Source organism: Pseudomonas typographi, assembly GCF_014694385.1.
Lineage (GTDB): Bacteria > Pseudomonadota > Gammaproteobacteria > Pseudomonadales > Pseudomonadaceae > Aquipseudomonas > Aquipseudomonas typographi.
In genome coordinates this window covers 1-57671 of record NZ_JAAOCA010000037.1, presented here as the reverse complement: position 1 = coordinate 57671, position 57671 = coordinate 1, and the positions used below count along the sequence as shown (strand labels likewise).

The 57671-nt window shown below is 60.6% G+C and carries 52 protein-coding genes, 2 tRNA genes and 1 pseudogene (1 of these 55 running past the window's edge); 32 read left to right on the top strand and 23 right to left on the bottom strand.

What is annotated here, in order from left to right:
* Positions 1-140: the start of a class 1 fructose-bisphosphatase gene (locus HAQ05_RS23140; RefSeq protein ID WP_190425090.1), read on the bottom strand. Its footprint begins 868 nt before the window's first position; the window shows 140 of its 1008 coding nt (coding positions 1-140); it begins with the start codon at positions 138-140; its stop codon lies off the left edge, out of view.
* 165 nt (positions 141-305) lie between these two features.
* The gene (locus tag HAQ05_RS23135) at positions 306-2747 is read right to left on the bottom strand and encodes a glycogen/starch/alpha-glucan phosphorylase (RefSeq protein ID WP_190425086.1); all 2442 of its coding nucleotides are present in this window, start codon (positions 2745-2747) and stop codon (positions 306-308) included.
* Positions 2748-2928: 181 nt separating this feature from the next.
* On the opposite strand from HAQ05_RS23135, the gene HAQ05_RS23130 reads away from it, so the two are divergent.
* Positions 2929-3333: a YkgJ family cysteine cluster protein gene (locus HAQ05_RS23130; RefSeq protein ID WP_190425084.1), complete on the top strand. Its 405-nt coding sequence runs from the start codon at positions 2929-2931 to the stop codon at positions 3331-3333.
* 54 nt (positions 3334-3387) lie between these two features.
* Here HAQ05_RS23130 and typA read toward each other — a convergent pair whose 3' ends face one another.
* Both typA and thiI read right to left on the bottom strand, forming a co-directional pair.
* Positions 3388-5199, bottom strand: coding sequence for a translational GTPase TypA (gene typA, locus HAQ05_RS23125; RefSeq protein WP_190425081.1), 1812 nt, complete (start codon positions 5197-5199; stop codon positions 3388-3390).
* Positions 5200-5332: 133 nt separating this feature from the next.
* A complete protein-coding gene (gene thiI / locus HAQ05_RS23120) occupies positions 5333-6787 on the bottom strand; it encodes a tRNA uracil 4-sulfurtransferase ThiI (RefSeq protein ID WP_190425078.1) in 1455 nt (484 codons plus the stop codon).
* Positions 6788-7113: 326 nt separating this feature from the next.
* Here thiI and glnA point away from each other — a divergent pair, with 326 nt between their 5' ends.
* The 6 genes from glnA (at position 7114) to ntrC (ending at position 13184) form a co-directional block, all read left to right on the top strand.
* On the top strand, positions 7114-8520 hold the full coding sequence (gene glnA / locus HAQ05_RS23115) for a glutamate--ammonia ligase (protein ID WP_190425075.1): 1407 nt from the start codon (positions 7114-7116) through the stop codon (positions 8518-8520).
* A gap of 136 nt (positions 8521-8656) precedes the next feature.
* Positions 8657-9208, top strand: coding sequence for a chorismate mutase (locus HAQ05_RS23110; protein ID WP_190425072.1), 552 nt, complete (start codon positions 8657-8659; stop codon positions 9206-9208).
* Positions 9209-9272: 64 nt separating this feature from the next.
* A complete protein-coding gene (locus HAQ05_RS23105) occupies positions 9273-9788 on the top strand; it encodes a DUF4124 domain-containing protein (protein WP_238935146.1) in 516 nt (171 codons plus the stop codon).
* Positions 9785-10381 carry a DUF4124 domain-containing protein gene (locus HAQ05_RS23100; protein WP_338050277.1) on the top strand — a complete coding sequence of 199 codons (597 nt, stop codon included), beginning with the start codon at positions 9785-9787 and terminating at the stop codon, positions 10379-10381. Before HAQ05_RS23105 ends, HAQ05_RS23100 begins: the two co-directional genes overlap by 4 nt.
* Before the next feature lie 284 nt (positions 10382-10665).
* Positions 10666-11751 carry a nitrogen regulation protein NR(II) gene (glnL, locus tag HAQ05_RS23095; protein ID WP_190425066.1) on the top strand — a complete coding sequence of 362 codons (1086 nt, stop codon included), beginning with the start codon at positions 10666-10668 and terminating at the stop codon, positions 11749-11751.
* Positions 11748-13184: a nitrogen regulation protein NR(I) gene (gene ntrC / locus HAQ05_RS23090; RefSeq protein ID WP_190425063.1), complete on the top strand. Its 1437-nt coding sequence runs from the start codon at positions 11748-11750 to the stop codon at positions 13182-13184. Before glnL ends, ntrC begins: the two co-directional genes overlap by 4 nt.
* A gap of 649 nt (positions 13185-13833) precedes the next feature.
* On the opposite strand, the gene HAQ05_RS23085 is transcribed toward ntrC, so the two are convergent.
* Positions 13834-14277, bottom strand: coding sequence for a hypothetical protein (locus tag HAQ05_RS23085; protein ID WP_190425060.1), 444 nt, complete (start codon positions 14275-14277; stop codon positions 13834-13836).
* Here HAQ05_RS23085 and HAQ05_RS23080 point away from each other — a divergent pair.
* A complete protein-coding gene (locus HAQ05_RS23080) occupies positions 14276-14731 on the top strand; it encodes a tRNA (cytidine(34)-2'-O)-methyltransferase (RefSeq protein WP_190425057.1) in 456 nt (151 codons plus the stop codon). The two genes, HAQ05_RS23085 and HAQ05_RS23080, sit on opposite strands and share 2 nt — an antisense overlap.
* Positions 14732-14803: 72 nt before the next feature.
* Here HAQ05_RS23080 and secB read toward each other — a convergent pair whose 3' ends face one another.
* Genes secB through HAQ05_RS23065 form a run of 3 tightly spaced genes read right to left on the bottom strand, consistent with a single transcriptional unit; the run spans position 14804 to position 15977 of the window.
* Positions 14804-15274, bottom strand: coding sequence for a protein-export chaperone SecB (gene secB / locus HAQ05_RS23075; RefSeq protein WP_190425053.1), 471 nt, complete (start codon positions 15272-15274; stop codon positions 14804-14806).
* A gap of 33 nt (positions 15275-15307) precedes the next feature.
* Positions 15308-15562, bottom strand: a complete 255-nt coding sequence (grxC, locus tag HAQ05_RS23070; RefSeq protein WP_190425050.1) for a glutaredoxin 3 — start codon at positions 15560-15562, stop codon at positions 15308-15310.
* A 1-nt stretch (position 15563) separates the two neighbouring features.
* Positions 15564-15977 (bottom strand): rhodanese-like domain-containing protein, encoded by a 414-nt coding sequence (locus HAQ05_RS23065; RefSeq protein WP_190425047.1) that lies wholly within the window; start codon positions 15975-15977, stop codon positions 15564-15566.
* 195 nt (positions 15978-16172) lie between these two features.
* On the opposite strand from HAQ05_RS23065, the gene gpmI reads away from it, so the two are divergent.
* From gpmI to HAQ05_RS23030, 7 genes are all read left to right on the top strand, one after another.
* Complete coding sequence (gene gpmI, locus HAQ05_RS23060; protein WP_190425044.1) at positions 16173-17708, top strand: 2,3-bisphosphoglycerate-independent phosphoglycerate mutase; 1536 nt, start codon at positions 16173-16175, stop codon at positions 17706-17708.
* A 115-nt stretch (positions 17709-17823) separates the two neighbouring features.
* Positions 17824-19101, top strand: a complete 1278-nt coding sequence (locus HAQ05_RS23055; protein ID WP_190425041.1) for a murein hydrolase activator EnvC family protein — start codon at positions 17824-17826, stop codon at positions 19099-19101.
* Between the two features lie 38 nt (positions 19102-19139).
* Positions 19140-20477, top strand: a complete 1338-nt coding sequence (locus tag HAQ05_RS23050; RefSeq protein WP_190425039.1) for a S41 family peptidase — start codon at positions 19140-19142, stop codon at positions 20475-20477.
* A 1-nt stretch (position 20478) separates the two neighbouring features.
* Positions 20479-21252 carry a divergent polysaccharide deacetylase family protein gene (locus tag HAQ05_RS23045; protein WP_190425038.1) on the top strand — a complete coding sequence of 258 codons (774 nt, stop codon included), beginning with the start codon at positions 20479-20481 and terminating at the stop codon, positions 21250-21252.
* A 195-nt stretch (positions 21253-21447) separates the two neighbouring features.
* Positions 21448-21627 carry a hypothetical protein gene (locus tag HAQ05_RS23040; RefSeq protein WP_190425036.1) on the top strand — a complete coding sequence of 60 codons (180 nt, stop codon included), beginning with the start codon at positions 21448-21450 and terminating at the stop codon, positions 21625-21627.
* Between the two features lie 627 nt (positions 21628-22254).
* Entirely contained in the window at positions 22255-23061 is an 807-nt protein-coding gene (locus tag HAQ05_RS23035; protein WP_190425034.1) for a hypothetical protein, read from the top strand.
* Positions 23049-25553 (top strand): trypsin-like serine peptidase, encoded by a 2505-nt coding sequence (locus HAQ05_RS23030; RefSeq protein WP_190425032.1) that lies wholly within the window; start codon positions 23049-23051, stop codon positions 25551-25553. The genes HAQ05_RS23035 and HAQ05_RS23030 overlap by 13 nt, the downstream gene beginning before the upstream one ends.
* A 13-nt stretch (positions 25554-25566) precedes the next feature.
* Here HAQ05_RS23030 and hisF read toward each other — a convergent pair whose 3' ends face one another.
* The 5 genes from hisF to HAQ05_RS23005 all read right to left on the bottom strand — a co-directional run bounded on the left by hisF (position 25567) and on the right by HAQ05_RS23005 (position 30161).
* Positions 25567-26337 carry an imidazole glycerol phosphate synthase subunit HisF gene (gene hisF, locus HAQ05_RS23025; RefSeq protein WP_190425030.1) on the bottom strand — a complete coding sequence of 257 codons (771 nt, stop codon included), beginning with the start codon at positions 26335-26337 and terminating at the stop codon, positions 25567-25569.
* A gap of 2 nt (positions 26338-26339) precedes the next feature.
* The gene (gene hisA, locus HAQ05_RS23020; RefSeq protein WP_190425029.1) at positions 26340-27077 is read right to left on the bottom strand and encodes a 1-(5-phosphoribosyl)-5-[(5-phosphoribosylamino)methylideneamino]imidazole-4-carboxamide isomerase; all 738 of its coding nucleotides are present in this window, start codon (positions 27075-27077) and stop codon (positions 26340-26342) included.
* Positions 27078-27168: 91 nt separating this feature from the next.
* A complete protein-coding gene (hisH, locus tag HAQ05_RS23015) occupies positions 27169-27807 on the bottom strand; it encodes an imidazole glycerol phosphate synthase subunit HisH (protein WP_190425026.1) in 639 nt (212 codons plus the stop codon).
* Entirely contained in the window at positions 27807-28400 is a 594-nt protein-coding gene (gene hisB, locus HAQ05_RS23010; RefSeq protein ID WP_190425023.1) for an imidazoleglycerol-phosphate dehydratase HisB, read from the bottom strand. The genes hisH and hisB overlap by 1 nt, the downstream gene beginning before the upstream one ends.
* A gap of 111 nt (positions 28401-28511) precedes the next feature.
* Positions 28512-30161: an OFA family MFS transporter gene (locus tag HAQ05_RS23005; protein ID WP_190425021.1), complete on the bottom strand. Its 1650-nt coding sequence runs from the start codon at positions 30159-30161 to the stop codon at positions 28512-28514.
* A 356-nt stretch (positions 30162-30517) separates the two neighbouring features.
* On the opposite strand from HAQ05_RS23005, the gene HAQ05_RS23000 reads away from it, so the two are divergent.
* The 6 genes from HAQ05_RS23000 to HAQ05_RS22975 all read left to right on the top strand — a co-directional run bounded on the left by HAQ05_RS23000 (position 30518) and on the right by HAQ05_RS22975 (position 35343).
* The gene (locus HAQ05_RS23000) at positions 30518-32740 is read left to right on the top strand and encodes an AsmA family protein (protein WP_190425018.1); all 2223 of its coding nucleotides are present in this window, start codon (positions 30518-30520) and stop codon (positions 32738-32740) included.
* Positions 32737-33801: an A/G-specific adenine glycosylase gene (mutY, locus tag HAQ05_RS22995; protein WP_190425015.1), complete on the top strand. Its 1065-nt coding sequence runs from the start codon at positions 32737-32739 to the stop codon at positions 33799-33801. Before HAQ05_RS23000 ends, mutY begins: the two co-directional genes overlap by 4 nt.
* The gene (locus HAQ05_RS22990) at positions 33798-34070 is read left to right on the top strand and encodes an oxidative damage protection protein (RefSeq protein ID WP_190425013.1); all 273 of its coding nucleotides are present in this window, start codon (positions 33798-33800) and stop codon (positions 34068-34070) included. The genes mutY and HAQ05_RS22990 overlap by 4 nt, the downstream gene beginning before the upstream one ends.
* A gap of 88 nt (positions 34071-34158) precedes the next feature.
* Positions 34159-34234: transfer RNA gene (locus tag HAQ05_RS22985), tRNA-Phe, on the top strand.
* 159 nt (positions 34235-34393) lie between these two features.
* Entirely contained in the window at positions 34394-34849 is a 456-nt protein-coding gene (locus tag HAQ05_RS22980; RefSeq protein WP_190425010.1) for a hypothetical protein, read from the top strand.
* A gap of 47 nt (positions 34850-34896) precedes the next feature.
* On the top strand, positions 34897-35343 hold the full coding sequence (locus HAQ05_RS22975; RefSeq protein WP_190425007.1) for a DUF3828 domain-containing protein: 447 nt from the start codon (positions 34897-34899) through the stop codon (positions 35341-35343).
* On the opposite strand, the gene HAQ05_RS22970 is transcribed toward HAQ05_RS22975, so the two are convergent.
* Positions 35344-35742 carry a GFA family protein gene (locus HAQ05_RS22970; protein WP_190425004.1) on the bottom strand — a complete coding sequence of 133 codons (399 nt, stop codon included), beginning with the start codon at positions 35740-35742 and terminating at the stop codon, positions 35344-35346.
* Positions 35743-35899: 157 nt separating this feature from the next.
* On the opposite strand from HAQ05_RS22970, the gene HAQ05_RS22965 reads away from it, so the two are divergent.
* Positions 35900-36211 carry a hypothetical protein gene (locus HAQ05_RS22965; RefSeq protein WP_190425001.1) on the top strand — a complete coding sequence of 104 codons (312 nt, stop codon included), beginning with the start codon at positions 35900-35902 and terminating at the stop codon, positions 36209-36211.
* A gap of 81 nt (positions 36212-36292) precedes the next feature.
* On the opposite strand, the gene gabP is transcribed toward HAQ05_RS22965, so the two are convergent.
* On the bottom strand, positions 36293-37687 hold the full coding sequence (gene gabP / locus HAQ05_RS22960; protein ID WP_190424998.1) for a GABA permease: 1395 nt from the start codon (positions 37685-37687) through the stop codon (positions 36293-36295).
* A 429-nt stretch (positions 37688-38116) separates the two neighbouring features.
* On the opposite strand from gabP, the gene HAQ05_RS22955 reads away from it, so the two are divergent.
* Together HAQ05_RS22955 and HAQ05_RS22950 are read left to right on the top strand one after the other, a co-directional pair.
* Positions 38117-38860: a transporter substrate-binding domain-containing protein gene (locus HAQ05_RS22955; protein ID WP_190424995.1), complete on the top strand. Its 744-nt coding sequence runs from the start codon at positions 38117-38119 to the stop codon at positions 38858-38860.
* A pseudogene (locus tag HAQ05_RS22950) lies at positions 38860-40055 on the top strand (methyltransferase). Before HAQ05_RS22955 ends, HAQ05_RS22950 begins: the two are co-directional and overlap by 1 nt.
* 151 nt (positions 40056-40206) lie before the next feature.
* Here the strand turns inward: HAQ05_RS22950 and HAQ05_RS22945 are convergent.
* The 6 genes from HAQ05_RS22945 to HAQ05_RS22920 all read right to left on the bottom strand — a co-directional run bounded on the left by HAQ05_RS22945 (position 40207) and on the right by HAQ05_RS22920 (position 46747).
* Complete coding sequence (locus HAQ05_RS22945) at positions 40207-40833, bottom strand: response regulator transcription factor (protein ID WP_190424992.1); 627 nt, start codon at positions 40831-40833, stop codon at positions 40207-40209.
* Between the two features lie 69 nt (positions 40834-40902).
* A complete protein-coding gene (locus HAQ05_RS22940; protein WP_190424988.1) occupies positions 40903-41646 on the bottom strand; it encodes a molecular chaperone in 744 nt (247 codons plus the stop codon).
* Positions 41647-41694: 48 nt separating this feature from the next.
* Positions 41695-42915, bottom strand: a complete 1221-nt coding sequence (locus HAQ05_RS22935) for a hypothetical protein (protein ID WP_190424985.1) — start codon at positions 42913-42915, stop codon at positions 41695-41697.
* The gene (locus HAQ05_RS22930) at positions 42916-45315 is read right to left on the bottom strand and encodes a TcfC E-set like domain-containing protein (RefSeq protein WP_238936573.1); all 2400 of its coding nucleotides are present in this window, start codon (positions 45313-45315) and stop codon (positions 42916-42918) included.
* Between the two features lie 175 nt (positions 45316-45490).
* Positions 45491-45958, bottom strand: coding sequence for a CS1 type fimbrial major subunit (locus tag HAQ05_RS22925; protein ID WP_190424979.1), 468 nt, complete (start codon positions 45956-45958; stop codon positions 45491-45493).
* 9 nt (positions 45959-45967) lie between these two features.
* Positions 45968-46747: a molecular chaperone gene (locus tag HAQ05_RS22920; RefSeq protein WP_190424976.1), complete on the bottom strand. Its 780-nt coding sequence runs from the start codon at positions 46745-46747 to the stop codon at positions 45968-45970.
* 219 nt (positions 46748-46966) lie between these two features.
* Here HAQ05_RS22920 and HAQ05_RS22915 point away from each other — a divergent pair.
* The 7 genes from HAQ05_RS22915 to HAQ05_RS22885 all read left to right on the top strand — a co-directional run bounded on the left by HAQ05_RS22915 (position 46967) and on the right by HAQ05_RS22885 (position 54820).
* Positions 46967-47042 (top strand) — tRNA-Thr (locus HAQ05_RS22915).
* 172 nt (positions 47043-47214) lie between these two features.
* A complete protein-coding gene (locus tag HAQ05_RS22910) occupies positions 47215-48537 on the top strand; it encodes a tyrosine-type recombinase/integrase (protein WP_190424973.1) in 1323 nt (440 codons plus the stop codon).
* A gap of 911 nt (positions 48538-49448) precedes the next feature.
* Positions 49449-50429, top strand: a complete 981-nt coding sequence (locus tag HAQ05_RS22905) for an integrase domain-containing protein (RefSeq protein WP_190424969.1) — start codon at positions 49449-49451, stop codon at positions 50427-50429.
* Positions 50426-50701 (top strand): hypothetical protein, encoded by a 276-nt coding sequence (locus HAQ05_RS22900; RefSeq protein WP_190424966.1) that lies wholly within the window; start codon positions 50426-50428, stop codon positions 50699-50701. The genes HAQ05_RS22905 and HAQ05_RS22900 overlap by 4 nt, the downstream gene beginning before the upstream one ends.
* Positions 50702-50815: 114 nt before the next feature.
* Positions 50816-51316: a sigma-70 family RNA polymerase sigma factor gene (locus tag HAQ05_RS22895; protein ID WP_190424964.1), complete on the top strand. Its 501-nt coding sequence runs from the start codon at positions 50816-50818 to the stop codon at positions 51314-51316.
* The gene (locus HAQ05_RS22890) at positions 51316-52263 is read left to right on the top strand and encodes a FecR domain-containing protein (RefSeq protein WP_238936572.1); all 948 of its coding nucleotides are present in this window, start codon (positions 51316-51318) and stop codon (positions 52261-52263) included. Before HAQ05_RS22895 ends, HAQ05_RS22890 begins: the two co-directional genes overlap by 1 nt.
* 112 nt (positions 52264-52375) lie before the next feature.
* Positions 52376-54820 (top strand): TonB-dependent siderophore receptor, encoded by a 2445-nt coding sequence (locus HAQ05_RS22885; protein ID WP_190424961.1) that lies wholly within the window; start codon positions 52376-52378, stop codon positions 54818-54820.
* A gap of 240 nt (positions 54821-55060) precedes the next feature.
* Here the strand turns inward: HAQ05_RS22885 and HAQ05_RS22880 are convergent, their stop codons facing one another.
* On the bottom strand, positions 55061-55519 hold the full coding sequence (locus HAQ05_RS22880) for an Lrp/AsnC family transcriptional regulator (RefSeq protein ID WP_190424957.1): 459 nt from the start codon (positions 55517-55519) through the stop codon (positions 55061-55063).
* 54 nt (positions 55520-55573) lie between these two features.
* Between HAQ05_RS22880 and HAQ05_RS22875 the strand changes: the two genes are divergently transcribed.
* A complete protein-coding gene (locus tag HAQ05_RS22875) occupies positions 55574-56221 on the top strand; it encodes an RBBP9/YdeN family alpha/beta hydrolase (protein ID WP_338050276.1) in 648 nt (215 codons plus the stop codon).
* A gap of 926 nt (positions 56222-57147) precedes the next feature.
* Here the strand turns inward: HAQ05_RS22875 and HAQ05_RS22870 are convergent.
* Entirely contained in the window at positions 57148-57465 is a 318-nt protein-coding gene (locus HAQ05_RS22870; RefSeq protein WP_190424952.1) for a helix-turn-helix domain-containing protein, read from the bottom strand.
* Positions 57466-57671 lie beyond the last annotated feature (206 nt).

Genomic DNA, 57671 nt, shown 5'->3' with positions numbered 1-57671 from the left:
CCGAGGGCACCCTTGGACACGGCATGGCTGATTTCCTTACAGGCACGCGCGACCACTTCGATCAGGAAGCGCAGATCGGCAGGGGTGTTGTTGCTGCGGGTCTGCTCGATCAAGTAGCGGCTGAGGGTAACGCGGGACATGGAAAAGCTCCGGTTTCGACGGGAAGAAAACCCGCGCAGTGTACAGCGCGGGCCCGGGGGTGACGAGTACGCCAGGGGCAACCCGTTTGCTCAGACCGCTTAACAAGGCTTCAGTTCGCGGGCCCGCCCCGCTTCATGGCAACGGGCACGGTAAGCCGCTGGCGCTCATAGCGCCTTCCAGATCTCCTTGGCATACTCCCCTATGGTGCGGTCGGACGAGAACCAGCCCATGCGCGCGGTGTTATAGATCGCCGAGCGCCACCACAGCTTGGGCTGGCGCCACAGTTCATCGACCCGCAGTTGCGCCGCCCAATAGGATTCGAAATCCGCGCACACCAAAAAGCGATCGTAATTGAGCAAACCGTCGACCAAGCCGGCGTAGCGCGACGGGTCGTCGGGCGAGAAGGTGCCGCCGCGAATGGCCTGCAGCACGTCGTTGAGCCGATGCGAAGCCGCCGCCTCGGCATGGGCGCTGAAGTCTCCGTTGTGCTTGCGCGCTTCGACTTCATCGGCTTTCAGGCCGAAGATGAACATGTGCTCGGCGCCCACGTGCTCGCACATCTCCACATTCGCGCCATCGAGGGTGCCGATGGTGAGCGCGCCGTTCAGGCCAAACTTCATGTTACTGGTGCCGGATGCCTCGTAGCCGGCCGTGGAGATTTGCTCGGACAAATCCGCCGCCGGGATGATGCTTTCGGCCAGGCTTACGTTGTAATTGGGCAGGAACACCACCTTGAGCAGGCCGCGCACGGTGGGGTCGTTATTCACCGTGCGGGCGATGTCGTTGGCCAGCTTGATGATCAACTTGGCCTGGTAATAACTGGCGGCGGCCTTACCGGCGAAAATCTTCACCCGCGGTGCCCAGGGTTTTTCCGGCGTGGCGCGGATGGCCTGGTACAACGCCACGGTGTGCAGCAAGTTAAGCAACTGGCGTTTGTACTCGTGAATGCGCTTGACCTGCACGTCGAACAGCGCCTTGGGGTCGACGGTCACCCCTAGCCGATCTTGGATAATGCGCGCCAGCGCTTCCTTGTTATGCAAGCGCTGGTCGGCGAAGCGACGCTGAAAAACCGAATCGTCAGCGAAGGCGTCCAAGCCTTTGAGTTGGGTTTCGGGTTGGTCGAGCAGGCCCTCGCCCAGTTTGTCTACCAGCATCGAGGTGAGCTTTGGGTTGGACTGGTACAACCAGCGGCGGAAGGTAATGCCGTTGGTCTTGTTGTTGATCCGCTCCGGGTAGAGCTTGTTCAGGTCAGCGAACACGGTGCTGCGCATCAGCTCGGTGTGTAGCGCCGATACACCGTTGATGCTGTGCGAGCCGAGAAACGCCAAGTTACCCATGCGCACCCGGCGGCCATTGGTTTCGTCGATCAGCGACACCGAGCGCAGCAAGTCGAGGTCTGGCGGTTCGTTGGCGCGCAGGCGGTCGATATGTTCGGCGTTGATCAGGTAGATAATCTGCATGTGCCGCGGCAACATGCGCTCCATCAGCCCTACCGGCCAGGTTTCCAGCGCCTCGGGCAGCAGCGTGTGGTTGGTGTAGCTGAGGGTGTCGACGGTCACTTTCCAGGCTTGATCCCAGGGCAACTCGTGGATGTCCACCAGCAAGCGCATCAGCTCGGGCACCGCGATGGAGGGGTGGGTGTCGTTCATTTGGATCGCGGCATGCTCGCCCAGGCTTGCGACGCTGCCATGCATGTTGATGTGCCGGCGCAGCAAGTCTTGCAGCGAGGCAGACACAAAGAAGTATTCCTGGCGTAGGCGCAGCTCCTGGCCGGCTTCGGTGCTGTCGGCCGGGTACAGCACCCGCGAAATGCTCTCGGCGCGGGCCACATCAGCCACCGCGCCAAGGTGGTCGCCGGCGTTGAAGCGTTCCAGGTGCAAGTCTTCCATGGCCCGCGCACGCCACAGCCGCAGGGTATTCACACTCTTGCCACGCCAACCCACCACGGGGGTGTCGTAGGCCACCGCGCGCACCGTTTCGCCGGGGTGCCACACCTGGCGGCCGCCGTCCTGGGCTTCCACATGGCCGCCGAAGCTGATCGGGTAAATCACCTCGGGGCGCTCGAACTCCCAGGGGTTGCCGAAATCCAGCCAGGTTTCGGTTTGTTCCTGTTGCCAGCCATCTACCAACGCCTGGCGAAACAGGCCGTGCTCATAGCGAATACCATAACCGTGCGCGGCCACGCCGAGGGTCGCCATGCTTTCCATGAAGCAGGCGGCCAGGCGGCCGAGGCCGCCATTGCCGAGTGCCGCGTCCGGCTCGAGCAGCTTGATCTTGTCCAGGTCCACACCCAGGCTATCGAGCGCCTCCCGCGCCACTTCGAGAATGCCCATGTTGCTGAGGCTGTCGACCAGCAAGCGGCCGATGAGAAATTCCAGCGAGAGGTAATACACCCGCTTTTGCTGGCTGCGGTAGATTTGCCGCGTATGGTCCATCCAGTGGTCGACCATGTGGTCCCGGGCAGCCAGTGCAATGGCTTCGAACCAGTCATGGTCGAAGGCGTGTTCGGGGTCCTTGCCTACCGCGTAGGTGAGTTTGGCGAGTACGGCATCACGAAATTCGTTCACATCGACTTCAACGTTACGGGCAAGCGGTTCCTGAGACATGAGGTGTCCTCGGTAACTTAGGTAAGCGGGATGCATTCAGACTAGACCGTCTGACCGGAGGTGGCCTGTCGGGTTCGTGTGGTTTAGCACAGAAAAACTGAAAAAACTGGCGAGTGGTTATTTATTCACCGTGCGCCCTGTATATCATCGCGCGCCTTCGTTGAACCTTGCGTGAACCATTATGAAACCGACCCTGATCGCCGCCGCTGAACTCGACCGCCTGGAAACCTGGCAAAAGTATGCCAGCCACCTATGCGGTAACTGCATGGCGAGCTGCTGCACATTGCCCGTGGAGGTGCGTATCAAAGACTTGATCCGCATTGGCGTGGTGGATGAGTTCGAAAAGGGCGAGCCGGCCAAGAACGTGGCCAAGCGCCTGCAAAAGGAAGGGATCGTCGAGCGGTTCAACCAGAAGAGCGGGGTATTCACCCTGGCGAGGATGAGCAACGACGATTGTTTGTACCTGGACCGCAAAAGCCGGCTTTGCACGATCTACGATCGGCGCCCGGACACCTGCCGCAACCATCCGAAGATAGGGCCACGGCCGGGGTACTGCGCCTACAAGCCAAAGCCTGCTGGGCGATAACCGGGGTATATGCAGGGTCAACCTCCCAGCCGATAGGGGCTGGGAGGGTTTGCCTTACCCTTTCGAAGCGCGCTTGCGCTCGTTCTCGTTCAGCAGCTTCTTGCGCAGTCGGATCGACTTGGGCGTTACTTCAACCAACTCATCGTCGTCGATGAACTCCAACGCCTGTTCCAGGGTGAATTTCACCGCGGGGGTCAGTTGGATGGTTTCGTCCTTGCCCGAAGCGCGCATGTTGTCGAGCTTCTTGCCCTTGGTGGGGTTGATCACCAGGTCGTTGTCGCGGGTGTGGATACCGGCCAGCATACCCTCGTACACCTCATCGCCCGGCGACAGGAACAGCTTGCCGCGGTCTTGCAAGGTTTCCAGCGAGTAGGTAAGCGCGGTGCCGCCGGCCATCGACACCAGCACGCCGTTCTGGCGCAGGCCAACGTTACCGCCCTTGATCGGGCCGTATTTATCGAACGTACTGGTGAGGATACCGGTGCCGGAGGTCATGGTCAGGAAGGCGTTACGGAAACCGATCAGGCCACGGGCCGGGATCACGTACTCCAGGCGCAGGCGGCCCTTGCCGTCAGGGATCATGTTGGTCATTTCACCCTTGCGCAGGCCCATTTGCTCCATCACCGGGCCCTGGTGCTGCTCCTCGATGTCGATGGTGACGTTCTCGTAGGGTTCCTGTTTCTCGCCGTCCTTCTCGATAAGCACCACTTCCGGGCGGCCCACGGCCAGCTCGAAGCCTTCGCGGCGCATGTTCTCGATCAGCACCGACAGGTGCAGCTCACCACGGCCAGACACCTTGAATTTCTCTGGCGAATCGCCTTGTTCAACGCGCAGCGCCACGTTGTGCAGCAGCTCTTTGTCCAGGCGTTCCTTGATGTTGCGGCTGGTCACGAACTTGCCTTCTTTACCGGCGAACGGCGAGTCGTTGACCTGGAAGGTCATGCTCACGGTGGGCTGGTCGACGGTCAGCGGCGGCAGGGCTTCGACGCTCTGCGGGTCACACAGGGTATCGGAGATGAACAACTCGTCCATGCCGCTGACACAGATGATGTCGCCAGCTTCGGCTTCCGGCACCTCAACGCGCTGCAGGCCGTGATGGCCCATGATCTTCAACACGCGGCCATTGCGCTTCTTGCCATCGTCACCGATAGCAACCACCGGGGTGTTTTGCTTGATCTTGCCGCGGCTGATGCGGCCGATGCCGATCACGCCGAGGAAGCTGTTGTAGTCCAGTTGGGAAATCTGCATCTGGAACGGGCCATTGGCATCGACGGTCGGCGCGGGCACGTGCTTGATGATGGCCTCGAACAGCGGGTCCATGTTGTCGGCCATGCTGTCCGGGTCGTCACCGGCGATGCCGTTCAGGGCGCTGGCGTAAACGATCGGGAAGTCCAATTGCTCGTCGGTGGCGCCGAGGTTATCGAACAGGTCGAAGATCTGGTCGACCACCCAGCTGGGGCGCGCGCCTGGGCGGTCGACCTTGTTCACCACTACGATTGGGCGCAGGCCGGCCTTGAAGGCCTTCTGGGTCACGAAGCGGGTTTGCGGCATCGGGCCGTCTTGGGCGTCGACCAGCAGCAGCACCGAGTCGACCATCGACATCACGCGCTCTACTTCACCACCGAAGTCGGCGTGGCCGGGGGTGTCGACGATGTTGATGTCGTAGCCGTTCCACTTGATGGCCGTGTTCTTGGCCAGGATGGTAATGCCGCGCTCACGCTCTTGGTCATTGGAGTCCATGACGCGCTCGCCTTCGGCTTCCTTGCGGTCCAGGGTGCCGGACAGCTTCAGGAGTTTGTCGACCAACGTGGTTTTACCATGGTCAACGTGGGCGATGATGGCGATGTTGCGAAGGTTCTCTCTCACAGGTTTGTCTCGATCGATGAATTCGGTTGCACCGCACCCCTTGGGCACGGCTGGCTATGAACAGGCAATGCGCTAGCAGGGCCAGGCGTCGGGGGGGCGATGGCGGATGCTGCCGCCATTGAGCCCGGGGATTCTATGCCGGACGATAAACGCGCACATTGGCGTGCCCCTCGCTGAGCAGGTGGTGAGCATGCAGGCGGCTCATCACACCCTTATCGCAGTACAGAAGATATTGGCGGCTGGCGTCCAGTTCCTTGAAACGGCTGTTCAGCGCGTAGAAAGGTAGCGCCTTGACCTCGATGCCGTCGAGCGCCAGCGGCGCATCGTCTTGCGCGTCGGGGTGGCGAATGTCGAGCACCACTTGGCTGGGCAGCGCCTGGGCCACTTCTTCGACCTCCACGGTTTGGCCCAGTTCTTCGATCACATGGTCGATGGCGACCAGCCGCGCGCGTTCGAGCGCGCGTTCGAGCACCGCCATGTCGAAACGCTGCTCTTCACGCTCGATGCGGTAGCCGCGCGCGGCGGTGGTCGGGTTCACCGAAATCACGCCGCAGTATTCCGGCATGTGCTTGGCAAAATCGGCGGTGCCGATTGCCATGGCCGTGTCGATGATGTCTTGCTTGTGGCTGGCCAGCAGCGGGCGCAACACCAGCTTGGGGGTGGCCGAATCGATCACCGCCAGGTTGGTCAGCGTTTGGCTCGACACCTGCGAGATCGCCTCGCCGGTGACCAAGGCGTCGATTTGCAGGCGCTCGGCCATGTGGCTGGCGGCGCGCAGCATCATGCGTTTGAGGATCACGCCCATTTGGCTGTCGTCGACCTTGCCGAGAATCTCCCCCACCACCTCTTCGAACGGCACACTGATGAACAGCACCCGGTGCGAACTGCCGTATTTTTTCCACAGGTAATGTGCAACTTCCATCACACCCAATTCGTGTGCACGGCCGCCGAGGTTGAAAAAACAAAAGTGGGTCATCAGCCCGCGGCGCATCATCTGGTAGGCCGCCACGGTGGAGTCGAAGCCGCCAGACATCAGCACCAGGGTTTGCTCCAGAGCCCCCAGCGGGTAGCCGCCGATACCCTGATGCTGGCTGTGCACCACGTACAGCTTCTGGTCGCGGACCTCTATGCGCACCTCGACTTCCGGGCGCTTCAGGTCGATACCGGCGGCCCCGCACTGCTGGCGTAATTGGCTGCCCACATAGCGGTCGACGTCCATCGACGAGAAATCATGGTGCCCGCCGCGCTTGCAACGCACGGCGAATCGCTTGCCGGGCAGCAGGTGCCCGAAGTGCTGCTTGCATTTGGCAACGATGTCGTCGAAGTCGCCCAGAGGGTACTGCTCCACCTGCAAAAAGTGCGCGATACCGGGGGTGCAAGCCAGCCGCTCGATGATCTCACCCAGCAGTTTCTGGTCTTGTACCTGCGTGTTGACTTCCAGGTTGTCCCACACGCCCGCAACCGCCAGGCCTGGGTCCAGGTCGCGGGTCACCAGCCGAATGTTCTTGGCAAGCTGGCGAATGAACCGCTTGCGCACGGGCCGGCTTTTGATGGTGATTTCAGGGAACACTTTGACGATAAGTTTCATTGAACCGCACGCAGGCTGGCCAGCAGAAAAAAGGGGCGGCATTATAGCGGAAATTGCTCACGCTTTGAGCAACTATCGTCGGCGCGATTGGGTGCTCCATGTTGGTGCTGCCCGAATATGCAGCGCACCATTTTAGCGCCTTGGATTTGGCGCTTTTTTACGCAAAGGCCCGCCCGTGCAAGCGTTTTGTAGGCGCTGCCCAACTTTGGGCACTGGCATGCAAATTGCTCCCTTGTGAGGCAGGTTGCCAAGGTCGACTATCTGTCGCCGGCTTCACCCAACTTTGCAGGGCCTACCTTCCAGGCCCTGATCACCCGGAGGACAACATGTCGAAGACGGTTCAACTCATAAAAGATCATGACGTTAAATGGCTTGATCTGCGCTTCACCGATACCAAAGGCAAGCAACAGCACGTCACCATGCCCGCCCGTGACGCGCTGGACGAAGACTTCTTCGAACACGGCAAAATGTTCGACGGCTCGTCGATCGCTGGCTGGAAAGGCATCGAAGCCTCCGACATGATCCTGATGCCGGACGACGAAACCGCGGTGCTCGACCCGTTCACCGAAGAGCCGACCGTCATCCTGGTGTGCGACATCATCGAGCCTTCGACCATGCAAGGCTACGACCGCGACCCGCGCGCGATCGCCCACCGCGCAGAGGAATACCTGAAGTCCACGGGTATCGGTGACACCGTTTTCGTCGGCCCCGAGCCTGAGTTCTTCGTGTTCGATGCCGTCAAGTATAAGTCCGACATCTCGGGCTCGATGTTCAAGATCTTCTCCGAACAAGCTTCGTGGATGACCGACGGTGAAGTGGAAGGCGGCAACCGCGGCCACCGCCCTGGCGTGAAAGGCGGTTACTTCCCGGTTCCACCGGTCGACCATGACCACGAAATCCGCACCGCCATGTGCAACGCCCTGGAAGAAATGGGCCTGGTGGTGGAAGTACACCACCACGAAGTGGCGACGGCTGGCCAGAACGAAATCGGCGTGAAGTTCAACACCCTGGTGAAGAAGGCTGACGAAGTTCAGACCTTGAAATACTGCGTGCACAACGTGGCCGACGTGTACGGCAAGACCGCCACCTTCATGCCCAAGCCTTTGTACGGCGACAATGGCTCTGGCATGCACGTTCACCTGTCGATTTCCAAAGACGGCAAGAACACCTTCGCTGGTGAAGGCTACGCTGGCCTGTCGGAAACCGCCCTGTACTTCATCGGCGGTATCATCAAGCACGGCAAGGCATTGAACGGCTTCACCAACCCGTCGACCAACTCTTACAAGCGCCTGGTACCAGGCTTCGAAGCACCGGTGATGCTGGCCTACTCGGCGCGTAACCGCTCGGCCTCGATCCGTATCCCCTACGTGTCCAGCCCGAAAGCCCGCCGCATCGAGGCACGCTTCCCAGACCCAGCTGCCAACCCCTACCTGGCCTTCGCCGCGCTGTTGATGGCGGGCCTGGACGGCATCCAGAACAAGCTGCACCCTGGCGATGCCGCCGACAAGAACCTGTATGACCTGCCGCCTGAAGAGGCCAGCGAAATCCCACAGGTTTGCGGTAGCTTGAAAGAGGCCCTGGAAAGCCTGGACACCGACCGTGCGTTCCTGACCAAGGGTGGCGTATTCAGCGACGACTTCATCGACGCCTACATTGCCCTGAAGAGCGAAGAGGAAATCAAGGTTCGCACCTTCGTTCACCCGCTGGAATACGATCTGTACTACAGCGTTTGATGCGACCGCGTGACTGAAAAGGCCTCCTTCGGGAGGCTTTTTCATTTCCCGTATCAATTGAACCGCGTCAGCGCTCTCAACCGCCCTCTTACGCTATGGCATGCTCCGGCCTCCCCCTAGAGCCACGAGGCCAACCATGCGGCACCTGCTACTTTTCGCGTTCAGCGCGCTGTTTTGCTCTTCGGCTTTTGCCGCCCCTACCGCCGGCCCTCAAGCCATTGCCGCGCTGGTCGATTCGATGAACCAGCGCGTGGCGGTCGGCTACAAGGTGGCCCTTAGCAAATGGGACAGCGGCAAACCTGTTGAAGATAAACCCCGCGAGCACACGGTCATCATGGCGGCCACCTCGTTGGCGCCTGGCTACCAGGTTTCACCGCAATGGGCCGAGCAATTATTTTCGGCGCAAATCGAAGCCAATAAATTAGCCCAGTATGTTTACTTGGCCGATTGGGCCGCCGCGGGAAAAGCACCGGGCGACACGCGCCCTGACTTGCTCACCGAGATACGGCCACAGCTCGACACGCTGCAAAAAACCTTGCTGGTGCAAATGGCGGCCGCCGCGCCTTATCGCCAAGCCGCGCAGTGCCACACATGGGTTGCCCGTGCCATTGCGGCCGGGGCCCCCGATAACCTGCGCCGTGTAGCGCTAGTGCGTGCAACGGCAGAACTGTGTACCACCCCGCATTGAGCTGTTCTATGCTGGCAAGCAGAGCAGGCGAAGCCACCGCGGCTGCCGCTGTATGAGTGTTCCCATGCGTTATCGTGCCCTTGCCTTATGCCTGCTGGCGCCATTAACGGCGCTGGCGCAGATCTACCAGTACACCGATGCCAACGGCAATACGGTTTACACCAACCAGCCACCGGGCGGCAGCCACGCCCGGGAGGTGCAACTGCCGCCGCTGAACAGCGTGCCGCCCGCTACGCCTGGCAACACACCGGCGGCCCCGGTCAGCAAGCCGGAACCGGCGAAAGCCGCTGCCGCCTATTCAACCTTGCAACTGACCGACCTGCCCACCGACGAGGCGCTACGCGCCAACAACGGCACTTTCACCGTGGGCGTGGCACTGCAGCCGAGGCTGGCCCCCGGGCACCTGTTGCAATTGGTGCTCGACGGCACCCCCTATGGCACGCCAGGCAACGTGCCGCGGCTGCAATTGGTGAACATCGACCGCGGCGATCACAGCCTGGCGGTGCGGGTGCTGCAAGGTGAGCAGGTGGTGCAGCAAAGCGCGGCGGTGAACTTCACCGTGCAGCGGGTGCACCGGTGACCCACCGCCCTTGGCTACTGTGGCTGGCGCTGGTTTGCCTACCGGCAGGGGCGCAGGTGTACACCTACGAGGATGCCAACGGCCACCGGGTTTACACCGACCAGCCGCGCCACGGTGCCAAACCGGTCAAGCTGGCGCCAGGCAATACCATGGCGCCCAGCCCGGTACCTACCCAGCCAACGGCGAAACCCCACGCCGCTCCGGTGCGGGTGATGCACTACAACCTGTTGCGCATCCTGGCCCCAGTGCCGGATGGCAGCATCAGCCACGCCGGTGGCGAAGTGGTGGTCACGGTCAGCAGCGACCCGGCCCTGCTGCCCGGTGACCGCTTTGAACTGGTGCTTGACGACCAACCCGCCGCTGCGCCCAGCAGCAGCCCGGTGATCATGTTGAGTAATGTGGACCGCGGTGAACATCGCCTGGCTGTGAGGATCATCGACCAGCAGGGCCTGGTGATCGAGCAAACCGCCGCGCAGGTGTTTTACCTGCAGCGCATGTCGTTGGCGCAAAAGCGCCGCGTGCGGCCATGCGAGGATGACGACTACGGGGTAAGGCCCGAATGCCCACTGTCGTTGAAACCGACGGACGACTAAGAACTATCAGGGAAGGAGGCGTTGCACCAGCATAGCGCGCACGCTTATGGTGCGCTTTACTGCACCCTAAAGGCCCTGTAGCTGCCCGGTAGCCTCAAGCCTGCGAAAACCCTGGCGTTTTGAGGCCATGGCGCGGCCCCTGAATGCGACGCCAGCAAATAAAACCGCTTCTTTTCGGAGCCTTGGTTTGGATTTTGCATTTTCAGTGCATCAGCGGGTTGCCCGCGCCCGCAACCGGAACACACCCACGGTTGCTATGTGCCAAAAGAGGTCAAAACCAGCATATGACCATCAGCGATACGCTGCACAGGCTGTTACTAGACAACCTTACCACCGCCACGATTTTGCTCAACAGTGAGTTACGCCTGGAATACATGAACCCCGCCGCGGAAATGCTGCTGGCCATCAGCGGCCAGCGCAGCCACGGCCAGTTCATCAGTGAGTTGTTCACGGAGTCTACCGAGGCGCTGAATTCGCTGCGCCAGGCCGTCGAAAAGGCCCACCCTTTTACCAAGCGTGAAGCAATCCTCACGGCGATGACTGGGCAAACCATTACCGTGGACTACGCGGTAACGCCCATTCTCAGCCAGGGGCAAACACTGCTGCTGCTCGAAGTGCTGCCCCGCGACCGCCTGCTGCGCATCACCAAGGAAGAAGCCCAGTTGTCCAAGCAGGAAACCACCAAGATGCTGGTACGGGGCCTGGCCCACGAAATCAAGAACCCCCTGGGTGGCATCCGTGGCGCAGCGCAGTTGCTTGACCGCGAACTGCCCGACGAGAGCCTGAAGGATTACACCAACGTCATCATCGAAGAAGCCGACCGCCTGCGTAACCTGGTCGACCGCATGCTGGGTTCGAACAAGCTACCGTCACTGGCCATGTGCAACGCCCACGAAGTGCTGGAGCGGGTATGCAGCTTGGTGGATGCGGAAACCCAGGGCGGCATCACCCTGGTACGCGATTACGATCCGAGCATCCCCGACGTGTTGATCGACCGCGAACAAATGATCCAGGCGGTGCTGAACATCGTACGCAACGCCATGCAGGCGATCAGCGCCCAGAACGAGCTGCGCCTGGGGCGCATTACATTGCGCACCCGGGCCATGCGCCAGTTCACCATTGGCCATGTGCGCCACCGGCTGGTGGCGAAAATCGAGATCATCGACAACGGCCCAGGCATCCCCAGCGAACTTCAGGAAACCATTTTCTATCCTATGGTCAGCGGCCGCCCGGACGGTACCGGGCTGGGCTTGGCCATCACCCAGAACATCATCAGCCAGCACCAAGGCCTGATCGAATGTGATAGCCATCCCGGCCATACCACTTTCTCGATCTTCCTGCCGCTGGAACAAGGAGCCGCCTCGTCATGAGCCGTAGTGAAACCGTGTGGATCGTCGACGACGACCGTTCCATCCGCTGGGTCTTGGAAAAGGCCCTGCAGCAGGAAGGGATGACCACCCAAAGCTTCGACAGTGCCGATGGCGTGATGAGCCGACTTGCCCGCCAGCAGCCCGACGTGATCATTTCCGACATCCGCATGCCGGGTGCCAGCGGCCTGGACCTGCTGGCGCGCATCCGCGAACAGCACCCACGCCTGCCAGTCATCATCATGACCGCGCATTCAGACCTCGACAGCGCGGTGGCCTCTTACCAGGGCGGGGCTTTCGAGTACCTGCCCAAGCCGTTCGACGTGGACGAGGCCGTATCGCTGGTCAAACGCGCGAACCAACACGCGCAAGAACAGCAAGGCATGGACACCCCGCCCACCCTGACCCGCACGCCAGAGATCATCGGCGAAGCACCGGCCATGCAGGAGGTGTTCCGCGCCATCGGCCGGCTGAGCCACTCCAACATCACCGTTTTGATCAATGGCGAGTCCGGTACCGGCAAGGAACTGGTGGCCCATGCCTTGCACCGGCATAGCCCACGGGCGGCAGCCCCCTTTATTGCACTGAACATGGCCGCCATCCCCAAAGACCTGATGGAGTCGGAGCTGTTCGGCCATGAAAAAGGCGCATTCACCGGCGCGGCCAACCTGCGCCGCGGCCGTTTCGAACAAGCCGATGGCGGCACGTTGTTTCTCGACGAGATTGGCGACATGCCAGCCGATACCCAAACCCGCTTGCTGCGCGTGTTGGCTGACGGTGAGTTCTACCGGGTGGGCGGGCATACGCCGGTCAAGGTCGATGTGCGCATCATCGCCGCAACCCACCAGAACCTTGAAAGCCTGGTGCACGCTGGCAAGTTCCGGGAAGACTTGTTTCACCGCCTGAACGTGATCCGCATTCATATTCCACGGCTCTCGGACCGCCGGGAAGACATCCCGACCCTCGCCAAGCATTTCCTTGGCCGCGCGGCGCAAGAACTGGCGGTGGAGCCAAAGCTGCTGAAAGGCGAAACCGAGGATTACCTGAAAAACCTGCCCTGGCCGGGCAACGTGCGCCAGTTGGAAAACACCTGCCGTTGGATCACCGTTATGGCATCGGGCCGTGAGGTGCATATCAGCGACCTGCCGCCCGAACTGCTCAGCCTGCCGCAAGACGCCGCCCCGGTTACCAATTGGGAGCAGGCCCTGCGCCAGTGGGCCGACCAGGCATTGTCGCGGGGCCAATCCAGCCTCCTCGACAGCGCCGTGCCTAGCTTCGAGCGAATCATGATCGAAACGGCCCTCAAGCATACCGCTGGCCGCCGCCGCGACGCCGCTGTGCTGCTGGGCTGGGGCCGTAACACCTTGACCCGCAAGATCAAGGAGCTGGGCATGAAAGTCGACGGTGGCGATGACGACGACGGCGACGATAACTGACCCACCCGCCATACGACCGCCGCTGGCGCCGCCCCTGTACCCCGGGGCCGGCGCCAGCGGCGGTCGTGTTTCAGGCCGGTGCATCCCGCGCTGGCTTGCACCGCACAAAGGCGCGTCGCACTAAGCCCGTGCGGGGGCGCAAATGCCCATGCGGCCGCCGCCCCGGCGCTGCCGCTGACCGTGTAAAATAATTTTCGTTATATTTCAAAAAGTTAAATTCATACAGCTGAATTTACGCGGTGCCGTTTCAAAAGTGGCACGCACTCTGCAAATACCTAGGCAGAACCCGTTTTTAGGGGACCTTGGTACAGGCAGGCCGGGGATTCCCCATTTTATACCGGGCGTTGCAACCGATGGGTTGCAGGCTCAAATCGTTTTTTGGGGGCCTATGGTACAGGCAGGCCGAGGATCCCCTTCTTTACAACGGAGCCACTGCGAAGCGGCCGCTCCATGCTTTGGGGACCTTGGTACAGGCAGGCTGGGGATCCTCCTTTACAACCGGGCCAGCGCCATACGCGCTGAACCCACCCTTTCGGGAACCTTGGTACAGGCAGGCCGAGGTTCCTCCTTTACAACCGGGCCAGCGCCATAGGCGTTGGGCCCACGTTTTTTGGGGACCTTGGTACAGGCAGGCCGGGGATTCCCTCTTTTATTCCTCCCGCAGGCTGATACTCAGCTTCCAGCGCCCATCGGCCTGCTCGCCGTGCCAAGTGGCTAGCAGGGGCCGGGCGGCCACTACCGTCAGCAGCAAACCTTTTTCAGCCCTGCGTAGTGACCACTTCGCCGGGTGCCCTTGCACCAGCAGTTCACCATTGGCCGGTGCCCCATGTGCTTGCAGTAGCATGGCGAAGGTGCCCTCGGGCGCTTCGGCATGCACTTTCGGCTCGGCCTGCAGCCAAAGCACCAAGGTGTCGGGGTGCAGTTCGATGTGATCGAGCGAGGGCGCTTCCGGGTGGGTGAGGCGGCCAATCATCAGCCCTACCAGCACGCCCAAAATAACCAATGAACCGAGAAAGCGCGGCCACAAGCTGGCCCGCGCCGGCAGCGCTTGCGGGGTAGAATGGCGCCCATCTTTGCCTTCGGAGCCGTGCATGTTTCACGTCATCCTTTTTCAACCGGAAATCCCGCCGAACACCGGCAACGTTATCAGGTTGTGCGCCAACAGCGGCTGCCACCTGCACTTGATCGAGCCGCTGGGCTTTGAACTGGATGACAAACGCCTGCGCCGCGCCGGCCTGGATTACCACGAGTTCGCACCGCTCAAGCGCTACCCAGACCTACCCAGTTGCCTTGACGCACTGGGCAACCCCAGGGTGTTCGCCTTTACCACCAAAGGCTCCCAGCCATTTCACCAGGTAGCCTTCGAACCGGGCGACGCGTTGCTTTTCGGGCCAGAGAGCCGCGGCTTGCCGGATGAAATACGCGAGCAGTACCCCGCCGAACGCCGCGTGCGCCTGCCAATGCGGCCAGGCAGCCGCAGCCTTAACTTATCCAACACGGTCGCCGTGGCGGTGTACGAGGCCTGGCGGCAGCAGGGCTTTGCCTAACGGCCCCAAAGCGCGGGAGACGTGGCGCTACTCACAACCGGACCGGTTGTGGGCGCGCCCATCTCCTACGGCTCACGCTTGGGGCGCTTCGCCTGCCTCTTGCATGCGCTGCAGCTCTTGGGCGTACAGCGCGTCGAAGTTCACCGGCGCCAGCATCAGCGCCGGGAACGAGCCCCGGATCACCAAGCTGTCGAGGGTTTCGCGCGCGTAGGGGAACAGGATGTTCGGGCAGAAGGCACCGAGGGTGTGGCTCATCGACGGCGCGTCGAGGTTCTTGATCAGAAAGATACCGCCCTGCTGCACTTCGGCGATGAACGCCACTTCTTCACCGTTCTTGACGGTGACCGACAGCGTCAGCACCACTTCGTGGAAGTCGTTTTCCAGCGGCTTCTGGCGGGTGTTCAGTTCCAGCGAAACGCTGGGCTCCCAGGCTTGGCGAAAGATCGCCGGGCTTTTCGGGGCTTCGAACGACAGGTCGCGCACATAGATGCGTTGCAACGAGAATTGCGGTTCGTTTTCTGCGGCAATGTTCTGTTCGGTCATGGCACTGGCCTTGTTGGCTTGAGGTTTGGTTATTCAGGCGCCCAGCAGTGGGTCGAGCTTGCCGGCGCGTTCCAAGGCGAAGAGGTCGTCGCAACCGCCGACGTGGCGGTCGCCGATCCAGATTTGCGGCACCGACGTGCGCCCGGCCTTGCTGGCCATTTCGGCACGCAACTGGGGTTTGCCGTCGACCTTGATTTCTTCGAAGGCCACGCCCTTGCTGCCCAACAGGGCCTTGGCCCGCATGCAGTAGGGGCACCAATCACTGGAGTAGACGACGACCTTGGCCATATCACTTCACCACGGGTAAGTTGTCGCCGCGCCAGCTGGAGATGCCGCCACCGAGGCGGGCGGCGGTATAGCCGGCCTTGAGCAGGTCACGGCAAACCGCGCCGGCATGCTGGCCCATGGCGTCGACGACGATCAGGGTTTTACCCTTGTGTTTTTCAAGCTCTGCCATACGGCTGGCGAGTTTGTCTTGGGGGATGTTCAGCGCGTCGACGATATGGCCGCCGGCGAACTCCTTCTTGTTGCGGATATCGACCACCACGGCTTTATCGGCGTTGACCAGCGCGGTGAGTTCGCGTGGGCTGAGCGAGCGCCCGCCGCCTTTCATTTCATGCAACAGCAACAGTACCAGCAGGATCGCGAAAAGCCCGGCGAGTAGGTAGTGATTGGTAGCGAATTCGAAAAGATGAGCGACCATCAGCGGGTTCCACAGCGTTAAAATGGCGGCCAGTATACACACCCGGCAAGGCCGGCCAAAGCCCGCCGGGCGGCAGTTTCATGGAACCGCGGCGGCTAATGTGGGTCTGTGGCTGTTCAACAACCCTTTTCGTCAACGGCGGCATTTTCCCTTAGAATTGGCGCCCCTTCCAACCATCGCCGCGAGCCCGTTCCCATGACTACCACGCCCAAGCCCTTGGTCCTCATCATCCTGGACGGATTCGGGCACAGCGACAGCCACAAGTACAACGCCGTATACGACGCGAAAAAACCTAACCTCGATCGCCTGCTGGCCACCCAGCCCAATGGGCTTATCTCAGGCTCCGGCATGGACGTAGGCCTGCCGGAGGGGCAAATGGGCAACTCCGAGGTGGGCCACATGAACCTGGGCGCCGGGCGCGTGGTGTACCAAGACTTCACCCGTGTCACCAAGGCCATCCGCGACGGGGACTTCTTCAACAACGAAGTACTCTGCGGCGCCGTAGACAAAGCCGTGCAGGGTGGTAAGGCGGTGCATGTGATGGGGCTTTTATCCGATGGCGGCGTGCACAGCCACCAAGACCACATCGTGGCGATGCTGGAGCTGGCGGCGCAGCGCGGCGCCGAGAAGCTCTACTTGCACGCCTTCCTCGATGGCCGCGACACCCCGCCCAAGAGCGCGCAGCAGTCCCTTGAGCTGGTGGACCGAACGTTCGCCAAACTGGGCAAGGGCCGTATTGCCAGCCTGGTGGGCCGCTACTTCGCAATGGACCGCGACAACCGCTGGGACCGCGTGGCCGCAGCCTATGAGCTGATCGTCGACGGCACCGCCGACTACCACGCCAACACCGCCGTAGAAGGGCTGCAAGCCGCCTACGAACGCGGCGAGAGCGATGAATTCGTTAAAGCCACCACCCTTGGTGAGCCGGTAAAAGTGCAAGACGGCGACGCGGTGGTGTTCATGAACTTTCGCGCCGACCGCGCCCGTGAGCTGTCGCGGGTGTTCGTCGAAGATGACTTTACCGACTTCCCGCGCAAGCGCCAGCCAAAGCTGGCCGCCTATGTGGGCCTCACACGGTACTCGGCGAACATCCCGGCCCCTGCCGCGTTCGGCCCCAGCAGCCTGAACAACGTGCTGGGCGAATACCTGGCCAAGTGCGGCAAAACCCAACTGCGCATCGCCGAAACCGAGAAGTACGCCCACGTGACGTTTTTCTTCTCCGGTGGGCGCGAAGAGCCCTTCGAAGGCGAAAAACGCATCCTGATCCCATCGCCGAAGGTCGCCACCTACGACCTGCAACCTGAAATGAGCGCACCGGAGGTGACCGACAATATCGTCGACGCCATCGAGCACCAGCGTTTCGACGTGATCGTGGCCAACTACGCCAACGGCGACATGGTCGGCCACAGCGGCATACTCGACGCCGCCACTAAGGCCGTGGAATGCCTGGACACCTGCCTGGGGCGCATTACCGAAGCGCTGGCCAAGGTAGGCGGCGAAGCATTGATCACCGCCGACCACGGCAACTGCGAAATGATGGAAGACGAAAGCACTGGCCAGGCCCACACCGCCCACACCACTGAACCGGTGCCGTTCATCTACGTGGGCCAACGCAAGGTCAAGGTGCGCGAAGGCGGTGTGCTGGCCGACGTGGCGCCGACCATGTTGTTCCTGATGGGCCTCGATAAGCCCGAGGAGATGACCGGCCGCTCGATCCTGGCAGATGCCTGATCCCGGCCGTGCCAGGCTTGGCCGGGGTGCGCCGCGGCGTGCCTCGGTTGTTGTCGAAACATTTTCCTGGGGCGGGCATACTAGGCCGGTCCCCCCATACGGTGCCTTCCCTTCGATGCTTCGCACCCTTCTCGCCTTAGTATTGGCGTGCCTCGTATTGCCGGCCTTGGCCGATGACCGCGCGCAAACCCAGCAGCAGCTGGAAAAAACCCGGCAAGACATCGCGGACCTGCAGAAAACGCTTGGGCAAATTCAGCAAGAACGTTCTGGTGTGCAGAAAGACCTGCGCGAAACTGAAACCGAAATGGGTAAGCTTCAAAAGCAGGTGGAGGCCCTGCAAAACGAACTAAAAAAGAGTGAAAGCGAGCTGCAGCGCCTGGACGGTGAGAAAAAAAAACTCCAGGGCGCCCGCACTGAGCAGCAGCGGTTGATCGCGATCCAGGCCCGCGCGGCGTACCAAGGCGGCCGCCAGGAATACCTCAAGCTGCTGCTTAACCAGCAGAACCCTGAAAAGTTCGCCCGCACCCTCACCTATTACGATTACCTGAGCAAGGCCCGCCTAGAGCAACTGCGCAGCTTCAATGAAACCTTGGGCCAGCTGGCAGATGTCGAAAAACAAATATCCCTCGAGCAGGCCCAGCAGTTGGTACAGCAAAGCCAGCTCGACAGCCAGCGCGCCGAGCTTGAGAAAGCCCGCCAGCAGCGCCAGGCCGCGCTGGCCAAGCTCAACGACCAGTACAAGGCTGGCGGTGACAAACTGCAGGCCCGCCAACAGGACCAAGCCGAACTGGCCCAAGTGCTCAAGGCCATCGAAGACCGCATGGCCCGCGAGGCCGAGCAAGCCCGCCAGCGCGCCCTGGCCGCGCAACAGGAAGAAGACCGCCGCCGCCGCGAAGCCGCCGCCGATGCCAACCGCGGCAAAGACGACGACGCCCCGGTGCCCAAACGCAGCCCCGGGCAGATGGTTTCCGGCGGCGGGCAAACCTATGGCGGCGCTTTCGATGCGGCCAAGGGAAAACTTCCATGGCCGGTTGACGGTCGATTGTTGGCACGCTTCGGTGAAACCCGCGGCAGCGATGAACGGACCAAGTGGGACGGCGTGATGATCTCGGCACCGGCCGGTGCCACGGTACGCGCCGTGCATGGTGGCCGGGTGGTGTTCGCCGACTGGTTGCGCGGCGCCGGACTTCTCGTCATTCTCGACCATGGCAACGGTTTTTTGAGCCTGTACGGCCATAACCAGACGCTCCTCAAGAGCGCCGGGGATGTGGTCAAGGCCGGGGAACCGATTTCGACCGTCGGCACCAGCGGCGGGCAGGACACACCAGCACTGTATTTCGCCATTCGCCAGCAAGGTCGGGCGACCGACCCCGCACAGTGGTGCCGCGGTTGACGCAGCGCCCGTAAACCAGGATCAGGAGTTCGTTCGACATGCTGCATTCGTCCCGCCTTACCTCGCTGGCCATGACCGTTGCGCTGGTGATTGCCGCACCGCTGGCCCACGCCGCCGACCCTGTTGCGGCGCCCGGCAAGGCCGCGGCGCCGGTAACCGCGCCTGCGGCGAAGAACCCGCTGCCACTCGAAGAGCTGCGTACCTTCGCCGAGGTAATGGACCGTATCAAGGCGGCCTACGTCGAGCCAGTAGACGACAAAACCCTGCTGGAAAACGCCATCAAGGGCATGTTAAGCAACCTTGACCCACATTCGGCCTACCTTGGCCCTGAAGACTTCGCGGAACTTCAAGAAAGCACCAGCGGCGAATTTGGCGGCTTAGGCATCGAAGTGGGCGTGGAGGATGGCTTCGTCAAAGTGGTGTCACCCATCGACGATACCCCTGCCAGCCGCGCCGGCATCCAGGCCGGTGACTTGATCGTGAAAATCAACGGCCAACCCACCCGCGGCCAAAGCATGACCGAGGCGGTGGATAAAATGCGCGGCAAGGTGGGCGAGAAAATCACCTTGACCTTGGTGCGCGACGGCGGCCAGCCCTTTGATGTGACCGTGGCGCGGGCCATTATCCAGGTCAAGAGCGTGCGTGCCCAAATGCTCGAAGATGGCTACGGCTACCTGCGCATCACCCAGTTCCAAGTCAAAACCGGCGAGGAAGTGACCAAGGCCCTGGCCCAACTGCGCAAGCAGAATGGCAACAAGAAGCTCAACGGCCTGGTGCTGGACTTGCGCAACAACCCCGGCGGCGTGTTGCAGGCCGCGGTCGAAACCGCGGACAACTTCCTCACCTCTGGGTTGATCGTATACACCAAGGGCCGCCTGCCCAACTCCGAATTGCGCTTCAATGCCGACCCGGTCGACCAAAGCGAAGGCGTGCCCTTGGTGGTGCTGATCAACGGTGGCAGTGCCTCGGCTTCGGAAATCGTCGCCGGCGCCCTGCAGGACCAAAAACGCGGCGTGCTGATGGGCACCGACAGCTTCGGCAAGGGCTCCGTACAAACCGTGCTGCCGCTGACCAATGATCGGGCGCTCAAGCTCACCACGGCGTTGTACTACACCCCTAACGGCCGTTCGATCCAGGCCCAGGGCATTGTTCCAGACGTAGAAGTGCGCCAAGGCAAGGTGACCGCCGACGCCGACAGCGAAACGTTCAAGGAAGCCGACCTGCAAGGGCACTTGGGCAACGGCAACGGCGGCGCCGACCGCCCCACCCCGCAGGCCAGCCCGGCGAGCAAAAAAGCCCGCCCACAAGACGGCGACTTCCAGCTTAGCCAGGCGTTGGCGCTGCTCAAGGGGCTGAAGGTCACCCGCGGCAATTAAGGTGCGTGCCCTCTTTAGGCATTGGCTGGCCGCCGCGTTGCTCGCGGTGTGCTGGCCGGGCGCCGCCCAGGCACAAGCGCCGGCGTTTATCTCGATCATCATCGACGATCTCGGCCAGAACCCGCCCCGCGACCAGCGTGCCCTGAACCTGCCAGGCCCGGTGACCTTGGCGGTGATGCCAGATACCCCCCACGCCGCTGAATTCGCCCGCCAAGCGCATAAAGCCGGCAAAACGGTGATCATCCACATGCCCATGGACCCGGCCGGCGGGCCCTTCGCTTGGCGCCCGGACCTGCCCCCTACCGAGCTGCAAAGCCGGCTTGATGCCGCCTTCGAGGCGGTCCCCTTTGCTGCGGGCCTGAACAACCACGAAGGCAGCCGCATGACCTCCCAGCCCGAGGCCATGGAAATGCTCATGAGCACCTTGCAACAACGCCATCTGTTCTTCATCGACAGCCGCACCAGCGCCAGCACCGTCGCCGCCGCCAAGGCCCAAGCCATCGGCCTGGCCAGTGCCTCGCGCGATGTGTTCCTCGATGATACCCGCACCGCCGAGGCGATCAGCGCGCAGTTGGCGGCGGCGATTCGCCTGGCTAAGAAGCAAGGCTCGGCATTGGTGATCGGCCACCCGCACCCGGTGACGCTAGACGTACTGGAGCGCGAACTGCCCAAGCTCAAGGCCGAGGGTGTGGAATGGATACCGCTGCGGCAGTTGATTGCCGAGCGGGGAAACAAAGCCATGGGCGGGCATGGAAAAAACGGCCTTTATCATTAAGGGCGTTTTCGGGTTTTTCCGATAACCCCCTTGGCAAGCTTTGGTTAGCGGAGCCCGCCGCAATAGCCTGACGCCCACGTCAAGCCCCATGCCCAGCCTTCATAGCGCGCGGCAGCTACCAGTGCTGTTTCAAAGCACGGGAGCTGACCAATGCCCAGTGCGTCGCCCGCGGGCACAGTCGAGAGGCCGCGCCCCATGAAGATGCCGCTCTATTTCGGCGAACTCAAAGACCAGAGGGCCGTAACAGCCCAGGTCGAACGGCTGCTGATGGTCGATGACCGCGGGCGGGACATTGCCGTACCGCAACTGGCCGAGCCGCTTGAGGCGCTCACCCTGGCCCCAGCTACTGGCCTAAGCAACGCGACCCAGTGCTGATCGATTGCACCGGTATTGTACGCGGTGCCTATGGCAATGCAGTTCTGAACGCCCAGCAGGAAGTCGTTGCCATCCTCAGCGATGCGGCCAAAAACGCGCTTTGGGCGGTAATTTGCCCCCCTAAAAGGGTGTTTCGGTACCCAGCGGGAGGATTACCTATGCCGAAACTGTGGCCTGTTTCCTATCGTGGCTGTGGCCATTAAGGGTATGGCGTCGGCAGAGCAAGGCACAAACGGCGAACCTGCCCAAGCGCGCATGCGCTTCGAAACCAAGGCAGGCTATTCCCAGTGCACGGTGGGGGAACCCCGGCAGAGTGTACACAGCCCCACGGTTGCAGTGCCCCCATCCCCGTACAACAGGCCGACCATACGGTGCCTTTGCTCGAACCTCTGGGCGCGCGGTACATCTGCGGGGGCGAGCAACCCGAACGTGATGGCAGCGTGAGCCTGAACCGGGCGCGAAACGCCGGGATCCGAGGGGTGACCCATGTTCAGCGTAAAAGAAGCCCACAAAGTGGATGAATTGGCTAAAGGCCTGCGATTTTTCGGGCGTTTCCGATTAGTAAGGCGCGCCGCTTCGGATACGGTAGCGAACGCGGCGCATTGCCCAGAACTACGGAAACCCCTCATGCCAACAAATAACGTTACCCGTAACAAGGGCAATTACCGGCCCACCTTGAGCAAAAAGATCAACTCCAAGCCTGGCGAAGGGCCTACAGAGGCCGAAAACCGCCTGGGCAAGGCTCGGGCGGCACTGCAAAAAGAGCTGCGCTCAGTTAACAACAGGGAGTTGCGCGCCACGAATGCGCGCTTCCAGCATAACGGTGTGTGGCAACGGTTGTTGGAACTGCAAGGTTCACCGGCCATGATCAAGCTGAACCGTAGACGCCAACAGATCGAGCAACAGATCAAGCAGTTGGACGCTGCCATGGTTGACCGGGCCATCGGTGCCATGCGTATCGAATTCGATGAGCATTTAGCCCGGGTGCTGGGGGTGTCGGTCGCTGAAATACAACTCTTATCCATCGGCCAGAAAACCGAGGCGTTTCGCAAATACGCCTCCGAGGTCCCGGAAGGTATGCCGCAGCGCTTCGAAACCTTCGAAGCGGGCTTTTCTGTATTGGTAGAACAGCAACGGGCGAAAGCACCCAGCCAAATCCAGGCTTGTCTAGAGTTTGCGCTGTGCCACGTGCTGCCCAATGCGCTGAGCCTGGCCCAGCACCTGAATGTCGACGCCTTGCCGAACTGGCCGGGCTCGTTTCCGCCGGGCGCCGAAGGCGCTGCCATCCCCGTGGGGCAGGGCCCGCGGGGCAGCGGCATGGCGGCCCAAGCACCCGCCGCCACCTGGATGGGCGTGCCATTGCTGGCCGTGCCACGCGCAGACGCCTCGCCCTCTGTTACAACCTGCGATGCCGCAATGGAATGGCAGCACTGACGCAATCGTTCGAGGCATTACAGAATAAAACCGATGCTTTTATTCGTGACATTGGCCGAAAGGGTCATTGGCCAGAGCTCGCCGCGGAGCATCCAATAGCGCTGAACCTGCTCACAAGCCTGCCGGAGTTCCCGCCGGACCATGCCATACGGGTTTTCGACCCTGTGGGCCAAGAACAGGCCCGCTACCCCGCCATTGCCGCGCCACAGCAACGCCTGCATTTCATCGACCTCGTTCAGCAGGCCAACGGTACCTATACGGCCAACCGCCCAGCCCAAACGGCCCACACAATGGCGAGCGCTAACCCGCTGGAACTGATTCTGCCGCAATTGCGCCCTTACTCTGCCCTGGTGACTGGCGGTAACTTCCCCGGCGCAATGAGCCCCGAAGGCCAACAAATCGTCGTGCACGAGAAAATGGCCGCCGCCGCTCGCCAGAAGCCAGTGGCCATCCGCCAGGAAATGGCCGAGGCACATGCAACCACACTGCCCACCGACTTTCTGAAATGGCTACCCAATGCTGGCAAAACCGGGCGCAGCAGCCTGGTTGCCCGGCTGATTGAGCAGTTTCCTCATATTCCCGAGTCGCGCATACAGCAGGTGCTGGTTGACCATATACCCAGCGCCGCTCAGCGCAACCAGTTCCTCTACGAAAATGGTGAACTTCCCGAGCTTTACCGGGCGCTTTATCAGGAAAGCGCCAATCTTGAACATCAAGCCGAACAGGCCGCGCACCAGGACTACATCCGCCACGCCAGGCCATACGACGTGCAAGCCGACGCAACGCTGCGCGAGGTGGCGAACAGCACGCTGGCGAGCATCGGCTGCGAGCTGCATATTCTCAAGCCGGGCGAAACGGCACCCGCAAGCGGCGATACCCAAGCGGCCGTCACGCTGTATGACTATGGCCTGGGGCGGTATGGCGACACCCCTTCGGAACACCCTTACATCCCCTCCGACGCCAAAACCGACAGTTTTTTCCAGGCCATTAACCGCCAACTGCCTGAAGCGCAAAGGCGCCAACTCGGTGCCAACTCGGAAGTGGACATAGTAGGCTTGCGCCGGCACCTGGCCGATGCTGCAGCGGCCCGCGAGCCCTCGTGTGCGCCCACGGCCGTTTTGACCCTGCCAACCGCGACCTACGACTCGGCGACCTACAGCTGGCCCAACGATTGGGGCCGCGGGTTCGGCAACTACGATGCGCAGGCCACACTGCTCACCAATACCGATGGGCAAAATGACCGGTTCATGGGCATTGGCCGCCTCGATAACCAATGCACGGCATTTCTGATCAAAACGCCGCCCACGAAAAAAGCGGTGGCCATTACCAACGCTCACTGCGTCGACCTTGAAGACGGCCAGATAGTGACCCATCGCAAAGAGGTACACACCATCGAGTTCGGCGCCTTCAAGGGCTCCCAGCCGGTGTTTGCCACCGCCGAGCAACTTCTGTTCGCTAACCGGCGGCGCCATGACCTTGCATTGCTGAGGCTTAACGTAACGTTAGCGCAACTGCAAGCCAGGGGCGTGCAGCCGCTGGAGATTGCCAATAAGGCCACGCCCATCGGCCATGATCTGGTTATTGCCGGATACCCCAACAACGGCGAACAAATCGACTTGCAGTTATCCACCTGTGTGCGCCAACCGGTGGGGGGCGACATCTGGAAAATCCAACGGCACGGCCTACAGCACGATTGCCTGAATGTGAACCCCGGCGCGTCGGGTAGCCCCATCATTGACCGCGCCAGCGGCGAGGTCATAGCGGTCTCCAGCCACGTTCTTGGGGACGAAAGCGGAGGCCACGGAGGGCTCGTGACCGATCTGAAAGGCTGCTTCAATGGGCGCCTACCTAAACTTAAAAACTGCGTGCTATTGCCTGCACACGATATGCAAATATCAGGGGATACCGGCTTCAGAGTATCCGCGCAGGGCGGCGAGGCCAAACCTGCCCAACTGAGCTTCAGTACGGACCAGCGCTACTTTCAGTACAAAGTAGGCACTTCACCTGCCGCCTGCGAACAACCAGGCGGCTACAGCGTGCCAATGCAGGCTGGCGAGCAGGATCACCTGGTCGAAATGGCGGACTCGGCCAGTACCAATTATGCCTGCGCGGTTGCCCAGCCGGGCGCTGACGGGGCCATGACCAAAGGCATGCTACACAACGCCGCGATTCACGCTCTCGTCCCCTTACGCGAGGGGGAAACCCTTAAACCACATGTGGAGATTGCTGATAGGGATAATGGCAACTACCAATTGGTAGTCGCACAAGAGATCACCAGCCCCGCGAGACTATTCAGCAAGTTCGGCCCTGCCCGAGATACCGATTGCAATGAGCCTGAAGGGTACCACCCGGCAGAAGCCATCGAGTTCGTGCTCGCGCTCGCTGAGGATGTGAAACACTGCGCCAAGGCTATCGACCCTGACGGCCAGGAGTCCAGCCCCGTCGAAAGCCTATTGGCCGCTGCGCCCCTAGGCCCTGAACGCGAAGCATGAAGCCCAGCGCCGATTAGCGCACCACGATACCCCGTGCCGCCAGATAGGCTTTCGCCTCCGGCACGGTGTACTCGCCAAAGTGGAAAATACTGGCCGCCAGCACCGCGCTGGCGTGGCCTTCAAGCACGCCATCGGCCAGGTGCTGCAGATTACCTACGCCGCCCGAGGCGATCACTGGAATGCCCAATGCGTCGCTGATGGCGCGCGTTACGCCGAGGTCAAAGCCGTTTTTCATGCCGTCCTGGTCCATGCTGGTGAGCAGGATCTCGCCGGCACCCAATCCTTCCATTTTTTGCGCCCACTGCACGGCATCCAGGCCGGTAGGCTTGCGCCCACCGTGGGTGAAGATCTCCCAACGCGGCGTTTCGCCGAGCGCCGATACCTTCTTGGCGTCGATGGCGACCACGATGCACTGTGAGCCGAAGCGCGCCGCCGCCTCCCCGACGAACTCGGGGTTGAACACCGCGGCGGTGTTGATCGACACCTTGTCGGCCCCGGCATTGAGCAGGTTACGGATGTCTTGCACGGTACGCACGCCACCGCCCACGGTCAGTGGGATGAATACCTGGCTGGCCATGCGTTCTACGGTGTGCAGGGTGGTGTCCCGGCCATCGACGCTGGCGGTAATGTCGAGAAAGGTGATCTCGTCGGCACCCTGCTCGTCGTAACGCCGGGCGATTTCCACCGGGTCGCCCGCATCACGGATGTTCTCGAACTTGACGCCCTTGACCACCCGGCCGTTATCGACGTCCAGGCAAGGGATGATGCGTTTGGCGAGGGCCATGGTCAGTTCCCGTGGTTGTCACAAAACGCCTGCGCCTCGGCCACGTCCAGCGTGCCCTCGTAGATGGCGCGGCCGGTGATGGCGCCGATGATGCCGGGGGCATTGGCATCGAGCAGGGCCTTGATGTCGCTGAGGTTATGGATGCCGCCCGAGGCGATTACCGGAATGCGCGTGGCTTCGGCCAGGGCCTTGGTGAAGGGCACGTTGCAGCCCTGCATCATGCCGTCCTTGGCGATATCGGTATACACGATAGCCGCCACACCGTCGGCTTCGAAGCGCTTGGCCAGGTCAATTACTTGCACGCTGCTCACTTCTGCCCAGCCGTCGGTGGCGACGAAACCGTCCTTGGCATCCAGGCCGACGATGACCTTGCCCGGAAAGGCCCTGCACGCCTCGGCGACGAACTCCGGTTGCTTCACCGCTTTGGTGCCGATGATCACATAGCTCACACCTGCTTTGACGTAATGCTCGATGGTTTCCAGTGAACGGATACCACCGCCGATTTGGATCGGCAGGCGCGGATAACGCTTGGCAATGGCGGTGACCACTTCACCGTTGACCGGCTGGCCTTCGAAGGCGCCGTTCAGGTCTACCAAGTGCAGCCGGCGGCAGCCGCCGTCGACCCACTTGGCGGCCATGCTCACCGGGTCGTTGGAAAACACCGTGGAGTCTTCCATCCGGCCCTGGCGCAAGCGCACACAGGCACCGTCTTTTAGGTCGATCGCGGGAATGATAAGCATAGGTTTTCCTTCGGAAACAGTCGCAAGCCTCAAGCTACAGGCCGGGCACGGTATTCATTCGCCCGCAACGGGTAGCTTGGTACGTTGTTCTTTACCAACGCCCGTCCCAGGCGATGAAGTTCTGCAGCAGTTGCAGGCCGTGGGTGTGGCTTTTTTCGGGGTGGAATTGCACAGCGAAGCGCGAGCCATCGGCCAGCGCCGCGGCGAAATCGACGCCATAATGGCCGCGCCCGACCACCTGGCCCGCCTTGGCCGCTTCGATATAGAAGCTGTGCACGAAATAGAAACGCGCGTGGTCGGGGATGTTGTGCCATAGCGGATGGTCCACGGCCAGGCTGATTTCGTTCCAGCCCATGTGCGGCACCTTCAGGTGTTCGCCCCCTTCGTGCAAACCTTTGCCGAAGAAGCGTACCTGGCCGGGAAACAGCCCAATGCAATCGACACCGCCGTTTTCTTCGCTGCGTTCCATCAATGCCTGCATGCCTACGCAGATTCCCAGGAATGGGCGGTCTTGGCTGACCTCGCGCACCAGGCTGTCGAAGCCCAGCCGGCGAATCTCAGCCATGCAGTCACGAATCGCGCCCACGCCGGGGAACACCACGCGGTCGGCCTCGCGGATCACCGTGGCGTCGCTGGTGACCAGCACCTTGCCCGCGCCTACGTGCTCCAGGGCCTTGGCCACCGAGTGCAGGTTGCCCATGCCGTAGTCAATCACCGCCACTGTTTGCATTACAGCACGCCCTTGGTCGAGGGCATTTGCCCGGCCATGCGCTCGTCGACCTCGACGGCCATGCGCAGCGCGCGGCCGAAGGCCTTGAACACGGTTTCGATCTGGTGGTGGGTGTTGATGCCCCGCAGGTTGTCGATGTGCAGGGTTACCTGGGCGTGGTTGACGAAGCCCTGGAAAAACTCCTGGAACAGGTCTACATCGAAACGGCCGACCACCGCGCGTGTGTAGGGCACGTTCATGTGCAAGCCGGGGCGGCCGGAAAAGTCGATGACCACCCGCGACAGCGCTTCATCCAGCGGCACATAAGCATGGCCATAGCGGCGGATGCCTTTTTTGTCGCCCACCGCCTGGGCGAAGGCCTTGCCCAAGGTGATGCCAACATCTTCCACCGTGTGGTGGTCGTCGATATCCAGGTCGCCCTTGCATTCGATGTCGAGGTCGACCAGCCCATGCCGGGCGATCTGGTCGAGCATATGCTCAAGAAAAGGCACGCCGATATCGAACCGGGCCTTTCCGGTGCCATCCAGGTTGATCGAGGCTTTGATCTGGGTTTCCAGGGTATTGCGCTCGACGAACGCCTTACGTTCGGCCATTACCAGCTCCGCAATGAATCGTGGGCGAAAAGGTAGGCATTATAAGGCCAGAAGGGGTTCGGGTGCAGCAGGAATTCCCCGGCGCGCACAGCGGTGCGCCGGGGGCGCTGGCTAGAAAAGCACTGCGGTTTTCTGCAGGGTCACGATCACCCCCCAGGCCAGGGGCAGGCCCACGGCCAACCAAGCCACGATCACCGCCAGCCGGGTGTTCGGCGCGGCGTGCCACTCCAGCACGTTGGCGGTGCCTGGCGCAGCCTTGTCGTGGCCGATGGCGCGCTCGGCGGCCAGTTGCTCGTCGGTCATGAAGTACTTATCCGCGACCGGGCGCACCAGGGCGTTGCAAATAAAGCCCAACGCCAGCAGGCCAACCAGGATGTACAGGGTTTTGTCGTACACCGCCGCCGGTGCCACACCGTGGGCGAGTTGGTACTCACGCAGGTAGTTCACCAACACCGGGCCCAGTACCCCCGCCGCGGCCCAGGCAGTAAGCAAGCGGCCATGGATCGCGCCGACCATTTGCGTACCGAACAGGTCGGCCAGGTAAGCCGGCACAGTGGCAAAACCGCCGCCGTACATCGACAAGATAATGCAGAACGCCGTCACGAACAGCACCACATTGCCCAGGTGGCCGAGGTTCGGCACCAGGCCATAGAGCGCCGCGCCCAGGGCGAAGAACACGAAATAGGTGTACTTGCGCCCGATATAGTCGGAAAACGACGCCCAGAAAAAACGCCCGCCGATGTTGAACAAGCTAAGCAAGCCAGTAAAGCCCGCGGCGATCGCCGCCACTTGCTTGAGCTGGTCGGCCGACAATTCCTTGAACGACAGCACGGTGCCGATCAACTGGCCACCGAACACCTCCTGCAGCAATGGCGAAGCCATGCCCAAGATGCCGATACCGGCCGACACGTTCAGGCACAGCACCAGCCACACCAGGGCAAACTGTGGGGTTTTCCAGGCCACGCTCACATGCACGTGGCGGTCGGTGATCATGCTGTTGCCGGTATTCTTCGCCGGCGGCACCCAACCTTCGGGCTTCCAGCCGGTAGGCGGTACACGGTAGGTGAGCGCGCCAGCGATCATGAACACGAAGTAGATCAGCGCCATCACCAGGAAGGTTTGCCACACGCCCACGTCGCCGGGCGAGGCGAAGCTGCTCATCAACGAGGTCGCCAACGGCGCTCCGACCATCGCGCCGCCGCCGAAGCCCATGATCGCCATGCCGGTGGCCATGCCGCGTTTGTCGGGGAACCACTTGATCAGCGTGGACACCGGCGAAATGTACCCCAGGCCCAGGCCGATACCGCCGATTACCCCAGAGCCTATCCACATCAGCCAGATTTGGTGGGTGTACACGCCCAGCGCCGAAATCACCAGGCCGCCACACCAGCACACCGCCGAGACGACCCCCGCCTTGCGTGGCCCGGCGCGTTCCAGCCAGCCGCCCCAAATGGCCGCGGAGCACCCCAGGAAGATGAAGAACAGCGTGTAGACCCAGCCCAGCATCGAGATCGGCCAGTCACAGGTGGATGAAAACACTTGGCTGATAAAGTCCATCTCTGCCGGGCACGCGGTGCCGATGGCCTTGGACAGCGGCAACCAGAACACCGAGAAGCCATAGGCCATGCCGATGCACAAATGGATGGCCAGTGCTGCCGGCGGCACCAGCCAACGGTTGAAGCCCGGCCGGGCGATGATTCGCTCCTTCGACAGGAACGGCGCCTGGGCGGCGTGATCGCTACCCGGAACAGTGACGCTCATTGTTATTCCCCCAGATAAGTATTGGCTCAAGGACTACTACGCCGAGCACGATCTTGTTGGCACGCAAGGCTACGATCGCTTTATCGGCAGGGGTTGGAAAACCGCGACATATTGCCGCGCAAGGCCCCGAACGGCGCAAGGTTAACATTTGTTCAGGCGCTTGAAAGCAAATTGCCACCAGCTTTTTTGCCTGATCTGTGACGCCGTCGCCAACCCCCGCCGCACCGACCAGCGTAGCCAATGCCGGACGCCCCTGCCGCTTGTGCGCCACTGCACCGCGGCATTGGGTTTAACCACCCTGGCGCTGCGCCTATACTGGGCCGCTTATTTAAGAACCGACCTACAAGGACCCGCCCATGAAAGCGTTCGGCAAAATCCTGGGGATTTTCGTGCTCGGGTTGTTGCTGATCCTGGTGGCGCTTGGCTTTGCCCTGACCCATCTGTTCGATCCCAATGACTATAAAGACGAAATTCGCAAGCTGGCGCGCGACAGAGCCCACGTCGAGTTGACCCTCAACGGCGACATCGGCTGGAGCCTGTTCCCCTGGCTGGGCCTGGAACTGCACGATGCCAGCGTGGCGACGCTGCAGAACCCGAGTACCCCGTTCGCCGACCTGCAACTGCTGGGCCTCTCGGTGCGGGTATTGCCATTGCTGCGCAAAGAAGTGCAGATGAGCGACGTTCGCGTGGACGGCCTTAACCTGAAACTGGCCCGCGACGCCAGCGGCCACGGTAACTGGCAAGACATCGGCACACCTTTGGCCGACGGCCAGCAACCCACGACACCACCCACCGCTGGCAACGACGGCCCACAAACCCCGCCCGCGCGCAGTGAACGGCCGATGAAGCTCGACATCGACAGCCTGACGGTCAACAACGCCACGGTGACCTACAGCGACGCGCAAAGCGGCCGCAACTTCACCGCCGAGAGCATCCAACTGAGTACTGGCGCGGTGCGCGAGAGCAGTGACATCCCGGTCAAGCTGACCGCATTCCTGGGCACCAACCAACCGCAAATGCGGGCCCGCACCGAACTTGCCGGCCAATTGCGCTTCGACCGCGTGCTCAAGCGCTACCAGTTCGAAGACATGCGTTTGTCTGGGGAGGTCTCCGGCGAGCCGCTGCAAGGTAAGACGATGACCTTCTCGACCCAAGGGCAACTGCTCGCAGACCTGGCCGCCAATGTGGCCGACTGGAGCAACCTGAAGCTCTCGGCCAACCAGCTACGGGCCCTGGGCGAGCTACACCTGCGCAACCTGGACAGCGACCCGCAACTGGCCGGTGCGCTGTCCATCGCCCAGTTCGACCTGCGCGCGTTCCTCGACGGCATCGCCCAGCCGCTGCCGGCCACCGCTGACCCCACGGCGCTGGCCCAGGTTGAACTGGTGGCGCGCCTGCAGGGCTCAAAAAACGCCCTGGCCCTCGAAGACCTGACTGCCAAGGTCGATGGCAGCACGTTCAATGGCCGCCTGGCGGTCGACGACATCGCCCGGCAGGCCGTGCGCCTGCAGCTCAAGGCTGACCGCTTCAATGCCGACCGCTACCTGCCGCCGCAAAGCAAAGACGCCGAGGGCCAAGCCGCGGCGCGCAAAGCCGAAGTGCAAGGCACCGAGCAGGCCGCCGTGGCCAGCGCCGGCACCACGCCGCTGCCAAACGCACCCAGCAAAGAGGCCTGGAGCGACGACCGGCTGTTCCCCGTTGAGCGCCTGCGCGCGCTCGACCTGAATGCCGACCTGGCCTTTGGGCAACTCACGCTGAAAAACGTCGCGATCGACAACGCTGCACTCAGGGTGCAAAGCCAGGCGGGGCTGGCCTCGCTGCAAACGCTCAGTGGTGAAATCGCCAACGGCCGCTTCGAAACCCACGGCAGCCTCGATGTACGCGGCGACACGCCGCAGTTAGCCCTACAAGCCCAAGTGCAGCGGGTGCCGGTAGAGCTGATCCTCAAGGCGCAGAACCCCGAACCACCCCTGCGCGGCGGCCTGAACCTGACCGGCGAGGTGACCGCCAGCGGCAACAGCCAGAAAGCACTGGTCGAAACCTTGAACGGCAACGCGCGGTTCAACCTCGACAACGGCGTGCTGGTGAACGCCAACCTGGAACAACAGCTGTGCCAAGGCATCGCCGCCCTCAACCAAAAAAGCCTTACCAGCGAGCCGCGCGGCAAAGACACTGCCTTCCGCCAATTGGGCGGTACCCTCACGCTGCGCGATGGCGTGGCCAACAACCCAGACCTGAAAGCCAGCATTCGAGGGCTACTGGTCAATGGCAAAGGTGCCATCGACCTGCGCGTGCTGGGCCTGGATTACACCCTTGGGGTGGTAGTCGAGGGCGACAAAGGCGACATGCCAGACCCCGCTTGCCAAGTGAACGACCGCTTTGCCAATGTCGAAGTGCCGATTCGCTGCCGTGGGCCGTTGGAGTTGGGCGCCAAGGCTTGCCGCCTCGACCGCGACGGCCTGGCCAGCGTGGGCGCGCAGTTGCTGCGCAACCGGGTAGAAGACAAAATCGATGACAAACTCGGAGACAAAGTGAGCCCGCAAATCAAAGATGCGCTCAAGGGGTTGCTCAAGCGATGAGCCCTGAGCAGTTTTCCAGCGCCGTGCTGGAGTGGTACGACCGCCATGGCAGGCACCACCTGCCCTGGCAACAGCAGATCAGCCCGTACCGCGTATGGGTGTCGGAAATCATGCTGCAACAAACCCAGGTCAGTACGGTGCTGGGGTACTTCGACCGCTTCATGGAGGCCTTACCCACGGTGGCGGCGCTGGCCGCGGCAGCGGAAGACGAAGTGCTGCACTTGTGGACGGGGCTGGGCTACTACACCCGCGCCCGCAACCTGCAGAAAGCCGCGCAGCAGGTGATGCAGCAGCACGGCGGCGAATTCCCCCGCGACCTGGACCAGCTCCAGGCGCTGCCGGGCATTGGCCGTTCTACGGCCGGCGCCATCGCCAGTATCAGCATGGGCCTGCGCGCGCCCATTCTGGATGGCAACGTAAAGCGCGTGCTGGCGCGCTTCACCGCACAGCCGGGCTACCCGGGCGAGCCGGCGGTAGCCAAGGCACTGTGGGCCACTGCCGAACGTTTTTTGCCGCACCAGCGAGCCAACCACTACACCCAAGCGATGATGGACCTGGGCGCCACCCTGTGCACCCGCAGCAAACCCACCTGCCTGCTGTGCCCCGTGCAAAAGGGCTGCCGCGCCAACTTGCTGGGCGAACAAACCCGCTTCCCCGAACCCAAGCCGCGCAAGGCGATCCCGCAGCGGCGCACGCTGATGCCACTGTTAGCCAACGAAAATGGCGCCATCTTGCTTTACCGGCGCCCTTCCAGCGGCCTGTGGGGCGGGCTGTGGAGCCTGCCGGAGCTCGACGCACTCGGCGACATCGAACACCTGGTGGCACAGCACGCGCTGGTGCAGGTGGGCGCACGGCAGATGCCCGAACTTACCCACACCTTCAGCCACTTCCAATTGGCTATCGAGCCCTGGCTGGTGCGGGTACAAGCCCCCAGCGCCCACATGGCCGAGGCCGACTGGCTCTGGTATAACCTCGCCACCCCGCCGCGCCTGGGCCTGGCCGCCCCGGTCAAGAAGCTGCTCAAGCACGCCGCCGACGCTTTGAATGGAGACCCGCAATGACCCGCACTGTGATGTGCCGTAAATACAAAGAACAACTGCCAGCGCTCGAGCGCCCGCCCTACCCTGGCCCTAAGGGCGAAGACATCTTCAACCACGTGTCGCAAAAAGCCTGGGCCGCCTGGCAAAAGCACCAGACCCTGCTGATCAACGAGCGCCGCTTGAACATGATGAACGCCGAAGACCGCAAGTTCATCCAACAAGAAATGGACAAATTTCTCTCCGGCGAGGACTACGCCCAGGCCGAAGGCTACGTACCACCCTCGGAGTGACTGGCCGGGCGTAAGCGGCGGGTTTAATTGAAATTTTTTCAAAACGCGCTTGACGCGCCGCGCAAAACCCCGTTTAATGCGCCCCGTTGCCCAGGTAGCTCAGTCGGTAGAGCAGGGGATTGAAAATCCCCGTGTCGGCGGTTCGATTCCGTCCCTGGGCACCACTGATTTTTAAAACCCCCGGTATTGAAAGATTCCGGGGGTTTTTTTATCTGTGTTTTCGTATCCTGTTCGCGGCGCCGAATTAATAGTAATGGTGTAGTTGGCCACTATCAGGGCAACCGTTACCTACCCCCTCCGCGCATTTTTCAAAGGCCATCCCCATGCCCTCCCCTCGCAAACAGCTGAAACAAAAACGCCGCGCTACCACCAAAGCTAAAGAAAAGCGCATCGCCCGCAATGGCGGCGAGCGCCAAGACCCTTTCGCCTCGGTGCCCTCGGACAACCCCATGAACGAAGCGGGCCAGGTAACGCCAGACCTGTTGCTGGCGGCCATGGAAGACAGCGGTGAGCTGCTCGAACTGTTCGGCGCCATGGCCGAGGCGCACAAGAACAGCCAGCAGGCGATGTGCGAGGCCTTTTTGCAGAGCGACCCCATGACGCGACTGGTGCAGCTGTGGGGCGAACAAGACCTTACCGATTTCATCTTCGGCTGCCTGGTGGGCTACAAACAGTGGCGTGACGACGCCGACGAAGACGCAGCCGTGGCCTGGGTAGAAAGCGAAACCTTCCTGCAAGACTACGTGGCCGCTTCCGAAGCGATTGCCGCAGGGCATTAATCATCGGAGAATCAGGGGGTTTGCCGCCACCTGATTAAGGAAGCCCGATGAAACGGCTGCTCGCTGCGCTCACCCTGACCCTATTGCCGCCGGCCCTGGCGTTGGCCGATACCACGGCCAAGCAAACCACCGAGGCCTTCTACACCTGGTACCTGCAAAGCTTTAGCCAGGACAAAGTGCCGCTGAACGATGACCTTCAGCAAATGAAGGCCTATGTGGCCGACAGCTTGCTCGACGGCCTGCGCAAGCAAATGGCTAGCGACGAAGGGCTGGAGGAAGACTACTTCATTAAATCCCAGGACTACGACGATAGCTGGCTGACCCACATCAACGTGACCGAACGCACCGCCAAGGGCACCAGCGCCATCGAAGACGTGGTGCTAGGCACCACGCAAGACAACAGCGTTGCACTGAACGTGACACTGAACAAGGTCAAGGACGGTTGGCGGATCGTCAAGGTCGACGGCGTGAAAACCGGCCTTACCCCTGACTGATCAGGCCTCGGGCGGCAGCCCTTGATGGTACATTTGGCCGCCACACGACTCTAACCAGGGCACGTCGTGGTCGGTCCAGATGTGCGCGTAGGGCAGCACGCCCGGATCATCGTCCAGGCTCGCCACCTTGAGCAGCAACTGCGCCTCCCCTTCGCGCTCGGCCAACAGCGGCGAGCCACACTGCCGGCAAAAGTAGCGCCGCACACCCGGCGCGGGCTCGAAGCACGCCAGCGCCTGCTGGCCGCCCAGCCAGCGAAATGCCTCCCGCGCCACCTGTGCATTGCTCGAGAACGCCGCCCCATGCGCTTTACGGCAGGTGCGGCAATGGCAATGCACGATCGCAGTCCCGAGCACCTCGACTTCATAACGCAGGGCGCCGCAAAGGCAGCTGCCTTTCATGCTGTATCTCCCGAATAAGGTGCCCCTATGCTCCCCCTCTGGCTTGCTGAGCACAATCGCCGCTTACCTAACCTTTACGTTTTCTAGACGGCGCTTTACACCCATTCGGGTTTTCATACACCTACGGCGAACGGTTAACTCGCCCGAGGAGAACGCCATGTTTTCGAAAATGACCAAGATCGTGCTGCTGTCGGCCTGCCTCATTGGCGCCGGGGTGGCGTCTACCAGCGCTTCGGCCGAGCCCAGCGACGTGATCGTCCCGGCCCTGGCCGGCGCCGCAGTGGGGGCAATCATCGCCAGCTCCATCGACGGCGGCGGGCACCACCGCCACCATGAGCAACGCTACTATGGCCCACAGCAGCAGGCCTACTATGCCCCACGGCCGGTGTACTACGCACCGCCACCGCCGCCGCGCCAGATGTATTACCAGCCAGGGCCGCCCCAGGGGCATTGGCAACGGGGCTGGTGATAAAGAAGGCCGCTACCCTCACGGGTGGCGGCCTTTTTAAGGCTTCGCAACAATTCAAGGCTTCGCAACAATCAGTCAGTGCTAAGCCTTGGCCACGCGGCTTTGCGCCAGGCCCGCAGCGGTGCGGCGGCGATCTACGATCAAGCCGGCGATCACCACAACCACGGTGAGCACACCGGTGGCGATGATCTCGGAGCGGTGGTCTTCACGCAGCGCCATCACCGACAGTACGGCAATGATGAAAACGATCACCGCATAGGTCAGGCCTGGGAACAGCCACATCTTGAATTCCAGCCTCTCGCCCTTGGCCTCTGCGGCGCGGCGCATGCGCAGTTGCGAGAAGGCGATGACCAAGTACACCAGCAAGGCAATGGCGCCCGAGCTGGCCAGCAAGAAGTCGAACACCGCCGCCGGCGCTACGTAGTTGGCGAACACCGCCAAAAACGCCGCGGCGGTAGACAGCAGCACAGCCACGTAGGGGGTACCGGCGCTGGACGTGCGCCGGGCTACGGCAGGCGCATCGCCGCGCTTGCTCAGTGAGAACAACATGCGCGATGAGGTATACAGCGCTGAGTTCAAGCAACTGGTCACGGCCACCAACACTACGATGTCGACGATCAGCTTGGCATGGGGAATGCCGATCAGGTCGAGCACCGCCTGGTAGGAACCAATCTGTGGCAGGTTCGGATCGTTCCACGGCACCAGGGCCACCACCAGGAAGATCGAAACCAGGTAGAACAGGAAGATGCGCCCGATCACCGAGTTGGTAGCCTTGGAAATTTGCTTGCCCGGCTCATTCGATTCGGCCGCGGCAATGGTCACGATTTCGGTGCCCATGAACGAGAACATGGTGGTGAGCATGGCTGCGACCACGGCGCCCAGGCCATTGGGCATGAAGCCCTGGGTGTCGGTGAGGTGGCTGATACCGGAGACTTGGCTGCCAGGGAACCAGCCGAACAAGGCGACCAAGCCCACCACGATGAAGGCGATAATCGCCAACACCTTGAGCAGGGCAAACCAGAACTCGAACTCTCCGTAATTCTTAACGCTGAACAGGTTGGTCACCGTCAGGGCCAAGGTGATCACCAAGGTGTAAGCCCAGATGTCGATGGCCGGGAACCAGGAGTGCAGGATGCCAGCGGCGGCGTTGGCTTCCAGCGGTATCACCAACACCCAGAACCACCAGTACAGCCAGCCGATGGTGAAGCCGGCCCAGCGGCCGATGGCGCGGTCGGCATAGGTGGAGAACGAACCGGTGTCGGGGTGCGCCACGGCCATTTCGCCGAGCATGCGCATTACCAGAACCACCAATGTACCGGCAGCGGCATACGCCAGCAAAACCGCGGGGCCGGCAGCCGCGATGGCCTTACCGGAACCGATGAACAGGCCCGCGCCGATAACCCCGGCGATGGACAGCATGGTCACATGGCGCTGCTTGAGCCCCTGTGCCAAGCCATTGTTTTGTGTGTTGCCCATAGGTTTACCTTCAGCAGGAGAAAGCGAACATCCGGCGGCATCGTCGTATGCTCGTAAAAATTAAACAACGCCACCGTTGCTAATAATTTACGCAAGAACCACGCCAGAACGTTGACTCGTCGCGCCAAGCCGCCTGGTAGACGCCTACCCCGCAGCATCGCGCAACGGGGTTCGGCACCCCTGCCACGCCTGGCTTTACGAAAATTCCCACAAGCGGGCGCATCATCGCACTCATTTGAGGCAAAGGTAACACCTTGGAACAAAAATGGTGCAACCATCCAGCGCAACCCATGCTAACGGCCACACACCCATGCAAACCTACCGATGCAACACGTTTTTGCCTGCCAGCCCATTGCCGCGCGTGATGTTTTTGCGCTAAACGCTGTCGAAGCTTGCAATAGGCATTTATTTTTCATGGAGCGTATGGAAATGCGAAGATTTCGCCCTTGGCTGCTTGCCACCCTAATGGCCATCGGCACGGCCCACGCGGCTGAAACACTGCGCATGGGCATGGAAGGCAACCGCCCGCCGTTTAATAGCACCGATGACAGCGGCCAAGTCGTGGGCTTCGATGCCGACCTGGGCATGGCGCTGTGCGCCAAGATGAAGGTGGAGTGCGAGATCGTGACCGTACCAACGGAGCAGTTGATCCCGGCCTTGATCGACAACCGCTTCGACTTCGTGATGTCGTCGATGTCGATTACCCCCGAGCGTAAGCAACTCGTCGACTTCACCGACCCCTATTACGTGACTAAGCTGCAATTTCTGGCCGCCCCCGAGGTTGAAGTCAGCAACGACCCCGCAAGCCTGATGGGCAAAAAGGTGGGCGCCCAGCACGAAACACGGGCGGCCGAATGGCTGCAAGCCAACGCCAGCCAAGTGGCCGATACACAGCTGTTCGAAGACCAAGATGCCCTTTACAACGCCCTCGCCGCCGGGCAAATCGACGCCGCACTGACCGACAAGTATGCGGCGTACGAATGGCTACGCACCGACACCGGCAAGCACTTCGAGCTTAAGAGCGAGCCGGTGGAAAACAGCGACCAGATCGGCATCGCCGTGCGCTTGAACGACCCACTTCGCGCCCGGCTCAACCTGGCGCTGAAGGACGCGCTGGCCGACGGTACGTTCAAGCGCATCAACGATAAGTATTTCCCGTTCAGTATCCGCTGATGGCGCAACGCTCGTTGCAGGCGCATTTCGAAGCGCTCGATGCGTTTTTGCTCGAGCACCAGCCGCTGTGGCGCCCCCGGCCATTCATGGCGCTGAGTTGCCCATGGGAGGCACAGTTGCCGGAACTGGCAAGTTGGTTGCGCGGGCGCAGCCTGGAGCAAGCCGAAGCCGACCAGCCGAGGCCCTACGCGTTGCCGGCACCGGCCCCCTACCCGGCACTGGCGGCACGTGCACAGCAATTATGCGAGCTGGCCGAGCTGCCGCGCACCGCGCTGCACCCGGCCGGCAGCCATGCCGCGGTCGACGTACCGGGGCGCAAATGGCAGCAAATCGAAGCCTTCGCCGGCCATTTGGCCTTCAGCACAACGCGCGCCACTGGCTGGATTGGTGCGCCGGCAAAGGCCATTTGGCGCGCCGCTTGGTGCAGGGTGAGCAACGGGCGACTTGCCTGGAACTTGCCCCGGCCTTGGTCGCCGCCGGGCAAGCGCTAAGCCTGCGCCAGCAACGGCCGGTAGCCCACCGCCAGCAAGACGTGATGGCCGCCAGTGCGGTGGGCCAGTTGGCCGAAGGTGACACCCCCGTGGCGCTACATGCCTGCGGCGACCTGCACGTGCGGCTGATGGCCGTGGCCACCGAGGCCGGCTGCCGGCAATTGGCGATTGCACCGTGTTGCTACAACCGCACCCAGGCCGACACTTACCAAGCGCTATCTACGCGAGCCCAGCGCAGCACGCTGCTGCTGGCGCGCCACGATCTGGCCCTGGTCGCCAGCGAAGCCGTGACCGCCGGGCGGCGGGTATGCCGGCAGCGGGATACGTCCATGGCCCGGCGCTTGGGTTTCGACCTTTGGCAGCGGCAGTTGCGCGGCGAAGACAGTTACTTACCTACGCCTTCATTACCCGCGAGCTGGCAAGCCTTGAGCATGCGCCAGTGGTGCATGAGTATGGCCGCGCTCAAAGGCCTGCAAGCGCCTGCCGAAGCGGACTGGCCCCGCTTGGAACAGCAGGGTTGGCAACGCTTGGCCCAGGTACGCAACCTCGAGCTGTTGCGCAACCTGTTCCGCCGGCCATTGGAGCTGTGGCTGGCGCTGGACCGTGCGCTTTACTTACAGCAAGCCGGCTTTCGCGTGCGCATGGGCACTTTTTGTGCCGCCACATTGACGCCGCGCAATGTGCTGCTACTCGCCGAGCGGTAACTGTGCACAAGCTGTGGGTAAAGCTGTGGGCAGGCGTGTGATAACAGTTATGGCAGCGCCCCGGCTTTTGGGCACCTGGCCAGCATCCGCGCCGGTTTTACCGTATGGCTTGCCGGCGGGCCTATTGTTATCGCGATTGTGAATAACCGGGCTAAGCGAGCCCGTGGCGCTCGACGATCACCGCCAGGTCAATGACCGAATGCACATTGAATTTTTCCAACAAACGCCGCTTGTGGGAGCTGACCGTTTTATTGCTGATACCCAATTGTTCGCCGATAGCCGCGTTGCTCATGCCTAGCCCCAGGTAATGCAGTACTTGCATCTCCCGAGGCGAGAGCTCTGCCACCACCTCCGCCTGCTCGGCCATTTCACGCCGGGGCGGCATCCCCAGGTTGATCTCTTGTGGGAAGTAAATGAACCCCGCTTGCAGCGCGCCCAGCGCCTGGACCAACTGCGCCATACCGTGGCGCTTGCACAGGTAACCGGCGGCGCCGGCCCGCATGCAGCGCGCGGCGTAATGCTCGGCTGGGTGGCCGCTGAGCACCAGCACCTTTGGCCGCTGGGGCGCTGTCATTAGCCGGTCCATCACGTCCAGGCCGCCCAAGCGTGGCATATCGAGGTCCAATATCAGCAAGTCCGCGTGTTGCTCACGCAGCCCTTGCAAGGTGTCGAGGCCATCGCTGGCTTCGTAGACAACATCGATAGCCGCCTCCTGAAGCGCGTGCCTGATGATCGCGCGAATGAACGGGTGATCATCGGCGATGATAGCGGTTCGCATGCCTATAACTCCTTGGGCTCCCATGCCCTTTGTGTGCCGCCCTTGGGCGCCGATAGTGCCGGTGCTTCCCTATGAACCGGCATTGCCTGTTTGTTCTGGATGTTGCATCGGCCGCACCTGTGGCCCTTCGACAAGGTCGAAACGGTACTGCTGCTGGCCAATCAGAGTAAAGCGTTCTGCTTGCCCTGGGCGCAGGTGCACCTTGCGCCCCAGCCCGCAAGGTTGCCCGCCAGGCGCACATAGGCGCAAGTTATCCACTACCACCGTGGTGTTACCACCGTTGTGCAGCGACAAGCCTGCCGCATCGCCTTCGATACGGGTGTTGTAACGGGTGCCGTCAGGGCGTACCACCAACACACCGCCGATGGCCTTGAGCACCTGTATGCCGGCGCCCAACGAAGCGGCATAGGCGCTGGCGTCTTCATCACGCAGGGCGAAGGCATCGCCAGCTTGCGGTACCACCGGAACGAACCTCACGCGAAAGTACCGCTCCACCGCGCGCCCACCGCGAAAGATCAAGCGCACGCTGTGAAAACCCTTGGCCGGAATGATGAACCGAGGCGGTGTGCCCAGCAAAGCACGTTGCAGCCCTTCGCTCGGCAGGGCGCTTTCAGTAGGCCGGCCTTGGGCATCGAAGGTGATTTCGGCCAGTTCGAGCCTCACGAAAGCCGTATGCTCGCCCCGGTTTTCCACCTGTTTCACCACGCTGCTACGGCCTGATTCCAGGTAGTTATAGAGGGCGCCCACGTGCAACTCCGGGCTGGCGCTCGCCTGGCTGAATGCGCCGAGTAGCGCGGCGACGGCGATACTCACGGAGCTTATCGTTGCTGCGCAGCGGTTATAGCTGTTCATAGGCCGGTACTAAAGCTGCGCATCGAATGTGAAGGTCACGTCGCCCGCCCACTGCTTGCCACGGGCAGTGTATAGCGGCGTGGAGTCACTCATGACCAAGTTGAACGCACCACTGTATTGCCCGGCCGGCGCGGTGTACCCCCAGGTCCGACCGGCAGGATCCAGCCGGCCGTCAACCGGAAAGTTGGGGTCTGTAGGGGGTGGATTGACCCATTCGATGCCAATGTCGAACGGCGCCAGGCCTGGCTTGGTGGGGGTCGATAGCGCGCACTGGCCGGGGCCTGCCAAGGTGTCACAGGCGTAACTGACCCGAAAAGGCCCGGTGGTGGAAACATTAAAAGGTACCCGAGCGCTCAGTGCAGGTGCCTGTTTGCTGCCATTGCCCCATTCAAAGCCTTGCATGTCACGCTGCGGGGGTAACAGCGGCACCGTATCGGTGGTGCCTGGGAATTCCACGCTCAGCTCGTGCTGAACGCGAAACTCTATGTTCAGCTCCCATATCCGATCAATTACCGTTGCATCATCGCCCATCGAAAAATCCGGGTCGATCGCCCCTGCCGACAACGTAGCGCGGCCCCGGTAGATACCGGGCGCGATGGTTTTGCTTCTTAGCTCGAACGCATAAGCCGGAATCATGTAGCCATCGAAGCGCCAATACGATATAGGCAAACCCTCGGTGTCGACATGGCAAAACGCATGGCGGCCGGGTTCGCTGAATGTCCAGAGCTCTTGCAGCAACGTGGGTAGATAGACGAACCAGCCTCTTTGGCAGTTGCCTACCAGCGTACCTCTGAGCGGATGAATGTCGGCGTTCTGGCCATCGACTGTGGTGAGTTGATTGAACACCCCCACGAACGACACGACCAAAGTCACCTGGGCGGTACCCGAATCCAACGTTACAAAATGTGGCTCCGGGCTCTGTAGCCAGAAAGCCTCACGTGCATCTTGGCCGCCAATACGCACCCGCCGCGAGTACCTCACCGCGAGCGTAGAATCGACGTTATCCGCGCAATGGGTGCGGCTACAGTAACTGCTTGGGCCACGGTTGATGACCTTGGGCAGGGTAGGCGTGTTCGGGTTGTATTCCAGCGACACAGTGTACGAAGCACCCCACCCCCACCCTGGAAGCATAAGCAGTATCCCCAACGCGGCGGCTGCCAAGCGCCAAAGGCGTGCGCGCTGGGCGCGATCAAGTGAGGTGCCCGCGTTCATTTCAATGGATACGTTCATTTATTCACGCCCCACCCGAGCCGCCTGTGGCCGCGCAGCCACCTCGCGCGGCTGGCACACCAAATCGCCAACCAACAGCACATTGTTGTCCCGCTCCGCGTGCTCGGTGTTCACGGTCACCAAACAGCGCCGCTTGCCCTGGCGTACATCCAAGACCGGTGTCGACTCGCTCATTTCCACCGCAAAGAACCCGTCCGACTCGCTCACACTGCGGCTGGCATGGTTGATCACCATCGCCCCGGATATCGGTTTACCGTGCTCATCCATCAGGCGCCCAATCACCGTGAGGGTGCGGCGCACGAAGATCTTTTGGTATGCCACAGCACCGCGGTTAACGTGGTAACTCACCACTTGTGGCGCCAATGCCACCGGCTCGGCTTCCTCGCCACGTACATTCACGCGCAACCGGCCTGGGCGGTAGGGCGTGAGGGGTATCAAGTTGCGACCGGGGTGCAAGCGCCCAATAGCGCCGCCGTCGTCGAAGGTCGCCAGTTCGATACCGTCCACTTCGCTGGCCACATCCACCACCATACCGGCTTTGTAGTCGGTAAGGTCGCCAGTGGAGGCGGCGCGGCCCCCGCCGAACGCCACCAAGTTGTTGAGGTTCAAGCCCCCGCCCACCTCGCCGTTATAGGATGAGGTTTGCAGGTAGCCGTCGCCGGCTACCCATCGGTTCTGGAATGCCGCGCGGCCACCGACGCCGGTGCCATAGCTGTCGTGGTTGACCAGCCCCGTGACACTGCTCAAGAAGGGCCCGTTGACTGGGTGCTGGTAATTTACCGAGGCGGTTTGTTCGCGGTGGCCATCGCGGCTGGTGCGGCTGCCGATGCTGCCGTACAGGCTGTCGCCGCTGCCGCCGAGCGACAGTGACAGGCTCAGGTCGACACCACGGTCGCGCTGGGCCCCGCTGCTATAACCGCCCGGGCGGTCGAACACCGAGAAGGTCCAGGTGGAGTCGGTGCTGAACATACGGCTGCGCTGTATCCAGGACACATCGCCCCCCGCCCCGGTTTGCGCACCCTGGTCATAGGTCATACGCCCCGTTAGGGTACCGCTGGACGTTACCTGGTGTTGCCAACTCAGCGATGTTTGCTCGGTTTGTTGGATCACGCGCCGGTAACGTGGGGTGAAGAACGCCGGCGTACGCTCGTCCTGCGTGCGCCAATACATCCACGAGCGGCTATGGCTGGCAATCAGGTTGCCGCCCTTGTAGCTATAAATCGCTTGCACATCGAGGCCGTCACCTCGGCCCTGGGTGCGGTACAGGTTCGCGTAAGTGCGCAGGCCATCGTGCAGCGTCCAGTCCAGCGACATCCCATACTGCATGCTGCCTTCCAGGTGCTCGGCCGACAGGCCAAGAATGGCTTGCGGGTGCAGCAAATAGTTGGCGATCACACCGGCGTTGAAACCGTCATCGCGCTGGTATTCCCAGTTGCTCAACAGTTCTTGGTTCTTGCCGGCATAGACGTTGTAGCGCCAACGCTGGTTAAGGTCACGCCACTGGGTAGGTTTGTACACGAACTCTTCGCTGCTGGAGGTGACTTGCCCATCCTCTAACACGCGCACCTCAACCGAGTAGATACCGCCGGGCAGCTTACGGGTATCGAGCGTTTGCAAGCCGGGCTGCACGGGTTGGCTGTAAACCAGTGAGCCGTTGCGGTATACCTCGACGGTGGCTGGGCGGTTAGGGGTCACGTAAATGGGCGTCGCGCTGGGTTGGTCGCTGTCTATCGCCAGCGTATCGCTGCTGCCGTACATTGCGCCCAGGGTGCCTTCCGGCAAGCTCAGCAGGGTCCGCGGCTGGCGGCTAAGGCCCTGTACGCTGGGGGTGAAATAGCCAAGCCGGAAGAACCGGCCTTCAGATACCCGGTCGGCGTACAGGCTACGCATCCGGTAAAGGTCGTTGCGCTGGTATCGCGTTTGGTTGCGGTCCAATTGCATTTCAGACACCCCCGACCAGGTGCCCAGGCTGGCATTGCCGCTGCTCACCAAGCTGCCATACATCTGCGACTCGCTGCCGGCCACGTTGAGGCGGTTACGCAACAGCAAGCCGCCGCCACCTTGCGGTAATGAATGGTAGCGCGCGGGTGCGCTATCGGCCTCGGCGCTATGCGTTACGAGGGTGAGGGTCGAGCGCTCCAGGCTGTAATGCAAGGCGAGCAACTCATTGGCACAGCCCTTGCCGCAATCGCCCAGCGGTTGCGGGGAAGCCAGCGCACCCAGCCACAGCTCGCGCGTTTGCAGCGGCACCTCGGATTCAGCGGTGGCGGTGTACTTGAGCAACTGCACGGTGTTATCTCGCCCCAAGATCAACAGCGCATCTGCCAGGTATCGGCCATTGAGGTCGACCCGCGCCGCCAGCGGCACATCAAAAAAATGATCGCGAAACTCCGCTGGCAACGTTTCTGCCTGGGCAAGCAAACTGGGCAGTGGCGCAGTGCCTACCGGGCCTGCATGGGCCCCGAAGCAAGCAACACCCGCCGCGCAGGCGAGTGCAAGCCTTAGTGGATGGATCGCAAACACAGTTATTTTCCGAAAATAAATAACAGCGGGCCCGCGGGAGCCCGCTGGGTACTCAAGGCGCGGTGGTTTCGAACGTGACGTACACGTAGCCCCGGTAATTGCCCGCGTTGTAGGTGCCCTGGGTGGCACCGATCGATGCTTCCAGCCAACTACCGTTGGTGGCATCGCTTGCCGCTACGATCTGCTTGGTGGTAGTGCTCAGTGTGGTACCGCCGATCGCCATGGTTAAGGGAATGTTATCTGCGCCGCTGGTCATGGTGGGGGCGCTATCCAGCGTTGCCGAAATGGGCCCAATACTGCTTTTCAGATACAAACGGTTCACTACCGGGGTTAACGCACCTGAATCGTCAAGGCCAATGACTTGCGGTTGGTTCATCCAACTGCCCTCATCGGAAACGATGAAGGTGCCAGCGGGTACGCTCGCAGTGACGGTGACACGCTTGTTGATGGTGGAATCCGCCGCCACGGCCGCTTGCGCAGCGGCCAGCAAAACCAGCAGTGGAAGGAGGTACGTCTTCATCTATTACTCCTATCGTTGGGTAAAGGCCGATTGGCGAACAGGGGTCGGCTCGCCCCTGATTTCGTATGGCTGGGCGGCATCAGCCCCGCGCAGGTGCTCAAAAATGATGGTTTCGCCTGCCTGCTGTGGGAACACGCGCTCCGCGCCCGGTACCAGGTGGTGGACCACTGCGGGTTTGCAGTCATAGCCGGCCTTGTCGCAGCGGCGGAAGCTGTCCAACACGGCCGTGGCGTTACCCACATTGCGCACCAAAAAACCGCCCGGCTGCTTATGCACAGCCAATTGGTGCTTCACCTGGCTAGGCCGCACGAACAGCAAGGAGCCGAAGCCGGCAAGCATCTGCACATTGCCGGACAGGGAATCTTCGTACGCCTCGGCCTGGGCGTCGCTAAGCTGGAAGTCGTCCCCGCCTTCGGGCACTACCGGGCGAAAGCGCAGCCGAAATAACCGCTCATGCGCCCTGGGGCCCGTGAACAACAACCGGACCGTTTGCATACCCGCCGCCGGAATGATCAACCGCGCCGGGCTCACCACCAGCGCCCGCTGGCCATCTGCGCTGCCGGTGTCGAGCGGCACTTCGTCGTAACTGCCATCGGCTTTACGTATCAACTCCCAGGCCTGCACCCTTACGAATGCGGTGGAATCCCCACTGTTATGGATACGTTTGACGAACACGTTCTTGTCGGCACGCAGGTAATCGCTCATCGAGCCGATGTTGAGCTTGGGCGTACCCAACGCCAGCCCGGGCAGCAAGGCTAGCGAGGCCGCGAATGCAAGCAGGCGTTTCATGCTGGGGCCCTCCCATAAGTCCACCGCAGTGCGGCAAGGGCGCCATTGTTCCGAAGCAAAGGGGGCCCCCATGCAGGCGCTTTCCCAATGGGCTACCAGAAAATGCTGAAATGCTTGTAGGAAAACGTGACATATGAGGGAGAGGGGAAGGAAAAAACCCAGCCGAATCAAGCAACAGGCTTTACACGCCGGCGCTTCTCGCTATAATCAGCGCCCTTGGCCGGTATAGCTCAGCTGGTAGAGCAACTGACTTGTAATCAGTAGGTCCCGAGTTCGATTCTTGGTGCCGGCACCATACAAGGTTCCAGAGAAGGCTTTCAAAATCTCTGGAATCCCCGAAAAACCCGCCTTTTGGCGGGTTTTTTCGTTTTGGCGTTCCATCGGTTTCCGTCAGAAACTGGTGGATTCCAACCGTTTTAAGGGTAGAGTTTGGGATACAGGTCACTTCGATAAAAGGGAGTACCCTTATGTCGCGAACCACAGCTCCGCTCTCCGACGCAGCTTGCCGCTTGGCAAAACCTAAAGACCGCGCCTACAAGCTTTTCGACGGCGATGGCCTCTACCTCCTAGTCCAACCCAATGGCCGCAAAGGCTGGCGGCTCCGTTACGTCAAACCTGACGGACGCGAAGGACTGACCTCGTTCGGCAACTATCCCGTCATTGGCCTCGCCGACGCGCGCCGCAAGCGCTTGGAGGTCAAGCGAATGCTGGCGGATGGCATTGATCCCATAGAGACCAAGCACCAAGCCAAGGCGGAAGCCGTGATCAAAGGCAGAACCTTTGAAAGCGTTGCGCTGGACTGGCACACGGAAATGTCGGCCAAGTGGGCACCAGGCCACTCCAAGACGGTGATGAGCCGCCTCAAAACCCACGTGTTCCCGCTGATCGGCGCCCGCGCCATTGTCGACCTCGACACCCATGACCTCATGCAGCCCTTGGAAGCGATCAAGAAGCGCGGAACGATCGACGTTGCTTTAAGGGTACAAAACTACCTGCAGAGCATCATGCGCGAGGCAAAGCGCCTCCGGCTTATCACAGTAAACCCTGCTTACGACCTCGAAGGCTCGATAAAAGCCGTGCGGGTGGTACATCGCCCCGCTCTACCCTTATCGCGACTGCCGGAACTGCAGGAGCGGATCGACACCTATAAAGGCCGAGCACTTACCCGTCTGACGATGATGCTGTCGCTGCATGTGTTTGTACGATCCAGCGAGCTGCGTTTCGCACGCTGGAGCGAGTTCGACCTCAAGCGCGGCACCTGGGAGATACCGGACACTCGACCCGCGCTGGAGGGAGTTCCCTTTTCCACAAGGGGTACGAAGATGGCAGGGGATATCCATTTAGTACCCTTATCGCCGCAAGCAGTGGCGCTACTCGAAAAAATCCATGCACTCACAGGCAAATTGGCATTGGTCTTCGCAGGGGATGCCAAACCCTGGAAGCCCATGTCCGAAAATACCGTGAACAACGCGCTTCGGACGATGGGATACAACACCAAAACCGATATCTGCGGGCATGGATTTCGTTCGATGGCCTGCAGCGCACTGATCGAGTCAGGATTGTGGTCGGAGACAGCCATTGAACGGCAGATGAGCCACAAGGAGCGCAACAACGTCCGCGCCGCTTACATCCACAAGGCCGAGTTCATCGAGGAGCGCAGGCTGATCATGAACTGGTGGAGCCGGTATCTGGAGGCCAACCGGCAGGAACATGTCACTCCACACGAATTCGCGAACCAGACGGGGGCGAACGTCACTCGCCTAAAAGCAAAACGTGGCGCAACCGAGTAAGCGCTCGGTCTTCATATCTCAGTGATCCGCTTGTCCACGCGGGTCCATCCAAACAGGGCTGCAAAGCCGCCCTGTTTGGATGGACCTCACTTAAAAAAATCTAAAGCCCACACAACTGTCTGTGGAAAACCACTGATTTCCACCGGTGGATAATTTCATCCACAGCCGCATAACTCCCGAAAATTCGAGCCTTGACCAAAATTATCCACAGGCGTAGAAAAGATCGGGCAAAGCGCTGTCGTGGACAGCAACCCCAGGTAGCCAGAACCTTTAAGGCTACGCCACACCGTGGTGGCTCTCCCAAAGTGCGATTAGCGTCCGGCGGCTCGCACGGTCACAGCGATGTGATGGATGCCTACTTTTACCAGTGTGCCCACTGCGGCAACTCATCCCCTTGCATAGCTGCCCTGCAGCAACCTATCCGCTTGGCCATTTCCTTGCGCCAACCTGCGCCCGTCTCTTTCTTCCGGAAAGAGACGGGCGCTCGTACCACTGCTGCAAGCCACGTCGTACAAGGCTTTGCGGCATTCCCCCTCGTGACAATCGGCGTGACAAACACCGAAGTCACCAGCAACAGCGATGCAGATGATGGTGCCGCAGCCCACGGAATGGTCTGCACCTGACTCACAGTCAGGCATGCCCCGGTCATCGCTTCACTGCCTTCACCTGACTCAGTATCTCGCGGCACTGGTCTCGTCAGCCAATGCAGCCTCCACCCGCCCACCGGTAACGGTGTTCAGGAGGCCAGATCATGAGATGCCCAAGCTCCCGGCCGTAAAGAGCCGCCAGTCCCGCGTTAGTGGACAACCCTCACAGGTCGCAGGGGCCTTGATCCCTGATAACACTCAACATTCTTGGCGGGATGACGTGGGGAAAAGCTTCAACGTTTTGACTTCGAGAGGAGTTTGATCATGGCGCTGGTCGGTAAACGGGATGGGCGTAATTTTGGCTATGGCCGGCAATTGAGCTACGCCGGGCCACAGGCGTTGTGCGATCTGTTTGGCGGTGGGCATTACGGGACGGTCAAAGCGCACAGTGATCGCTGGCAGGCGTTTGTTCGGTGGTGTCGATCGGAGAATGGACCAGGATTTAACGATGCACGACAAATTGATCGGCAGACCTTGCTGGACTACTCCACATATCTGCGTCAGCAAGTTGAACAAAGAGCTATAGGCATCACCACCGCGCAAAACCGATTGTCCAGCGTGAACCGGACCATGGCCGCGCTTCGCGGTGATCAGTCCGTGAAAGTACCGAGCCCAAGCAAGGCGTTGGGAATGCAGCGGGCCAGTGTTCGTCGCTCTGTACCGCAAGGCCAAGACCACGAACAGGTGAAGCGGATCGTCGACGAGCTTTGCGGCCATCAGCAGCCACGCGCTGCGGCCATCGCTCAGTTAGCGCGAGCCACCGGTATGCGCTTGCGCGAGGCGATTTTGGCCGACCTTCCCCGTCTAAAACGTGAAGCCAAGCAACTCGGGAGAATCAATATCCAGGACGGCACCAAAGGTGGCCGCGGCGGCGCAACCGCGCCTCGTTGGATCGCTGTGGATGACCATATTCGCGAAGCACTGAGGTACGCCGAAGAGGTATCTCCCGATGGTAGCCGCAACCTGCTGGCACCGAACGAAATCTACCTCGACCTCCAACAGGAAATCGTCCGACCCGCCCGAGATATCCTCCACACTCACAACCTCAAAGGCTTCCACGAATTGCGGGCGGCCTATGCATGCGAACGCTATGAGCAAATCACCCGTCATCCCGCGCCCATCAACGGAGGCCTTTGCTTCCAGTTCAACCCGCACCTGGATCAGCAGGCACGGAAGCTAATTAGCTATGAACTCGGACACGGCCGTATCGACGTCGTATCTGCGTACATTGGTGGGCGAGCATGAGCAAGCAGTTCGATATGGAGATTTTTCTGGAAGGGGTGCTGAGCGGATCGCATGCCACACGCCAGCGTCACCTTCGTCAGGCAAAGGCTATCCAAACAGCTATCGCTAAACGCTGGCACCGCGACAATCCATGGACCTGGCAAAGAAAACACCTGGCCTGGTTTTTGAACCAGTACCTGAGGTCAAACTCCGAGTCTACGCACTATTACTATCTGCTAACCATCAGCCGGATCAGTCTTCGCTTGGGGAAATCATGGTGTTTCCAAAGCTAAACGAATCTCTTGACCCTCTGTGAGCCTTCACCAGCCGGAGAAAAGTCACTTGCATAAACAGCCTGCTATCACGACAATGCGATCGATTACCATTTACTCATCAGTGGCACTCTCATGTCGGCGCTTGATCATTCAGCTCTTCATCGGCTGTATAGCGAACACAACAGTTGGCTGAAGGGCTGGTTACGAGTCCGGCTGCGCAATGCCGCCGATGCTTCGGACTTGGCTCAGGACACATTCCTGCGAGTCATGACCGCCCGACATGACGCCCCAATCCGCGAACCGCGGGGTTACCTCAGCGCCATTGCACGCTCCCTGTTGATCGATAAATCCCGCCGCCGAACCATTGAGCAGGCGTACCTGCATGCTTTGGCCCAGCGACCTGAACCCGTAGATGTTTTGCCGGAAATACGTTTGTCCATCATCGAAATGCTGGTCGCGGTCGATAGCCTACTCGACGAGCTGGGTACCAGGACTCGGGAGATATTCCTGGCGGTCCAGCTTGAAGGGCTGAGCTATGTTGCAACTGGTGAACGTTTCGGCGTCTCGGTCACCACGGTCAAAAATCATTTAATTCGCGCCATGACCCGGTGCCTTTTGCTGGTCGAGAGCTGATGCCCTCCTCCTTGGACCTCAAGACACTTGAGGCTGCCGCCACTTGGTATGTGCACCTTAATGACGGGACGGTCAACGAGGCACGAACCCAAGCCTGGCAAAGTTGGATGCAATCCAGCCCAAAGCACGCTGCGGCTTGGGAACGCGTCGAAACGCTCCAACAACAATGGGCAATGACGCCCAAACAGGCGGCCCTATCCAGCCTTGGCGCAGCAAAAGCACAACGTCGTAATGTGCTGAAAATACTTGGTATGCTGGTGGCCGTTGGCGGCTGTACTTGGCTAGCAGCAGAGCAAGTGCCGTATCGCTCAATGCTCGCTCAACAACGTACCAGTATCCGTGAGCGTCGTTCGCTGCGCCTTGACGATGGCTCACAACTGGAACTGAACGCTGACACTGCATTGGATATCCGCTTCGACTCAAAACAGCGATTGATCCAGTTATACCGTGGCGAAATTCTTGTTCAGACCGCCCAGGACCTCACCCAACGTCCATTCATCATTCAGACCGGTGAAGGTTCGGTACGTGCGCTCGGAACCCGGTTTAGCGTCCGTCAACTAACCGAAAAAACGCGTGTTGGAGTCCTGCAAGCCGCTGTTGAAGTAAATCCGCAACGGCATGTCGAACGCACTCTACGCCTCGAGGCCGGGGAGCAAGTCACCTTTAATCGCGATAAGGTCGATGCCGCCAGCCCTTTACCCCCGGGCTCGACTGCTTGGGTTCAGGGCATGCTGAGTGTGGATGACTGGCGGCTGGGCGATTTCATCGAAGAGCTGGGACGCTATCGCCTTGGCGTACTGCACTGCGCCGCATCGGTTCAGGGGCTGAGCATCTCGGGCGCGTTCCGCATCGATGATACGGATACCGTGCTGGAAAACCTGAGCCAGGCCTTACCGGTGAGAGTGCGCTACCTGACGCGCTATTGGGCCAGCATCGAACCGGCATGAGTTCGATTTGAAAATGTTTAACGAGTCACCTTGCTGATTTCGATTCTCATCCGTCAATGACACAAGCCGCGATGACAGCGACTTTCTGCCATGACAACGGAAGGATCAACGAATGCCCCTGCTTCCCCTCTATGCAAAGACTTCATTGACCCGCCCGGTTCGCTTGGCTCTCTTTGGACTGAGCCTCGCGAGCCTGTCGGGGCTGGCGCTAATGTCCACGCCAGTTTTGGCGCAAAGCCAGACCTCCTACCATATCGCCCCCGGCCAGCTTGGCAGTGCCCTGACTCAGTTCGGAGTGCAGGCGGGCGTGACTATTTCATTTGATACCGAGCAAACCCGCCGCCTGACTACAACGGGCCTGACTGGCGTGTATAGCGTCGAGGAGGGACTGATGCGCTTACTGGCGAACAGTGGCTTACTAGCGCAACGTCAGAGCAATGGTGGCTACGTGTTGATACCTGCCAATAACGGAACAGCGGTGGTGCTTGGCGCAACGAATGTGACGGGCCAATCGCTGGGAGCAACGACTGAGGGGAGCGGTTCGTACACCACAGGCTCGACCAGCACTGCGACCAAAATGCCCATGAGCCTGCGTGAGACCCCACAGTCTGTCACCGTGGTGACCCGGCAAAAAATGGACGACCAGAACGTCCAGTCGCTGGATGATGTCGCCCGAACTACAACCGGCATCACCTACACCAAGATCGGCACCGAGCGTTCTACCTATTACGCGCGCGGCTTCGAGATCAACGATCTGCAGTTTGATGGCATCCCGAGCAATATTTCCGAAAACTACTCTATGGACGTCATGTCAACGTCCAACATGGCCATCTATGACCGCGTGGAGGTGGTCCGCGGTGCCAACGGTTTGATGCAGGGCACCGGCAACCCCTCCGCTGCGATCAATCTAGTGCGCAAGCGCCCGACTGAGGATTTTCGCCTGGGTGCGGAACTGGGTGCTGGTTCCTGGGACAACTACCGCAGCCAGATCGATGTATCTGGGCCACTGACGGACGATGGTCACATTCGCGGGCGCGCGGTGGCCTACTACAATACGGCTAATAGCTACCGTGACGGCGCCAGCAAGGACAACCAGCTGCTGTACATGATCGGCGAGGCCGACCTGAACGACTCCACGGTACTGACCCTGGGTGCTTCGGTCCAGCAGGATCGCAACGACGGTTACGACTGGGGCGGCTTGAACACCAAGACAAACGGCTCGTTCTACCCGCTGTCCCGCTCGGCATCACTCGCGGGTAAATGGGCATACTTGGACAAGACCAACTACAACCTGTTCGGTGATGTGACCCACCACTTCGTCAACGATTGGAAGCTAACGCTCGCCGCCAATGGCATCTCGTCCGATGCCGATTTCTTGTCGTCGTACCCGGCTAGGGTGACGTCCAATACCTCGGGGAACGTATACACCCTTCCGATTTCCAAGGTTAACTACGATGACCGGCAGTATGGCCTGGACCTCTACTCCACCGGGCCGTTTTCACTGTTTGGCCGCGAACACCAGTTGATGCTTGGCGCCAATACCCGCCGGGACACCTTCAACGCAGCGATTTACAAGGCCACCAATACGCCGACCATCAACATCACCAATTTTGACTGGTCGTCGATCCCTGACCCTGCCGTGAATGACGCCAGCCGCGCCGACTACAAGTACGTGCGTGAGGAAAAGGGCGTCTACGGGGCTACTCGCTTGAGCTTGACCGACGACTTGAGCTTGATCCTAGGGTCGCGCGTAAGTTGGTCGGACTATCACGTCGACAGTCCATCGACCACCGACAGCTACTCGGAAAACCGCCATTTAACTCCGTACGCGGGCATCGTGTACGATCTCAGCGAGCATCACACGCTGTATGCCAGCTATACCGAAATCTACAAGACTCAGAGCTACTTCGGGCTCGGTAACAAACTGCTCGACCCCATCGACGGCAGTAATTATGAGGTTGGACTTAAAAGCGAATATTATGGAGGTCGCCTAAATACTTCGTTCGCGGTTTTTCAGACTGACTTGAACCATATGCCCGAAGCCATTGCCGGTGCCAGTACGTGCGGCGTCACCGGTACCAGCAGCTGCTACGAAGAAGGTGGAAAAGTGCGCAACCGCGGTTTCGAGATAGAGGTATCTGGCCAACCGCTGGAAAACTGGAACGTCAGCGCTGGCTACACCTACAGCGACCCTGAATATGTTGCGGGCAAAAACAAGGGCACCGATTACTACACGCGGATTCCTAGGCGTTTGCTGAAGGTATCAACCGATTACAGACTACCGGGGGATTTCAACCAGTGGCGTGTCGGGGGAGACGTTTATGCCCAAAGCAAGACCTACACAGAGGCGAGCACCTATAGCATCAACCAGAGTGGTTACGCGTTGCTCAACCTGCACTTGAACTACCAGATCGACAAGCAGTTCAGCGTGCAATACAACCTTAATAACGCCTTGGACAAGGTGTATTACCAGACACTGCCTACCTCGAATAACTTCGGTGGGCTGTTCTACGGAGACCCCCGTAACTTTGCAGTGACCTTGCGCTACCAGTATTGATGCGTCGGGGGGGGGGGCGTACCAAGAGCCATCAGGGTTTATAACTCTGATGGTTTATTTTTGCTTCAGTTTCCAATCAACCGGCATGCCTCGGGCCCCATTCCTGCTTCGACCTTAACCACTCCTATTTGCCATGCCGCTGCTTTAAGAAAACTGATCTTTAAACGAGAAAACAGTTTTCCATTGATAGCTCTAGATAGTAACCGTCTGGCAATCACGTCTTGCGCGCCGGCTCACTTGCTAAGTGTCTGGGCCACTTCTCGGACGTACAGGTACCTGTTTGCGCACGGCGTTGGACAGAACCAACGAAGTCGTGACCGAACCGTGAACAGCCATCGCATCAACTATAATCTCTAAATCAGCGGGCTGAGAAAACGCGCAACGAACTATGAAGCAGTCCTCCCCCGTAATCCTATCAACCTCCAGCACCTCAGGTATGTCGTTAAACAACTCCAGGTAGCGCTTGATGTGCTGGTGAGTTGTGCGAATACGCAGGATCGCCTGCAATCCTAGCCCTATCTCACGCAAACTTACCCGAGCGCCGTAACCCTCTATGACACCCGCAGCTTCGAGTTTCTGGACCCGTTCGCTCATAGCCGGTTGCGAAAGCCCAATGCGCTTGCCCAAGGATGCCAGGCTTTGCCTTGCATTCTTTTGCAGTGCCTCCAAAATCTGCCGATCTTTGTTGTCCAGTTCCATGCTTTCCTCTGCTGAATAATCCGATGAGTCATCGGTTGATGATGCCTCTTTCGGATGATTTACCATCCACGATCGATGTGTCATTCGCTACATTTTGCGGACACCCCTTCCGAGAAACAAGAAATGACACCTTCGATATTGCTCCTGCCAGGCATTGGCAACTCCGGCCCAGATCACTGGCAAACGATATGGGCACACAATGACGCATCTATGGAGAGCATTCGGGGGCAAGACTGGAATCGCCCGGTTTGCGCAAGATGGGTCGAGAATCTCGAAGTCGCTATTAGCCGAGCTGGGCCCGATACCGTGTTGGTAGCCCACAGCCTTGGCTGCCTGCAAGTTGCCCACTGGGCGCAATGTAGCCGCACGTTGGTCAGGGCAGCTTTGCTGGTTGCCGTACCAGACCCCGACCGATCCACTTTTCCAAACGATGCGCAAGGGTTCAGTCCGCCTGGGCTTAGGCGATTCGCATTTCCAAGTACTGTTATCGCAAGCTCCAACGACCCGTATGCGGATATGGACTACAGCCAGCGATGTGCAGATGCCTGGGGCAGTCGTCTAGTGAACATCGGAGCCCAAGGCCACATCAACTCGACCAGTGGACTCGGTGATTGGCCTCAAGGGAGAGCATTGCTGAGAGAACTCCTGACAATCTCCATGAGGGCCACCCCAGACTCTCGATCAACTGTTCACAAACGCTAAAAGAAAAGAACTCACTTCATTGTTCGCAGGGAAAGCCAAATGAATAATGCATCCATTCCCCTGTGGTATTCATCAATGGCTTTATCGGTACTTTGAATGATCCAGAGATTCATAGACATCTCGGTGATCGGCCCTTCCTTGCGCCTGACCTTAACGGCTTCGGAAGACACCCGGCACGCCTATGGGAAAATCAACATTCGGGGGTCTGGTCGAACGAATCGGCGAGGTGGCCGAAGCCGAGTTCATTGAATGTGCAGTGAGCCTTTTTGAGCATTCGGTCGTTGGGGTGATCGCTGTAGTACAACCAAGAGCGCCTACACTCGACACTTTTCTGCGTGCGTCCGGTGCTTTACGAGCAAAACTGGCAAACGCTACAACCTCAGAAACTCACCCCCCTGACACAGGCTCAGGGATACGTTTCTCGGGAGCAAGGTCAAGGTGACTTGGTCAACTGCTTACCAATGGCAAGGTTGCCCACTATCCTATTCGAGTCAAAACCCGCCCACGGCAAGCCGAAAAAGAATATACGCAGCCAACTTAAGCTATTGAAACTGGTTAATTAAACCCACTACCTCGCGCCGCGCTCCTGGCGATCGCATTGACTCGCAAGTCCCCAATAGCAGCGTTGACTCGATGCTAGATATCCGCTGGAGGTAGTTTTAGAGGTAGGGAATTAGCAGCCTGATATTTTTACTTTAAAAATTAGTCAACTAGAAACCTATTCGACTCCTGGTGCCGCACCAATCACAAAGCCCCACAGATGTAGGGCGTTGGCGATTATGGCGTTCCGAACAAAGCCCCCAGGACGCCGAAAATGTCCACATTTTGTCCACTCCATCATCCGCCAGGCCGCCACTGGCACAGCCGTGGACACCGGCGCCAACGTTAGACCCGGACTGCGATGCCTGCTGTCCAACAGCGCCCGCCTAGGACTCTAACCCATTGCCAACCAATGTTTCCAAATCCAGCAGTACCTGCTTGCGCTGCTGCACAGGCAACCGGTGGAACAGCACCAGCATCCGCGCGACGTCGTCATCCTCACTGTAAAAATAGGAAGCGGGCAAATCCAGCGCCGTGGCGATCTGCTGCACCGTTGTCGGGTTGGGCGAATGCTTGCCCGTCTCGTACTGATTCATCCGCGCACTCGCCGATGCAGGCTCTATGCCCGCCTCGATCCCCAGCCGCTCCTGGGAAATGTCCGCCGCCAGGCGCGCTTCCTTTAACCGTTTACAGAACGTACTCATTTTTTAGCCGTTAAAAGGCTAAGAGATTCTTAGATTCCGCTTGACTATGTACTAAGATATCCTTAGCCATTGATCGACTTAACTTCTCGATCTTTGGGCACACCGCCTCACGGTTCCCTCCTGGGGACCCTGTTCGCCCATGCTAAGCGGGGAGCGCGGCGTTAGCCCAGCCATTGTAGGGAGGCCCGACCATTGAATACCCCACC

Coding starts and splice junctions, on each gene's coding strand:
- HAQ05_RS23135 (WP_190425086.1), bottom strand. CDS start 2,747: ATGTCTCAGGAACCGCTTGCCCGTAACGTTGAAGTCGATGTGAACGAA.
- HAQ05_RS23130 (WP_190425084.1), top strand. CDS start 2,929: ATGAAACCGACCCTGATCGCCGCCGCTGAACTCGACCGCCTGGAAACC.
- thiI (WP_190425078.1), bottom strand. CDS start 6,787: ATGAAACTTATCGTCAAAGTGTTCCCTGAAATCACCATCAAAAGCCGG.
- glnA (WP_190425075.1), top strand. CDS start 7,114: ATGTCGAAGACGGTTCAACTCATAAAAGATCATGACGTTAAATGGCTT.
- HAQ05_RS23110 (WP_190425072.1), top strand. CDS start 8,657: ATGCGGCACCTGCTACTTTTCGCGTTCAGCGCGCTGTTTTGCTCTTCG.
- HAQ05_RS23105 (WP_238935146.1), top strand. CDS start 9,273: ATGCGTTATCGTGCCCTTGCCTTATGCCTGCTGGCGCCATTAACGGCG.
- glnL (WP_190425066.1), top strand. CDS start 10,666: ATGACCATCAGCGATACGCTGCACAGGCTGTTACTAGACAACCTTACC.
- ntrC (WP_190425063.1), top strand. CDS start 11,748: ATGAGCCGTAGTGAAACCGTGTGGATCGTCGACGACGACCGTTCCATC.
- HAQ05_RS23080 (WP_190425057.1), top strand. CDS start 14,276: ATGTTTCACGTCATCCTTTTTCAACCGGAAATCCCGCCGAACACCGGC.
- HAQ05_RS23085 (WP_190425060.1), bottom strand. CDS start 14,277: ATGCACGGCTCCGAAGGCAAAGATGGGCGCCATTCTACCCCGCAAGCG.
- secB (WP_190425053.1), bottom strand. CDS start 15,274: ATGACCGAACAGAACATTGCCGCAGAAAACGAACCGCAATTCTCGTTG.
- grxC (WP_190425050.1), bottom strand. CDS start 15,562: ATGGCCAAGGTCGTCGTCTACTCCAGTGATTGGTGCCCCTACTGCATG.
- HAQ05_RS23065 (WP_190425047.1), bottom strand. CDS start 15,977: ATGGTCGCTCATCTTTTCGAATTCGCTACCAATCACTACCTACTCGCC.
- gpmI (WP_190425044.1), top strand. CDS start 16,173: ATGACTACCACGCCCAAGCCCTTGGTCCTCATCATCCTGGACGGATTC.
- HAQ05_RS23055 (WP_190425041.1), top strand. CDS start 17,824: ATGCTTCGCACCCTTCTCGCCTTAGTATTGGCGTGCCTCGTATTGCCG.
- HAQ05_RS23050 (WP_190425039.1), top strand. CDS start 19,140: ATGCTGCATTCGTCCCGCCTTACCTCGCTGGCCATGACCGTTGCGCTG.
- HAQ05_RS23040 (WP_190425036.1), top strand. CDS start 21,448: ATGAAGATGCCGCTCTATTTCGGCGAACTCAAAGACCAGAGGGCCGTA.
- HAQ05_RS23035 (WP_190425034.1), top strand. CDS start 22,255: ATGCCAACAAATAACGTTACCCGTAACAAGGGCAATTACCGGCCCACC.
- HAQ05_RS23030 (WP_190425032.1), top strand. CDS start 23,049: ATGGCAGCACTGACGCAATCGTTCGAGGCATTACAGAATAAAACCGAT.
- hisF (WP_190425030.1), bottom strand. CDS start 26,337: ATGGCCCTCGCCAAACGCATCATCCCTTGCCTGGACGTCGATAACGGC.
- hisA (WP_190425029.1), bottom strand. CDS start 27,077: ATGCTTATCATTCCCGCGATCGACCTAAAAGACGGTGCCTGTGTGCGC.
- hisH (WP_190425026.1), bottom strand. CDS start 27,807: ATGCAAACAGTGGCGGTGATTGACTACGGCATGGGCAACCTGCACTCG.
- hisB (WP_190425023.1), bottom strand. CDS start 28,400: ATGGCCGAACGTAAGGCGTTCGTCGAGCGCAATACCCTGGAAACCCAG.
- HAQ05_RS23005 (WP_190425021.1), bottom strand. CDS start 30,161: ATGAGCGTCACTGTTCCGGGTAGCGATCACGCCGCCCAGGCGCCGTTC.
- HAQ05_RS23000 (WP_190425018.1), top strand. CDS start 30,518: ATGAAAGCGTTCGGCAAAATCCTGGGGATTTTCGTGCTCGGGTTGTTG.
- mutY (WP_190425015.1), top strand. CDS start 32,737: ATGAGCCCTGAGCAGTTTTCCAGCGCCGTGCTGGAGTGGTACGACCGC.
- HAQ05_RS22990 (WP_190425013.1), top strand. CDS start 33,798: ATGACCCGCACTGTGATGTGCCGTAAATACAAAGAACAACTGCCAGCG.
- HAQ05_RS22980 (WP_190425010.1), top strand. CDS start 34,394: ATGCCCTCCCCTCGCAAACAGCTGAAACAAAAACGCCGCGCTACCACC.
- HAQ05_RS22975 (WP_190425007.1), top strand. CDS start 34,897: ATGAAACGGCTGCTCGCTGCGCTCACCCTGACCCTATTGCCGCCGGCC.
- HAQ05_RS22970 (WP_190425004.1), bottom strand. CDS start 35,742: ATGAAAGGCAGCTGCCTTTGCGGCGCCCTGCGTTATGAAGTCGAGGTG.
- HAQ05_RS22965 (WP_190425001.1), top strand. CDS start 35,900: ATGTTTTCGAAAATGACCAAGATCGTGCTGCTGTCGGCCTGCCTCATT.
- gabP (WP_190424998.1), bottom strand. CDS start 37,687: ATGGGCAACACACAAAACAATGGCTTGGCACAGGGGCTCAAGCAGCGC.
- HAQ05_RS22955 (WP_190424995.1), top strand. CDS start 38,117: ATGCGAAGATTTCGCCCTTGGCTGCTTGCCACCCTAATGGCCATCGGC.
- HAQ05_RS22945 (WP_190424992.1), bottom strand. CDS start 40,833: ATGCGAACCGCTATCATCGCCGATGATCACCCGTTCATTCGCGCGATC.
- HAQ05_RS22935 (WP_190424985.1), bottom strand. CDS start 42,915: ATGAACGTATCCATTGAAATGAACGCGGGCACCTCACTTGATCGCGCC.
- HAQ05_RS22925 (WP_190424979.1), bottom strand. CDS start 45,958: ATGAAGACGTACCTCCTTCCACTGCTGGTTTTGCTGGCCGCTGCGCAA.
- HAQ05_RS22920 (WP_190424976.1), bottom strand. CDS start 46,747: ATGAAACGCCTGCTTGCATTCGCGGCCTCGCTAGCCTTGCTGCCCGGG.
- HAQ05_RS22910 (WP_190424973.1), top strand. CDS start 47,215: ATGTCGCGAACCACAGCTCCGCTCTCCGACGCAGCTTGCCGCTTGGCA.
- HAQ05_RS22905 (WP_190424969.1), top strand. CDS start 49,449: ATGGCGCTGGTCGGTAAACGGGATGGGCGTAATTTTGGCTATGGCCGG.
- HAQ05_RS22900 (WP_190424966.1), top strand. CDS start 50,426: ATGAGCAAGCAGTTCGATATGGAGATTTTTCTGGAAGGGGTGCTGAGC.
- HAQ05_RS22895 (WP_190424964.1), top strand. CDS start 50,816: ATGTCGGCGCTTGATCATTCAGCTCTTCATCGGCTGTATAGCGAACAC.
- HAQ05_RS22890 (WP_238936572.1), top strand. CDS start 51,316: ATGCCCTCCTCCTTGGACCTCAAGACACTTGAGGCTGCCGCCACTTGG.
- HAQ05_RS22885 (WP_190424961.1), top strand. CDS start 52,376: ATGCCCCTGCTTCCCCTCTATGCAAAGACTTCATTGACCCGCCCGGTT.
- HAQ05_RS22880 (WP_190424957.1), bottom strand. CDS start 55,519: ATGGAACTGGACAACAAAGATCGGCAGATTTTGGAGGCACTGCAAAAG.
- HAQ05_RS22875 (WP_338050276.1), top strand. CDS start 55,574: ATGATTTACCATCCACGATCGATGTGTCATTCGCTACATTTTGCGGAC.
- HAQ05_RS22870 (WP_190424952.1), bottom strand. CDS start 57,465: ATGAGTACGTTCTGTAAACGGTTAAAGGAAGCGCGCCTGGCGGCGGAC.